This is a genomic window from Nocardioides sp. dk884 (genome assembly GCF_009557055.1).
GTDB lineage: Bacteria > Actinomycetota > Actinomycetes > Propionibacteriales > Nocardioidaceae > Nocardioides.
In genome coordinates, this window is record NZ_CP045649.1 from 2,891,661 (window position 1) to 2,948,834 (window position 57,174).

Here is a 57,174-nt window from a genome sequence, read left to right on the forward strand (position 1 = left end):
TGGGAGTCGAGGGCCCGCCTGGGCACGCCGTCGCTCATCCGCTGCATGCGCTCGCGCAGCCGGCGGATCTCATCGGCCGCGTCGGCCGGGGAGGAGACGGAGATGACCACCGACCCATCATCGAACATATGTTCGAGATGGTCAAGCCCTGGCGATCAGCTCTTCTCAACCCGGGCGGCCCGTCATCTTCCAGAGTGCCACACGGCGCCGACACCCACCACGGCCCGCCCGGAGGACCGGGCGGGCCGTGGGGTGGAGCGGCAGAAACCGGAGGAGCGTGCCGGTCAGGGGGCGGATCAGCCGTAGAAGGAGGCGATCCGATCGGCGTTGTTCTGCGCGACCACGTTGCGCTTGACCTTCAGCGACGGGGTGAGCTCACCGGACTCGATGCTGAGGTCGTGGTCGAGGATCTCCCACTTCTTGATCGTCTCCCAGCGGTTGAGCCGACCGTTGAGCTCCTCGACGTACCCGCCGATCATCGTGTGGACCGCGTCGGAGCGGACGATGTCGGTGTAGGAGGCGCCGGCCATGTCGTTCTCCTGCGCCCAGGCCGTCATCGCGTCGGGGTCGAGGGTGACCAGCGCGACCACGAAGTTGCGCTCGTCGCCGAAGACCATGAACTGGCTGACGTAGGGGCACAGCGCCTTGAACTTCGACTCGATCGCGGACGGCGCGATGTACTTGCCGCCCGAGGTCTTGAACAGGTCCTTGATCCGACCGGTGATGGTCAAGAAGCCGTCCTCGTCGAGGCTGCCCTTGTCGCCGGTGCGCAGCCAGCCGTCCTCGGTGAACGCCTTCGCGGTCTCCTCGGGCAGGTTGTGGTAGCCCGCCATCACGTGCGGGCCGCGCAGCTGGACCTCGTCGTTGTCGCCGATGCGGATGTGCGAGCCCGGCAGCGCCGGCCCGACGGTGCCGATCTTGTAGTCGGCCGGGTGGTTGACCGCGGCGCCGGCGGCGTTCTCGGTCATGCCGTAGCCCTCGAGGATGAGGATGCCGGCGGCGTGGAACCACTCCGCGATCTCGGGGTTGAGGGCCGCGGAGCCGGAGATGAAGAACCGGACCCGGCCACCGAAGCGCTCGCGGACCTTGCTGAAGACCAGCTTGTCGAAGACCTTGTGCTGCATGCCGAGGGCGAACGGCACCGACTTGCCCTCGCGCTTGAGCCTGTCGACCTGGTTGCCGACGGCGAACGCCTTGAGGAAGATCTTCTCCTTCAGCCCGCCCTCGGCGGCCTGCATGGTGACGATCTTGCCGTGGGCCTTCTCGAAGATGCGCGGGGCAGCGCCCATGAACGTCGGCTTCACCACCGCGAGGTTGTCGACGATGCGGTCGATGCGCCCGTCGATGGCGGTGGCGTAGCCGCAGGCCAGCTGGGCGGCGAGCAGCACCTTGCCGAACGCGTGCGCCATCGGCAGCCACAGGAACTGCAGGTCACTCTCGTGCAGGATGTCCTGGGCCTCGATGGCCGCTCCCTGGTAGACCCAGGAGCGGTGCAGCAGGCGCACGCCCTTGGAGCGGCCAGTGGTGCCGGAGGTGTACATCAGCATCGCGAGCTGGTCGGGAGCGATCGACTTGGCGACGTCCTCGACGGCGGTCGGGTGCTCGGCGAGGTGTGCGCGCCCGAGGTCGGCCAGGTCGGCGAGGGAGAGCACCCAGTCGCCGTCGCCCTCCCCGTCGAAGAGCACGACCTTGTCGACCGTGGGGATGTCGGCACGGTGTGCCTGGAGCTTGGCGAGCTGCTCGGCGTCCTCGGCGAAGACGATCCGGCTCTCGGAGTCGCTGAGGATGTAGGCGACGTCGTCGGCGTTGGTGCTCGGGTAGACGGTCGTGGTCGCACCCCCGGCGCACATCACCGCGAGGTCCGCCAGGATCCACTCGTAGCGGGTGCCCGCGGCGATCCCGACGCGCTGCTCGGGCTCCAGCCCGAGCGCCAGCAGGCCGGCGGCGAGCTCGCGGACCTGCTCGCCGGTGCGGCGCCAGGTCACCGACTCCCAGGTGTCGTCGGGAAGCGGGTAGCGGAACGCCTCCGCGTCGGGCGACTTCGCGACCCGGTCGAGGAACTGGACGGCGATGTTCGGCGCGAGGTGGTCGACGAAGGTCGGATCGTGGTTCGCGGGCATGTCACTCCTGGCAGTGGACAGGGAGGGAAACGACACCCGCCGTTGGCCCTCCCGCGCGGCGATGGGTGCCTGTAACCTACGTCACCTCCTAACCCGCGGGTAACCCGAATCACCAAACCGATCGATAGATCCGGACACGTCCACGTCCCCGCCCTGCTAGAGAAGCCGGCTCAGGAGCGGGGTGCCCGCGCCACGAGGATCGCGCGCACCGACTCCGCGAGCGCCGGCGCGCCCAGCACCTGCGCGGTCAGCTCGCGCTCGGTGGTGAGGGCGCGGAAGAGCATCGCGACGCTCACGTCGTGCTCGGGCCGGTGCTCGACGACGATGGGGTCCCCGGACTGGACCACCCCCTCCTCCAGCACCCGCAGGTAGGGCCCCGGGCGCCCGTCTCGGGCGAACCGCTTGATCCAGCCGGTCGCGTCGTGGCCGGTCTGGGCCATGAAGCCCGCGAAGACCTTGCAGGGGGTGCGCACCTTGGCGACCTCGAGCAGCGCGGTCCCGACCCGCCACCGCTCCCCGATCAGCGCGGCGTTGACGTCGATGCCGTGGGTGGTGAGGTTCTCGCCGAACTGCCCGTCGGGCAGCGGGCTGCCGAGCTCGCGGCCCCAGCGATCGAGGTCCTCGCGGGCGAAGGCGTAGACCGCGTTGTCCGGGCTGCCGTGGTACTTGGTGTCGCAGACGCTGTCCCCGGCGAGGCCGCTGCGCAGCACCCGGACCGGCTGGTCGGTGCCGCGCTTGCGGATCGCGGTCCGCCCGACCCGCCCGGTCCACTCACCGCCCTCGGGCCGCCCGAGGTTCACCGACATCACGCGCGCGTTCTCCACGCCACCATCCTCGGGCATCCGGGTCAGTCCTGCACCGCCTTCGCCACCGTGACACAGCGGGTCAGCCAGTCATCGGAGGTGGTGGTGCGACCGGTGCCGGGCGGGTCCTGGAGGCGCCACAGCGCGTTGACCATCATCCGCACGACCACCCAGTCGCGGGCCCGGTGCTCCTCGAGGCCGGCGGTGTCGACGATGGTGTGGAAGCGCCGGCGCAGCCCGTCGCGCACGCCACCGGGACCGGAGCGGAGCTCCTCCCAGCGGTTCCACAGCAGTGGCGCGGGCTCGTAGTGGGGGTCCCCGGCGCGCGGCTTGGGGTCGATCGCGAGCCACTCCTCGCGGTCGCCGGCCAGCACGTTGGCGTCGTGCAGGTCGGTGTGCAGCAGCCGGTCGCCGCCGGGGACCTCGGCCGAGACGAGGTCGCGGGCGCTGCTCACGGCCTGCTCCACCAGGCGCCGCGGCAGCGGGGCATCGCGCGGCAGCGCGGCGAGCTCGTCGGCCCAGCGCGCGACGTACGGCGCGAGGCGGCGGATGCTGCCGGGGGCCGGGACGTGCAGGCGGCCGTAGAGGCCGGCGATGATCTCGCAGCTCTCCAGGTCCCAGCGCTCGGAGAGGTCCTCGGGGTGCAGGCGCTCCAGCAGCAGCGCAGCGCGGTGCGGGTCGGCGCGCAGCAGCTCCACGGCACCGCGGCCGTGCCAGTGCTGCAGCGCCAGGTGCTCCTGCTCGGCCTCCTCGTGCGGGAAGCCGACCTTGAGCGCGGCCGGGCGCCCGCCGGCGGTGCGGACCGGCACCACGAGCGCGGTGTGGCCGTAGGCCGGCTCGCCGTCCGTGGTGAGCTGCCACTCCCCCTGCAGCTCGCGCAGCAGGGCGGGCAGGGCGTCGAGCCACTGCGCCCACGCGGGACCGCGGGCGGCGTACGCCAGCAGTCCCGCGGGCAGGCTCACCTCGGGCTCACCACAGCGTTACTTCTTCTTGTCCGCCGCGGGCGTGTTGGAGAGCGCGGCGGCGAAGGCTTCCTGGGGGACCTCGACGCGGCCGACCATCTTCATCCGCTTCTTGCCCTCCTTCTGCTTCTCCAGCAGCTTGCGCTTGCGGGTGATGTCACCGCCGTAGCACTTGGCGAGGACGTCCTTGCGGATCGCGCGGATGTTCTCGCGGGCGATCACGCGGGCGCCGATCGCGGCCTGGATCGGGACCTCGAACTGCTGGCGCGGGATCAGGTCCTTGAGCTTGCCGGCCATCATCACGCCGTAGCCGTACGCCGCGTCGCGGTGCACGATCGCGGAGAACGCGTCGACCGGCTCGCCCTGGAGCAGGATGTCGACCTTGACCAGGTCGGCCGCCTGCTCGCCGGTGCGCTCGTAGTCGAGGGAGGCGTAGCCCTTGGTGCGCGACTTCAGCTGGTCGAAGAAGTCGAAGACGATCTCGCCCATCGGCAGGATGTATCGCATCTCGACGCGGTCCTCGGACAGGTAGTCCATGCCCTGCAGCGTGCCGCGCTTGGTCTGGCACAGCTCCATGATCGTGCCGATGTAGTCCGAGGGGCTCAGCACCGTCGCCTTGACGACCGGCTCGCGCACCTCGGCGATCTTGCCCTCGGGGTACTCGCTGGGGTTGGTGACGGTGACCTCGCTGCCGTCCTCCATGAGCACCTCGTAGACCACGTTGGGCGCGGTGGAGATCAGGTCGAGGCCGAACTCGCGCTCGAGGCGGTCGCGGGTGATCTCCATGTGCAGCAGGCCGAGGAAGCCGCAGCGGAAGCCGAAGCCGAGCGCGCCGGAGGTCTCGGGCTCGAAGGTGAGCGCCGCGTCGTTGAGCTGGAGCTTCTCCAGCGCCTCGCGCATGTCGGGGTACTGGTCGCCGTCGATCGGGTAGAGCCCGGAGTAGACCATCGGGTTGGGGTGCTGGTAGCCGCCGAGCGACTCGGTTGCCGGGCCGTGCATGGTGGTGACGGTGTCACCGACCCGCGACTGGCGCACGTCCTTCACGCCGGTGATCAGGTAGCCCACCTCGCCCACGCCGATCTCGCTGCCCTTGACCTGCTCGGGGCTGATCACGCCGACCTCGAGCATCTCGTGGGTCGCACCGGTCGACATCATCTTGATCTTGTCGCGGTGGTTGAGCTTGCCGTCGAAGACCCGGACGTAGGTGATCACGCCGCGGTAGGTGTCATAGACGGAGTCGAAGATCAGCGCGCGGGCCGGCGCGTCGGCGTCGCCGACGGGCGCGGGGGTCTGCTTGACGATCTCGTTGAGCAGCTCCTCGACGCCGATGCCGCTCTTGGCGCTCACCCGCAGCACGTCCTCGGGCTCGCAGCCGACGAGGCCGGCGAGCTCCGCGGCGTACTTGTCGGGATTGGCGCTGGGCAGGTCGATCTTGTTCAGCACCGGGATGATGTGCAGGTCGGCGTTCATCGCCAGGTAGAGGTTGGCCAGCGTCTGCGCCTCGATGCCCTGGGCGGCGTCGACGAGCAGGACCGCGGCCTCGCAGGCCTCCAGGGACCGCGACACCTCGTAGGTGAAGTCGACGTGCCCGGGGGTGTCGATCATGTTGAGCACGTAGGTGCCCGGCTCGGCTCCCTGCTCGTTGCCGTCCGGCACGGTCCACGGCATCCGCACGGCCTGGCTCTTGATCGTGATGCCGCGCTCGCGCTCGATGTCCATGCGGTCGAGGTACTGGGCGCGGGCGGCCCGCTCGTCGACCACGCCGGTGAGCTGCAGCATCCGGTCGGCCAGCGTGGACTTGCCGTGGTCGATGTGCGCGATGATGCAGAAGTTGCGGATGATCGCGGGATCGGTGTGGCCGGGCTTCGGCGCGGGGGTGTGAGGCACGAGCTCTTCTCGACGTACGTGGGTCGGGACGGACCCGACCATCATCCCATGCCAAAGGTGGTGGACCCCACTCGAGGACTGGGGCAGTATCCGAGCCGTGACGGATCTGTGGCACTCCCTGCCCGAGCCCCTGCGCGACCCCGTCGCCCTCGCGGTGCCGTTCTTCGTGCTCTTCGTCGCCGTCGAGGCGCTCGCGGCGTACGTCCTGGAGGACGAGCGCCCCGACGGGTTCGCCGGCTACGAGCGGCGCGACACCGTCGCCAGCCTCACCATGGGCGCGGTCTCGGTGGTCACGATGACGCTGTGGAAGTCCGCCGGCCTGGTGGTCTACGCCGCCCTCTTCGCCTACGTCGCGCCCTGGCAGCTGCCGGTCGACGCCTGGTGGACCTGGGCGCTGGCCATCGTGGGCGTCGACTTCTTCTTCTACTGGGCCCACCGGGTGGCGCACCGGGTGCGGCTGGTCTGGGCCACCCACCAGGCGCACCACTCCAGCGAGCACTTCAACTTCGCGACCGCGCTGCGCCAGAAGTGGAACAACTCCCACGAGCTGGTGATCTGGGCGCCGCTGCCGCTGCTGGGGGTGCCGCCGGCCCTGGTCTTCTTCGGCTTCTCGGTCAGCCTCGTCTACCAGTTCTTCGTCCACACCGAGCGGGTGCGCACCCTGTGGCGCCCGATCGAGCTGGTGTTCAACACGCCCTCGCACCACCGGGTGCACCACGGCAGCGACCCGGAGTACCTCGACCGCAACTACGGCGGGATCCTGATCCTCTGGGACCGGCTCTTCGGCTCCTTCCAGCCCGAGCTGCACCGCCCGACCTACGGGCTGACCACGCCGGTCGGGACCTACCACGTGCTGCGCCTGCAGACCCACGAGTACGCCGCGATCGCGCGCGACGTGCGCGCCGCCCCGCGCCTGCGCGACAAGCTCGGCTACGTCTTCGGGCCGCCAGGCTGGCGACCGGACCCCGTGGCGCCGGACAGCGCCGTGCCGGCGCGCGCCGCCTGAGCCGGCCGGTCCGGGCCTGATCGTCACCGGACCGGCGCGCGTGACGGAGGATGTGGCGGTGATCCCGACGACGATCCCCCACGGCCGCACCGCCCGGCGCCTGGAGTGGGAGTACCTCCCCCCGATGCTGCGCGCGGAGGTGGCGCGCCGGTGCGGGTCCCCCGTCGTCGCCGCCGAGTCCCAGCGCGCGGGGTTCACGCCCGGCTTCGCCTCGGTGCTGACCTGCGCCGACGGGAGCCGACACTTCGTCAAGGCCGCCTCGGTCAAGGCCCAGCGGGTCTTCGCACTGTCTTACCGGGAGGAGGCACGCAAGCTCGCCGCCCTGCCCCCCGACACCCCGGCCCCGCGCCTGCGGTGGGTCCACGACGCCGACGACTGGGTGGTGCTGGGCATCGAGCACGTGCCCGCGCGGGCGCCGTACCGACCCTGGAGCGCCGCGGACCTGGCGGCGACCCTCGACGCGCTCGAGCAGTGCGCGCGGGCACTCGACCCCGCGCCCGCCGGGCTGGGCCTGGGCACGTTCGAGGTGGAGTTCGCGCCGTTCCTCGAGCACTGGGCGACGCTGCGCGCCGAGCCCGCCGACGTGCCCGGCTTCCCCGACCACCTCGAGGAGGCTGCCTGTCTCGCCGCGCGGTACGCCGAGGTCTGCGCGGGCAGCGCGGTGGTGCACACCGACATCCGTGACGACAACGTGCTGATCACCCCCGAGGGCCGCGCGCTGCTGTGCGACTGGAACTGGCCGGTCCTCGGCGCCCCTTGGCTGGACACCGTCCTGACCCTGATCGGACCGCGCGGGGACGGCCTCGACGTCGAGGCGGTGCTCGCGGCGCGGCCCCTGACCCGCGAGGTCCCAGCCGAGCAGGTCGACGTACTGCTGGCCCTGGTGGCCGGCTACTTCCTGGCCCAGTCGGGCCTCCCCGCACCGCACACCTCGCCACACCTGCGCGCCGCGCAGCGCTGGCAGGGCGAGGTGGTCTGGCAGTGGCTGGGCGAGCGCCGCGGCTGGCACTGAGCGCGCCGAGGTCGTCGCCCACGCGTTTCGATCTGGTCGTAGAGGATATATGTTGCGGAGCCGTCGTCCGGCGGCCCGATCTCAGGAGGAACTCGCCGTGCGCAAGCCGATCACCCGCTCCCTCATCGCCGTGGGGGCCCTGGGCACCCTCGCCGTCGTCGCCAGCCGCCTCGGCCTGATCGGCGGCGGTGCGCCCGCGCCCGCCGGCGTACTGCCCCTCACCTGCCGGCTGCGCGGCCACGGCTGGCGGGTGCCGCGCACCAACTCCCAGGCGCCGATCCGCCGCACCTGCTCGCACTGCGACCAGATCGACGTGCCCACTCCCTGACCCTGCTGACCTGCCTGATTTGGGCACGCGCCGGACCCACTGTTAATCTCGCTTGTCGCGTGTCTGGCTGCTGCCCTGCGCCGACCGCACCACGAACACAGCACGACGGCCGTTCAGCACCAACGCTCGGCTCCACCCACACCTACGACGAAGGCGCAGTAGTGGCGAACATCAAGTCCCAGATCAAGCGGAACAAGCAGAACGAGAAGCGCCACGAGCGCAACAAGGCGGTCAAGACCGGCCTGAAGTCTGCGGTCCGCAAGTTCCGCGAGCTCGCCGAGGCCGGCGACAAGGACGCCGCGGTCACGGCTGGCCGCGAGGCCTCGCGCAAGCTCGACAAGGCCGTCTCCAAGGGCGTCATCCACCAGAACCAGGCCGCGAACCGCAAGTCCGCGATCGCCAAGAAGGCCGCCGCTCTCTGAGGCCTCCTCGCAACCAGGCGTCGTCCCCTCGGGGCGGCGCCTTCTTGCGTTGGTGGTCCCGCGCGGACCGAACGGGGCTGAGCCGGTCGGCTCAGCGCCCCTCGCGCAGCCCGGTGACGGTGAGGATCAGCCGCTCCAGGGTGTAGGAGGCGTCGCTGGCCGCGCCCTTGATGTCGGCGTCGGCACGGGCCACGGCCCGGATCGCCTCGGCGATCGCGTGGTCGCTCCAGGCGCGGGCCTGCTCGCGCAGGGTGCGCAGCTTCCACGGGGGCACGCCGACCTCGCGCGCCAGGTCGGCGTCGCGCAGGCCGCGTCGCGCGCCCTTGAGCTTGGCCAGACCCCGCGCGCTGCCGGCGAACGCGGAGGTGACCAGCACCGGCGCCGTACCGCCGTCGAGCGCCCAGCGCAGCTCCTCGAGCGCGAGCTGACGGCGTCCGCCGAACGCGGCGTCGGCGACGGCGAAGGACTTCGCCTCGGCCCGGCCGCCGAAGTAGCGCCCGATCTTCTCGGCGTCGAGCGGCTCGCCGGCGAAGTCCGAGGTCAGCTGGTGGGCGGCGGCGGAGAGCGAGCGCAGGTCCTGGCCCACGGCCTGGACGAGCGCGGCGGCCGCCTCGCCGTCGATGGTGGCGCCGAAGCTGCGGACCTCGGCGACCACGAAGCCGGGGTACTCCGAGGCCTTCAGCTCCGCGGACTTCACCTCGGTGACCGTCGGCAGCTTGCGCAGCTTGGTGAGCACGCCGGAGCCCTTCGGGCCGCCGCCGTGGACCAGCACCAGCGCGACGTCCTCCGCGGGGGCCGCGGCGTAGGCCAGCAGGCCGGCCACCGACTCCTCGGGGAGGTTCTCCAGGGAGTGGACCACGACGCAGCGGATCGAGGAGAACAGCGAGGGCGCCGCGAGCTCGCCGAGGGTGGCCAGCGTCAGGTCGGCGGCCGGCGACTCGGCCATCTCGGCCTCGGGATCGTGCTCGCGCACCGCCTGCCGGACCGAGCGGACCGTGCGGTCACCGAAGAACTCCTCCTTGCCGGTCACGAGCGTGACCCGGCCAAGGACGTCTGCTGCCTGAGGACCTCTCGCCATGGTGGACCAAGCCTCCCACAGCCCGCCGACGTCCCCGAGTCGGCGCCAATGGTTGCCCGAGTCGGCGCCAATGGTTGCCCGAGTCGGCGCCAATGGCGGCGCAGCCATCGGGCGGGTGCTCAGTCGCGGGTGCGCACGGCGAGCTCGTCGTCGCGGGCCAGGACCAGCAGGTCGCCGCCGAGGTCGGTGCGCAACACCCGGGCACCCGCGGCCTCGAGGGGTGCCAGCGCGTCTGGGGCCGGGTGGCCGTAGTCGTTGTCCTCCCCCACCGAGACCAGCACCACCCGCGCTCCGAGCGAGGTGAGGAAGTCGGGATCCTGGTGCCGGCTGCCGTGATGGGGCAGCTTGAGCACGTCCACGCGCAGCCCGGCGACCTGCCGCGCCAACGCCGCCTGCCCCGGCGGTTCGAGGTCGCCGGTGAGCAGCGCGCTCACCCCTGCGACCTCGACGAGCAGGACGACGCTGGCGTCGTTGGCGGTGGTCCCGTCGCCCGGGCCGTCGTACGGCGTGGGGTCGTGCGGGCTCAGCACCTCCACGCGTGCGTCGCCGACCGTGCGGACCCCGGGCGCTGCCGTGTGCACCGCCACCCCGGACGCCGTGGCCGCGGCGACCACGTCGTCGACGGCCTCCGGCGGGTCGAGCAGGGCGGTCGTCTCGACGGCACCGACCTCGCGGCCCTCGAGCACACCACTGAGCCCGTCGACGTGGTCGGCGTGGAAGTGGGTGAGCACGAGCAACGGCACCTCGCGCACCTCCAGGTCGTCGAGGCACCGGTCCATCGCGGCCGGGTCCGGGCCGACGTCGACCACGACGCCCGCGTGCTCGTCGGTCCGCACCACCAGTCCGTCGCCCTGGCCGACGTCGCAGGCCGCCAGCACCCAGTCCGCCCCCGGCCAGCCCGGGGTGGGCACGCGTACGACGACCGCCGCGACAGCCAGCAGGCAGACCGCGATCCCCGTGACGGGGCGGCGCAGCGCCCACGGACCGGCGAGGGCCACGACCAGGCACAACCCGGTGAGCAGGGCCAGGGACACGGCGCCGGCCTCCCAGTCGACGGCCGCGGTCGGGAGCGCCGCACCGCGACGCGCCACCAGGATGATCCAGGCGACGCACCACGACGCCAGGGTGCCGAGCACGGCGCCGGCGGGTGCCCATAGCAGGCCGACGAGGCCACCGGCCAGGCCCAGCACCGTCGCCGGGCCGACGACCGGGGCGACCACGAGGTTGGCCAGCACCGCGACCAGGCTCACCTCGCCGGAGATCCCGGCGACCACCGGCGTACAGGCCAGCTGCGCGGCGGCCGGGACCGCCACCGCCTCGGCGAGCCAGCGCGGCAGCCAGCGCGCCATCGCGTCGCGCCAGCCGGGGGCCAGCACCAGGATGCCTGCGGTGGCCAGGACCGAGAGCGCGAACCCGGCCGTGACGGCCAGCGACGGCTGCACCAGCAGGAGCGCCACCACCGCGGCCCCGAGCGCGCGCATGCCCCGGCGCAGCCCGTTGGCGCCCATCCCGACGAGCGCGACGCTGCCCATCGCCGCCGCGCGCAGCACGCTGGGCTCGGTGCGGGCCAGCAGCACGAACCCGACGATCCCGGCCGCCCCCACGACCAGCAGCCAGCGCCCACGCACCCCCGACCACCGCGCCAGCACGAGCAGGAACCCGACGACGAGGGTCAGGTTGGTGCCCGAGACCGCCAGCAGGTGGGTCAGGCCGGTGGCCCGGAAGTCGTCGGCGAGACCGGGGTCGAGCCCCGCGTCGTCGCCGTTGACCATCGCCGGCACGAGCACCCGTTGGTCGGCCGGACGGTGCTCGACCGATCCGCGCAGCGACGCGCGCACCGCGGCCGCCGCCCGCCACCACAGGTCCGGTTCGCTCGTCGTCGCCGGTGTTCCGGACGGACGGAGCACGCCGGCCAGGTCGGGCTGGTCGGGTGGTGAGAGCCGTCCGGTGAACCGCACCCCGGAGCCCAGCCGGAGATCGAGCCACTGCTCGTCGCCGATCACCAGCACCGGCGCCCGCAATCGGTGCGTGCGCCCCCGTCCCTCGACCTCCAGCACCGTGACCCGCACCAGGACGACGTCGCCGAAGCGTCCGGGCACCGGCCGGGGGTCGGAGGCCACCACCCCGTGTGCCGTCACCACCGCGCCCTCCTCGGCGAGACGACCGACCGGCCCCTCGCTGACCTGCTGCTGGCGCACCAGCACCGCCACCACCACCGCACCCGCGACCAGGAGCAAGGCGGCGGCGGTCCGCACCAGGCGCGGCGGGCACCGACCCCGGACCACGCCGAGCGCGAGCACCCCGAGGCCGAGCAGCAGCGCGGTGCACACCAGGGCGAGGACCGCCGGGGCCAGCAGGTGGGCCGCCAGCCCGCCGGCCCAGGCGCCGAGGCCCAGCAAGGGCAGGCGCAGGTCCGGGAGGTCGCGCAGCGCCGCCCAGCCGGCCTCCCGGCGCTCCCCTACCCGGCCCTGCGCCGGGACAGGCTCGCGGTGCCCGGCGACCACCCCGCTCAGACCGTCACGAGCGGTGCCAGGTCGGCCAGCGTGGCGTCGCCGATGCCGTCGACCTCGAGCAGCTCCTCGACCGCGCTGAACCCACCGTGCTCCTCGCGCCACGCGATGATCGCCCCCGCGGTCACCGGACCCACCCCCGGCAGCGTCTCCAGCTCGACCTGGTCGGCCAGGTTGAGATTGACCAGCGGACCGCTGGACGATCCCGCGGTCGCCGGAGCGCCGGCAGCCGAGGCCGCCACCCCCGGCGGCGGGTGCACGCCGACGAGCACCTGCTCGCCGTCCACGAGCAACCGCGCGAGGTTGAGGTCGATCAGGTCGACCCCGGGTCGGGCCCCGCCCACTGCCTCCAGCGCGTCGATCACCCGGGATCCCGTCGGCAGCACCGCGATGCCCGGTCGGCGCACCTTGCCGGCCACGTCCACGGTCACCGTCCCCGACGAGCCGACGGAGCCGGCCGAACCGCCAGCGGTCGCCGCCCCCGGCGGTGGGGCACCGGTCACCGCCGTGCCCGGCGTACCGGTCCCGGCGGAGACGCCGACCCCGTGGTCCTGGGAGGTCCCGGCCGCGGCCAGCCGGCCGACCGACTCGCTGCTGTCCGAGCGCACCACCCACCAGCAGGTCACCGCCAAGCCGACGGCGACGAGCACCGCGACGACCGCGACCGCGCCGGACCCCAGGCCGGCGCGGCCGCGGAGCGGATCGGGGACGACCGCGGCGAGCCCCGCGCCCCGGCGGCGGGAGGCGTGGCGCCCCGGCACCGGGACGGCGGTAGGCATCAAGACGCCGGCGGCCCCGCCGCCGGGCTCGTCTCGTGCCCCGGCCGCATCCCCCGGCGAGAGACTCCCCCACGCCGCCCGCTCCTCGGCCGGCACCCCGATGTGGGTGTGCTCGCGCCACCACTCCTCGTCGACCTGGCCCTCATCGATGTGGCCCTCGTCGTGGGTGCCCGCGGCGGACGCCGTGCGGGCACCGGCCAGCTCGGCGCCGAGCACTGCCAGCCGGCGGGCGACCGCGGCCTCGTGGTCGGGATGGGTACGGCGATTGCGCATGGGGCGACGCTAGGAGCGCCGGCCCCGCCTCGTCGTACCGCGCCGGAGGCCTGGGGAGGACCGCCGCACCGGTCCCGCCTGTGGACGGTCACCGGCCCGGGGGCACCGGCTGACGGGTCGAGTCGAGACTTCTGACGGTTGAGTCGAGAGCAGCGCCGCCATGAGCGCCGACTCGGCGCACCATTGGCGCCGACTCGACGCACCATTGGCGCCGACTCGGCGCACCATTCGGGCCGACTCGGCGCACCATTCGGGCCGACTCGGCGAGGGGCTAGGAGGTGGTGGGGCGAGGGGCGACGCAGACGGCGATCATGCCGGGGCCGACGTGGGCGCCCAGGACGGCGCCGAGCTCCCCGCAGTCGACCTCGCGGCCGGCCAGGCCGTCGGCGAGCCGGGTGGTCAGCCGCTCGGTGAGCGCCGCGGCCCGGTCGGGGTTGGCGAGGTGGGCGACGGTGACGTCGACCTCCTGCTCCCCCGCGGCCGCCACGGCGAGCTCCTCGAGCCGGTTCAGCGCCCGGGTCGAGGTGCGCACCCGCTCCAGCGGGACCACCCGCCCGTCCTCGAAGCCCAGCAGCGGCTTCACCGCCAGCGCGCTGCCCAGGAGTGCGGCGGCCGCACCGATGCGCCCACCGCGGCGCAGGTACTCCAAGGTGTCGACGTAGAACAGCGAGCGGGCCCCGGCCGCGACCGTGCGCGCGGCGTCCGCCGCGTCGTCGGCCGAGCCCCCGGCCTCGAGCGCCGCGGCGGCGGCGCGCACGGCGTACCCCACGGCCGGCCCCACCTGGCGGGTGTCGACGCACACGACCCGGATGCCGGCGTCGCGCGCGGCCAGCTGCACGGACTCGAAGGTGCCGCTCATCTCCGCCGACAGGTGCACCGAGACCACCTCGGTGGCACCCTCCGCGGCGAGGCGGCGATAGGTCTCGGCGAAGACGACCGGCGCGGGCCGGGAGGTGCTGACCGGGGTGAAGTCCCGCAGCGCCTGCGCGACCACCTCGGGGCGCGCGTCCTCGGTGCCCTCGTCGAACACCTTCGGCCCGATCACCACCTGCAGCGGCACGACCGCGATGCCGAGCGCCGCCGCGAGGGCGGGCTCGAGCATCGCGGTCGAGTCGGTGACAAGTCGGACCGGCATGGCGGTGAGGGTAGACGAGGAAGTGCCCGTCACGGCCTCAGACGACGATGTTGACCAGCTTGGGCGCACGCACGATGACCTTGCGCACCGCGCGGCCGTCGATCGCGCGCACCACGCCGGGGTCGGCCATGGCCAGCTGCTCCAGGTCGGCCTCGGAGATGTCCGGGGCGACCTCGAGGCGGGCCTTGACCTTGCCCTGGATCTGTACGACGGCGGTGACGGTGTCCTCGACCAGCAGCGCCGGGTCGACGCTCGGCCAGCCCGCGCGGGCGACGCTGGGCTGGTGGCCCAGGCGCTCCCACATCTCCTCGGCGGTGTACGGCGCGACGAGCGACAGCAGGATCGCCACCGCCTCGGTCGCCTCACGCACCGCCGGGTCGGCCGGGCCGCAGCCGGAGTCGATGGCCTTGCGGGTGAGGTTCACCAGCTCCATCGTGCGCGCGACCATGACGTTGAACCGGTGGCCCTCGATCAGCTGGGTCGCGTCCGCGACGGTCTTGTGCACCGCGCGGCGCAGCGCCAGGTCGCCGCCCTCGGGCGGGGTCCCGACCAGCGAGGTGACGTCGCCGGACAGGCGCCAGGCGCGCTGGAGGAACTTCACCGAGCCGCCGGGCGAGAGGTCGGCCCAGTCGATGTCGTCCTCCGGCGGGCCAGCGAACACCATCGTGAGGCGGACCGCGTCGACGCCGTAGGTGTCGATCATCTCGCCCAGGTTGACGCCGTTGCCCAGCGACTTGCTCATCGCCTTGCCGCCGTTGATGACCTGGCCCTGGTTGAGCAGGGCACTGAACGGCTCGACGAAGTCGACCATGCCCATGTCGTGCAGGACCTTGGTGAAGAAGCGGCTGTAGAGCAGGTGCAGGATCGCGTGCTCGACGCCGCCGACGTACTGCGCGACCGGCATCCACTCGCGCGCCTTGGCCGGGTCGAAGGGGCCCTCGGTGTAGTGCGGGTCCAGGTAGCGCAGGTAGTACCAGGAGGAGTCGACGAAGGTGTCCATCGTGTCGCTGTCACGCGTGGCGGGACCGCCGCACGAGGGGCACTCGACGTTGACCCAGTCCTCGGCCGCGGCCAGCGGCGAGGTGCCCTTGGGCTTGAGGTCGGCGCCCTTGAGGTTGTCGGGCAGCCGCACCGGCAGCTGGTCCTCCGGCACCGGCACCTCGCCGCACGCCGCGCAGTGCACGATCGGGATCGGCGCGCCCCAGAAGCGCTGGCGGCTCAGCAGCCAGTCGCGCAGCCGGAAGTTGACGGTGCCGGTCCCCCGGCCGTCGCCCTCGAGCTGCTCGATGATCCGGCTGATCCCGGCGGCCTTGTCGCTCAGCCCGTCCAGCGGACCCGAGTTGACGTAGGTGCCGTCGCCGACGGTGGCGACGTAGGTCTCCTCGGGGTTGCCCTCGGCGCCCTCGACGTCGACCACGCGGCGTACCGGCAGGTCGAAGGTCTTGGCGAAGTCCAGGTCGCGCTGGTCGTGCGCGGGCACCGCCATGATCGCGCCGGTGCCGTAGTCGGCCAGCACGTAGTCGGAGGCCCACACCGGGATCCGCTCGCCGTTGACCGGGTTAATCGCGGTCACGCCCAGGTCCAGGCCGGTCTTGGGGCGGTCGGTGGCGAGCCGGTCGATGTCGGTGGCCTTGCGGACCTCCGCGAGGTACGCCGCCAGCGCGTCGGCCCGCTCGGGCGCGACGATCTCGGCGGCCAGCGCGGCGTCGGCCGCGACCACCATGAACGTGGCGCCGTACAGCGTGTCGGGGCGGGTGGTGAACACCGTGACGGTGCGCGTCGAGCCGTCGGCGAGCTCGATGTCGAAGTCGACGTGCGCACCCTCGGAGCGGCCGATCCAGTTGCGCTGCATCGCCAGCACCCGGTCCGGCCAGGTGCCCTTGAGCTGCTCCATGTCATCGAGCAGCCGCTGGGCGTAGTCGGTGACCTTGAAGTACCACTGGTTCAGCTCGCGCTTGGTCACCTCGGCGCCGCAGCGCTCGCACATGCCCTGCACGACCTGCTCGTTGGCCAGCACGGTCTGGTCGTTGGGGCACCAGTTGACCGGGCTGTTCTTGCGGTAGGCCAGGCCACGCTCGCGGAACTTCAGGAACAGCCACTGGGTCCAGCGGTAGTACTCCGGGTCGGAGGTGTGCAGCCGGTGCGACCAGTCGAAGGAGATCGCGTAGCGGCGGAAGGACTCCGCCTGGGTCTCGATGTTGGCGTAGGTGTAGACCGCCGGGTGCTCGTCGTTCTTGATCGCGGCGTTCTCGGCGGGCAGGCCGAAGGAGTCCCAGCCGATCGGGTTCAGCACGTCGTAGCCCTGCTGCCACCAGTAGCGCGCGACGACGTCGTGCAGCGCCATCACCTCGGCGTGGCCCATGTGCAGGTCGCCGGAGGGGTAGGGGAACATCGTCAGCGCGTAGCGCTTCTCCGCGCCCTCGGCCGCCGACCCGGCGCGGAACTGGTCGAGCTCGGCCCACACCGGGCGCCACTTGTCCTGGACCGCGGCGACGTCGTAGGTCACGGGCTCCTGCTCGGAGGTCGGGCCCGCGCTGTGCGTGTGAGTGGAGGTCTGCTCGCTCATCTCGTTCTCTCGTCGGCCGGTGGGATCGCCTGCTGCTCGCTGGGAAGTCGGGGCAACGCCCCGGGCACAAAAAAGCCCCTCGGGCACGAGGGGCGGCCGCGTCGGGTCGTGCTTGCTCGACGCGGCTAGCTAAGGAGCAGGGTCCTGCACATGTCAGCCATGGTAACGCTCGCAGCGACGCCCCGCGCCACCGCCAGACGTCGCCGAGCTCGAGACCACGGCGAACCGCCGGCCTGGGCGCTCAGCGCGCGGCGCGGGCGTAGGCGGCGGGGGTCTGCCCGGTCCAGCGCCGGAAGGCGAGGATGAAGCTCGAGGCCTCGGCGTACCCGACCCGGCGCGCCACCTCGGCCACCGAGATCGTCGAGCGCCCTCCGAGCAGCGAGCAGGCGAGCGAGGCGCGGACCTCGTCGAGCAGCTCCTGGTAGGAGGTCTCGCACTCGGCGAGGTGCCGGCGCAGGGTGCGCTCGGTGCGCCCGAGCGCGGCGGCGACCTCGCCCATCGGCGCCCCACCGGCGAGGTGCTGGGTGATCAGCACCCGCACCTCCTGGGCCAGCCCGGTGCGCTCGCGCCGCCGGGTGACGGTCTCGGCGCACAGTCGCTCGGCCAGCACCCGCGAGCGCTGGTCGCCGGCGGGCAGCGGCCGGTCGAGCTCGGCGGCGCGGAACTCCAGGCGCGCCTCGCGCGCGCCGATCCGCGTCGTGGCGCCGACCCCGCCCGGTACCAGCTCCTCGAGCACCGCGCCGATCGCGGCGGCGTCGCGGGCGACGAGGAACGCGCGCACGTCGTCGGGCAGCGCCGCACCGTCGACGTGCACCACCACCCGGTCGCCCTCCAGCGTCGCGCGGGGCAGCGCGAAGGTGAAGCTGAGGTCGATGAAGCGCAGCGCCACGTCCATCGCGTCGAGCACCGTGCGGCTGGCCAGCAGCGCGTAGCCGAAGATGCCGAACGTCTCGGCGCGGTACGTCGCCCCCACGGCCGCGCCGGCGCCGGTGCCGCAGTGGCGCTGCAGGTTGCGCACCACGGTGAGCTCCTGGGCCGCGGTGACCTCGTGGTCGACGACGCCGAGGTCGCCGACGCCGAGCCCGCTGCCGGCCAGCACGCTGCGCGCGGAGACGCCGTGCGCCCCGGCGTACCGCACCAGCAGGGCGACGCCGGCGATCGCGCGGGGAAACTCCCAGTCGCGGGTGGCCGGGTCGCCGAGCAGCGGAGCGGGCGCGTCGGACATGTCCGGAATTATGGATCAACTCGCGCCCGCCGCCTCCCCCCGCCACACCGGCGCGCCTAGGTTTCCGGACATGGCACCTCGTGCAGTGATCATCGGCGCCGGCTTCGGCGGCCTCGCCGCCGCCCGCGCCCTGCGCCGCGCCGGACTCAGCGATGTCGTCGTGCTCGAGCGCGCGGACGACGTGGGCGGCGTGTGGCGCGACAACCACTACCCCGGCGCGGCCTGCGACGTGCCCTCGGTCCTCTACTCCTGGTCCTGGGCGCTCAACCCCGACTGGGGCCGGCGCTACCCGACCCAGCCCGAGATCCACTCCTACATCCGGCGGGTGGCGGGCGAGGAGGGGCTGCTCGACCTGGTGCGCACCGGCGTCGAGGTGGTCGGGGCGGCGTTCGAGGAGAGCAGCGGCACCTGGCGGGTGGAGACCACCACCCGCGACGGCGCGAGCGAGACGCTGGAGGCGGAGATCCTCATCGCCGCGACCGGCCAGCTCTCCCAGCCGGCGTTCCCGCGGGTGCCCGGCCACTTCGAGGGCCCGGTCTTCCACTCCGCGCAGTGGGACCACGACGTGGACCTCGGCGGCTTGCGGGTCGCGGTGATCGGCACCGGCGCGAGCGCGATCCAGTTCGTGCCCGGCATCGTGGACCGGGTCGGCTCGATGACCGTCTTCCAGCGCTCCGCGCCGTACGTCGTGCCGAAGCCGGACCAGGCCTACCAGCCGCGCCACCACCGGCTGCTGCGCCGCGCGCCGTGGCTGATGCGCGCGGAGCGCCGTGCGTGGTTCTGGCTCACCGAGCGGTTCAACGCCGCGCTCGGCGGCGACTCGGCGATCAGCCGCCCCCTGCTCGGCGCGCTGCGGCTCGGGTGGCGCGCCCACCTGCGCCGCCAGGTCCCGGACGCCGCGCTGCGCGCCAAGCTCGTGCCGGACTACGCGCTGGGCTGCAAGCGGCTGCTGTTCTCCAACGACTGGTACCGCGCGCTGGCCCGCCCGCACGTCGACGTGGTCACCGAGGCCGTCGTGTCCCTGGAGGAGAACGGCGTGCGCGCGGGCGACGGCACCCTGCACGAGGCGGACGTGGTCATCTGGGGCACCGGCTTCCGCGCCACCGACTTCCTCGGCGGGATCAAGGTCACCGGACGCGGCGGGCTCGACCTGCGCGAGGCGTGGGACGGCGGCGCGCGCGCCCACCTCGGGCTCACCGTGCCGGGCTTCCCCAACCTGTTCTGCATCTACGGGCCCAACACCAACCTCGGCGGCAGCTCGATCATCAACATGCTCGAGGCGCAGGCGGGCTACGTCGCGCAGGTCGCGCGCGGCATCCTCACCGGCCGCGCCCGCCTGGTGGAGGTCAAGGAGCCGGCGTACGACGCCTACGACCGGGAGATGCAGGGCCGCCTGGCGCGCTCGGCGTTCGCCGGCTGCGAGAGCTGGTACGTCGACGGCGAGCGGATCACCACCAACTGGCCGGGCCTGGTGGCGGAGTACCGCGCCCGCCTGGCGCGAGTGGACTGGGACGAGCTGGAGGACGTGTCGTGAGCACCGCCTATCCCCCGGAGCCCTGGGACCTCACCGGCACCGGGCTGATCAGCCTGTGGCGGGTGCCGGTCGACGCGGTGCCGACCCTCCCCGCGGGGGCGCGGGCGCTGACGCTGCGCGGTCAGGCGCTCGCGACCACCATGCTGGTGCGCTACGACGAGCGCGGGGCGATGGCCTACCGCGAGCTGCTCGCCGGCGTACTGGTGCGGCACGGGCGCGGGGTGGCGCTGTCGATCACCGACATCTGGGTGGACAGCGAGGCCTCGATGGCCGGCGGTCGTGCCCTGTGGGGCGTGCCGAAGCAGCTCGCGGCATTCGACCCCGACCCGGGCGGCGCCGCCACCGGCAGCGCGCACGCCGAGACCGGGCCGGTCGGGGATGGGCCGGTCGCGACCGGCCACCTGCTCGCGCGCCGCGGGCCGGCGGTCCGGCTGCCGTTCCCGCTGCGGGCGCGCATCGTCCAGACGCGCGACGCCCGCACCCTGGCCAGCCCGATCCGCGCGGGCGGCCGGCTGCGGCTGGCGCGCGCGGAGTGGTCCTTCGACGCCGCCGGCCCGCTCGCCTGGCTGCGAGCGGGCCGGATGGTGGTGTCGGTCCAGGCCGAGGAGTTCGCGATGCGGTTCGGCGCCTGACGCCGGGTCAGCGGTGCAGCTGGCGCGGCTGGCTCTTGTTGGCGACCCGGTTCTCGGCGTCGATCATCCAGGCGAGCTGCTCGAGGCGCTCCAGCACGGTGTGCAGGATGTCGGCGGTGGTGGGGTCCTCAGCGTCGACCTCGTCGTGGATGCGTCGCGCGGTGCCGGCCACGGCGTACAGCGCGGCACCGATCAGGTCGACGGTCTCCGCGGTGTTGACCTCGGTCGCCGGGAACGGCTGGAGGCTCGTCTGCTCGGCGACCGTGGCCGCGCGGGCGTCCGGGGTGACGTAGATGGCGCGCATGCGCTCCGCGACGGTGTCGGAGAACTCCCGGGCAGCGTCGACGACCTCGTCGAGGGCCAGGTGCAGGTCGCGGAAGTTGAGCCCGACGACGTTCCAGTGCGCCTGCTTGCCCTGCAGGTGCAGGTCGGTGAGGTCGACGAGCATCTGCTGCAGGTGGGCGGCGAGCTGCTCGGAGGCGGTGAACGCCGGGCGGGCGACGTGGGTGGGGGCGCTGGCGTGGAGAACGTCGGACACGACGAAGGTCCTTCCTAGGACGACTGCTGGATCACGCCATCTAAGCACCTTTTTTGGAGTCATTCCAGAAAGGTGAGGCTACCCTTCACACCCGCTCGACCGAGCTCTGCGCCTGCACCTTGGCCCAGCGGTAGTCGGCCTTGCCCGAGGGCGAGCGCTGCACCCGCTCGACGCGCACGATCGCCTTGGGCAGCTTGTAGCGCGCGACGTGGCGCTCGGCCTCGGCGAGCAGGTCCGCGTCGTCGACCTCCACGCCCTCGTGCAGCTCCACGATCGCCACGACCTCGCTCCCCCACCGCTGGGAGGGACGCCCCGCGACCACGACGTCGCGCACGGCCGGGTGGGCGGTCATCGCCCGCTCGACCTCCTCGGCGAAGACCTTCTCGCCCCCGGAGTTGATCGTGACGCTCTCGCGCCCGAGCAGCTGGATGCGGCCGTCCTCGAGCACCTTGGCCCGATCACCCGGCACCGACCAGCGCACCCCGCCGATGAGGGGGAAGGTGCGCGCGCTCTTCTCGGCGTCGCCCAGGTAGCCCAGCGGCACGTAGCCGCTGCGCGCCAGCCAGCCCTCGCCCTCGCCCGGCTCGAGTCGGCGGGAGAGCAGGTCGTCGACGACCCCGGAGTCGGACTGCGGGGTGAACACCATCGCCTCCGCCTCGTTGTCCTTGGCCGCCGTCGCGCTCATCTGGATGCCGCTCTCGGAGGCGCCCGCGGTGTCGAGCACCATCACGTGCGGCGCCACCGCGAAGAGCCGCTCGCGCACGGTCGGGGTGAGCGGGGCGCCGCCGTTGCCGAGCACGAAGAGCCCGGAGAGGTCGTAGGTCTCGCGCTCCATCTGCTCCACCAGGGGACGCGCGATCGCGTCGCCGACGACCGGGATCGAGGCCACCCGCTCGCGGGCGGCGAGCTCGAGGGCGTTGGCCGGGTCGAAGCTGCGTACGTCGTCGAGCACGACGATCTTGCCGCCGGCGGTGATCGAGTGGAACGTCGACCACAGCGCGGCGCCGTGCATGAACGGCGGGACCATCAGCAGCGACAGCCCGCCGCCCGAGGCGAGGGTGTGCGCGGCCAACGCGTCGTAGGACGCGAACGGCTCGGTGGTGCCGAACGGCGTACCGCCCATGGAGGAGACGAAGATGTCGTGCTGGCGCCACATCACGCCCTTCGGCATGCCGGTGGTGCCGCCGGTGTAGAGCAGCAGCAGGTCCTCCCCGGACGGGGTCGGCATCCCACCCGCGGGCGCCGGGGTCGCCACCACCGACTCATAGTCCACCGCCCCGGGCAGCAGCGGGGTGCCCGAGTCGTCGGCGACCTGGATGAGCACCCGCAGCGCGGGCAGCCGCTCGCGCACCGCCGCGACGACCGGGGCGAACTCGGCGTGATAGACCAGCGCGGTCGCCTGCGCGTCGGTCAGGAGGTAGACCAGCTCCTCCTCGACGTAGCGGTAGTTGACGTTGAACGCCGCCACCCGAGCGCGGAAGGCACCCAGGGTGGCCTCGAGGTATTCGTTGCCGTTGCGCAGGTAGACGCCGAGGTGGTCCTGGCCGGACTCGTGCCCGGCGAGCGCCTCGCGCTCGGTGTGGCAGCCCAGGCCCTGCTCGGCCAGGTAGTGCGCGACACCGTCGATGCGGGCGTCGAGGTCGCGATAGGTGAGGCGCCGCTCGCGCCAGACGAGGACCTCGCTGTCCGGCACGGTCTCGGCGACGGTGCGGAACACGGTGGACAGGTTGAAACGGGTCATGCCGCTCCTCCGGTTGATCGCGTGGCCGCAACCTAGCCGAGCGGAGACCGCGAGGTGACCTGGATCTCAGCACCGGGTGGCGCGATCTGAGTACACCGACTCATGCGAGCACCCCCGCCGAGCGGCGAGGCTTCAGGGCATGGACAACAAGACGCCCCAGACCAACACCACCGCCTTCTTCGCCCAGGCCGCCATCTCCTTCGGCGTCTCGCTGCTGGGCGTCGTGCTCGCCGTGCTGTACCTGCCGGTCGACCCGTGGGTCCGCGCCTTCCTCGCGATGACCACGCTGTTCCTGGTCTCCTCCTCCTTCACCCTCGCCAAGTGCGTGCGTGACTCCCAGGAGAGCCGCTACGTCGTCTCGCGCCTGGACCAGGCGCGGGTGGACAAGATCCTGGCCGAGCACGACCCCTTCCGCGCGGTCTCCTGATCGCGGGTGCCGTGAACGGGCGTGAGCGGTGGGTGCCCCGGGTACACCCCCCGGGCGCGACCGCCCGGTCCGCGCCCCGCCAGCCCGAGGTGCCAGATGACCACGTCCCAGACTCCTCCGACGCGAACCGCGTCCTCGCCGCGCAAGGTCGCCAAGGGGCTGCTGATGCCGACCCTGGCCGCGCGTCTCCTCCGCGCCCCTCGCGGTCCCGGCTCCTCGGCGGTGCTGGTCGCGCAGGCCTTCTCCTGGGGCGGCGACCTCGCGCTCAACGAGCGCTCCCGCGGTCGCTTCCTCGCCGGGCTGAGCTCCTTCCTCATCGCCCACGTCGCCTACATCGCGGCCTTCCGCCGGCGCTCCTCGACCCCCGTGCTCGCCTCACCGGGACGCCGGCGGTTCCTGGCCGCCGGCACCACGATGTCGGCCGCGATGGCGCTGGCAGCGGCCCGCACGGACCGCAGCCTCGCCGCACCGGTCGCGGTGTACGCGACGACGCTCTCCGCCATGGTCGCCTCCGCGGCCGCGGTGGACCGGGACCGCGGCCGGGAGCAGCTGCTCACCGGCGCCGCACTGTTCCTGGTGTCCGACACCCTCATCGGCGTCCGCAAGTTCCTCGCCGGCGACCGCGGCACCCTGCTGGATGCCGGCGTGCTCTCGACGTACGCCGCGGCGCAGTGGTGCATCGTCGAGGGCATGCGCCGCGGGCCTCGGGACTGAGGGTCGCTCCCCGAGCGGGAAGGCGAGGCGGCGCTGGGAACTGGCTTCAGGTGCTTTTCGGCGCAATTGCGCCGAAAAGCACCTGTTCCCGCGCCCGACCGGTGGTTCTCCCAGCAATTGCGCAGAGAAGCACCGTCCGAAATGACCAGTGGCCGTGTCGGCACCCTGTTTCCAGGATGTCCACACGGCCACTGGCCTGCTACGTCGGTGGAGCTGAGGGGACTCGAACCCCTGACCCTCTGCATGCCATGCAGATGCGCTACCAGCTGCGCCACAGCCCCATCTCGCCGGCCTTCCCGCCCTGCGGGCCGGCCAACGACGAGAACATTACCCAACGGGTCCTGCGGATGCGAAATCGGGGGTCAGACTCCGGACGCGACCGGCTCGGGCGCGGCGAGGTTGTAACCCGCGAGGCGGATGGTGCCGGTGTGGTTCTCGAGGACCACCCAGTGGCAGTTGCCGACCGCGCGGAACGCCGCGTGCGCGGAGTCGGGCAGGCCGAGCAGGTGGAGGGTCGCGACCCGGATCGCGGCGCCGTGGGCGACCGCGACGCCGGTGCCGCCCGGGCCGATCTCGTCGAGCAGCTCGCGCAGCGCCTCCTCCAGGCGCGCCGCGACCGCGGTGGTGGACTCCCCACCGAGCGCGACCGAGAGGTCACCCGCGCGGAAGCGCACGAACTCCTCGGGCGCCCGCGCGGCGTACTCGTCGTGGGTGAGCCCCTGGCGCTCACCGAGGAAGAACTCGCGCAGCCGAGGGTCGTGGACCGGCTCCAGGCCGGTCTCCTTCGCGACGTACGCCGCGGTCTGGCGGGCCCGCGCGAGGTCGGAGGACCACAACACCTCCGGGCGGTACGCGGCGATCGCCGGGGCGGCCGCGGCGGCCTGGAGGTGGCCGGTGTCGTCGAGCTCGACGTCGACCTGGCCCTGCACCCGGCCCTCGTGGTTCCACGGGGTCTGACCGTGGCGCAGCAGGATCAGGCGCGTGGGGCTCACAGCTCAGGCCCGGGGCGGGCCGTCGAGGTCGGCCGGCAGCGTGATGACCGGGCAGTCGCGCCACAGCCGCTCGAGGGCGTAGAACTCGCGCTCCTCCTCGTGCTGCACGTGGATGACCACGTCGCCGTAGTCCAGCAGGACCCAGCGACCGTCGCGCTCGCCCTCGCGGCGGATCGGCTTGGCGTCGACCTCGCGCAGCTTGTCCTCGACCTCGTCCACGATCGCCTTCACCTGACGGTCGTTGGAGGCGGAGGCGAGCAGGAAGGCGTCGGTGATCGCGAGCTGCTCGCTCACGTCGAAGGCGAGCAGGTTGGTGGCGAGCTTGTCGCTGGCCGCGCGGGCGGCGACGTGGACGAGCGCGACGGCTCGATCGGTGGCGGTCATGCGGGTTCTCCCGGTGCTTCGGTGGTCTGGGGGTAGAGGTCGTGCTTGGCGACGTACTGGACGACGCCGTCGGGCACGAGGTACCAGACGGGTTCGCCGCGCTCGGAACGGCGACGGCAGTCGGTGGAGCTGATGGCCAGCGCGGGGATCTCCACCATGGTCACCCGGTCGACGGGGATCGAGGAGAGCGTGGAGGGGTCCATCGTGTAGCCGGGACGGGTGCAGCCGACGAAGTGCGCGAGCGCGAACAGCTCGTCGGGGTCGCGCCAGGTGAAGATCTCGGTGAGCGCATCGGCGCCGGTGATGAAGTAGAGCTCCGCATCCGGCATCGCGGCGTGGAGGTCCTTCAGCGTGTCACGGGTGTAGGTCGGTCCGGCCCGGTCGATGTCGACCCGGGACACCGTGAACCGCGGGTTCGACGCCGTGGCGATCACCGTCATCAGGTAGCGGTGCTCGGCCGGGCTGACCACGCGGTCGGACTTCTGCCACGGGTCGCCGGTCGGCACGAACACGACCTCGTCGAGGTCGAACCAGGCCTGGACCTCGGAGGCGGCGACCAGGTGGCCGTGGTGGATGGGGTCGAACGTGCCGCCCATGACCCCGACGCGTCGGGGCCGCGGCGCGGCGTCGCTCACCTCGGGTGCGGTTCTCAGCTGTGCTCGCGGCCCGCGCCGAAGCTGACCAGGCCGATCAGCAGGCCGAGCATGATCACCAGGATCAGCGCGCCGATGCCCCACGAGAGCGCGTGGTTGATCTCGTGGTGGGTTCCCTCGGCGGCGAGCACGGTCGTCAGAGCGTTCAGCATGGGCACAGACTACCGGTCCCCGCCGACGTCAGCGCACGTGGCCGTCGCCGGTGACGACGAACTTGGTCGAGGTCATCTCCGTCAGACCCATCGGGCCGCGCGCGTGCAGCTTCTGGGTGCTGATCCCGATCTCGGCGCCGAACCCGAACTCCCCGCCGTCGGTGAACCGGGTCGAGGCGTTGACGAGCACCGCCGCGGAGTCCACCGCGGCGGTGAACCGGCGCGCCGCGCCCAGGTCCTCGGTGAGGATCGCCTCGGTGTGACCGCTGGAGTGCCGGCGGATGTGGGCGATCGCCGTGTCCAGGTCGGGCACCACGGCCGCGGAGATGTCGAGGGAGAGGTACTCGGTGTCCCAGTCCTCCTCGGTGGCCGCCACGACCCCGTCGTACGCCGCGAACGCCGCGTCCCCGTGCACGGTCACGCCGGCCTCCTGCAGGGCGGTCACCACCCGCGGCACGAAGGTGTCCGCGATGTCGGCGTGCACCAGCAGCGACTCCGCGGCGTTGCACACGCTCGTGCGGTGGGTCTTGGCGTTGAGCACGACGGCCAGCGCCTTGTCCTGGTCAGCGCCCGCGTCGACGTAGACGTGGCAGTTGCCGGTGCCGGTCTCGATCACGGGGACCGTGGACTCCTCGACGACCGAGCGGATCAGCCCGGCGCCGCCGCGCGGGATCAGCACATCGACGTGGCCGCGGGCGCGCATCAGCGCCTTGACGCTGTCGTGGCTGTCGCCCGGCACCAGCTGGACCACGTCGGCCCCGAGGCCGGCGGACGCCACCGCGTCGCGCAGCACCGCGACGATCGCGGCGTTGCTCGAGCGCGCGCTGGAGCTGCCGCGCAGCAGCACGGCGTTGCCGGACTTCAGGCAGATGCCGGCGGCGTCGGCGGTGACGTTGGGGCGGGCCTCGTAGATCATCCCGACCACGCCGAACGGCACCCGCAGCTGGCGCATCTCCAGGCCGTTGGCCAGCGTGCTGCCGCGCACCACCTCGCCCACCGGGTCGGCGAGCCCGGCGACGTCGCGCAGCCCCTGGGCCATCGCCTCGAGGCGCTCGGGGGTCAGCCGCAGCCGGTCGACGATGTTGGCGGGGGTGCCGCCCGCCTCGGCCCGCTCGACGTCCTCGGCGTTGGCCGCCAGCACCTCGGAGCTGCGCGCGAGCAGCCCGTCGGCCATCGCGTGCAGGGCGGCGTCCTTCTGCGCCCGGGTGGCGAGCGCCAGGGCGTGGCTGGCCTCGCGGGCGCGACGGGCAACGGCGATGACGTCCTGCTCGATGCTCATGCTCCGAGCCTAGTGCGGCGCCGACAGCCTCAGACCGGGTCCTCGACCGCGTGGACGTCCCCGGCGGCGAGGATGGCCTCGAGTCGCTGAGCGGCCCGGTCGGCCACGGGGTTCTCCCCCGCTCGCGCGGCCAACTCGGCGAGGGCGCTCAGGTCCGCGCACCGGGCCAGCTCCAGCGCCCGGTCGGGGTCGGTGCCGCGCAACGCGGCGTACCCCTGCAGGACGCCGGCGACGTAGGCCGGCTGCCTCTCGAAGCGCAGCACGCTGCCCAGGTCGGTGAACGGGTGTCCCGCGTGCGCGAGCTCCCAGTCCACGAGGCCGGTGACCGCCAGCGTCTCGGGGTCCACCAGGAGGTTCTGGGGGCTCAGGTCGCTGTGGACCAGGCAGGCGCGCCCCTCGGTGTCGAGCAGCGCGCGAGCGCGCTCCCCGACCTCCCCGAGCGACTGCTCCTCCGGCCGGGTGAACGGCGCGAGGTGCAGGTCGCCGTCGGTGAAGAGCCCGTGGTGCAGGAACGGCATCCCGCCGAGGGTGCCGACCAGACGGCCCACCGCCTCCCCCACCCGGTGCTGGCCGGTGTCGTCGAGCGTGGGCAGGATCAGGTCGAGGCGGGTGCCGGGCAGCCACTGCGTGACCAGCAGCGCCGGCAGCCCCGCGGCGGGGTCCGCGCGGCGTACCTCCAGCACCTCGGGCGCCGGGACCAGGCCGCGCACCAGGCGCAGCAGCGAGGCCTGGATCTGCGCGGCCTCCACGGGATGGCGCGGGTGGGCAAAGAGGCGCACCACGCTGCGCTCGCCCCCGGCCTGGGCCAGGAACGTCTCACCCGACCAGCCGCCCTCGAGGGGGTGGAGGGAGGCACCGACCGCGGCGAAGGGATCCATGGCGCGATCGTCGCACCCCCGGAGACGACGAAGGCCCCCCGGCCGGAGCCGGGGAGCCTTGGTCGTGGCGGGTCGGGACTCAGCCCTTGCGCTTGTTGATCTCCTCGGTGGCAGCCGGGAGGACCGCGTGCAGGTCGCCGACGACGCCGAAGTCGACGAGCTCGAAGATCGGCGCCTCCTCGTCCTTGTTGACCGCGACGATGGTCTTCGAGGTCTGCATGCCGGCGCGGTGCTGGATCGCACCGGAGATGCCGTTGGCGACGTAGAGCTGCGGCGACACCGTCTTGCCGGTCTGGCCGACCTGGAAGGTGTGCGGCATCCAGCCGGAGTCGACGGCGGCACGCGAGGCGCCGACCGCCGCACCGAGGGCGTCGGCGAGGCCCTCGACCGGCTCGAAGTTGCCGCCGGTGCCACGGCCGCCGGAGACCACGATCGCGGCCTCGGTGAGCTCGGGGCGCCCGGTGGCCTTGCGCGGCTGGGCGGCCACGATCTGCGCCTTCTTGGCGTCGTCGGAGATCGTCGCGGCGAACTCCTCGACGGCGCCGGCGCCGGCCCCCTCGACCGGGCTGGTCGAGTTGGGCTTGACCGTGATGATCGGGGTGCCCTGGGTGACCTTCGCGGTGACGGTGAAGTTGCCGGCGAACACGCTCTGCGTGGTCACCGGGCCCTCCTGCACGTCGACGGCGTCGGTGATCAGGCCGGACTTGGTCTTGATCGCGAGACGGGCCGCGATCTCCTTGCCCTCGTAGCCGGAGACGATGAGGACCGCGGCGGGCGAGGTCTTCTCGACCAGCTGCTGGAGGACCTCCGCCTTCGGGGCCACCAGGTAGCCCTTCACCTGTGCGTCGTCGACGACGTAGACCTTCTCGGCACCGAACGCGGCGAGCTTCTCCGCGGCCGCGGAGGCCTGGGCGGCGGCGCCGATGAAGACGGCCGAGGGCTCGCCGAGGCGCTTGGCGAGGGCCAGCAGCTCGAGGGTGGGCTTGCGGATCGCACCGTCGACGTGGTCGACGAGAACCAGAACTTCAGACATCAGTGACTCGCTCCTCTACGCACTCTGAGCCGGGGCTCAGATGAACTTCTTCGACGCGAGGAAGCCGGTCAGCGCGGTGGCGCCGGAGCCGTCCTCGTCCTTGACGATCTCGCCGGCCGTGCGCGGCGGGCGGGCAGCGGTCTCGAGGACCTCGGTCCACGCAGCACCCAGGCCGACCTCGGCGGCGTCGACACCCAGGTCGGCGAGCGACCAGGTCTCGAGCGGCTTCTTCTTCGCGGCCATGATGCCCTTGAACGAGGGGTAGCGGGCCTCGCCGGACTGGTCGGTCACCGAGAGGACCAGCGGCATGGTGCCGCCGATGACCTCGGTCGCGGTGTCGCCGTCGCGCTTGACGCGCACCTGGTCGCCCTGGGTCTCGATGACCGAGGCGAAGGTGACCTGGGGCAGGTTGAGCCGCTCGGCGAGCATCGCCGGGACGACGCTGCCCGACGCGTCGGTCGAGGCCATGCCGCACACGACCAGGTCGACGGGGCCGGCCTTCTCGATGGCCTTGGCGAGCACCAGTGAGGTGGCGATGTAGTCGGAGCCGGCGATGGCGTCGTCGAGGACGTGGATGGCCTTGTCGGCACCCATCTGGAGGGCCTTGCGGACAGCGTCCACGGCCTTCTCCGGACCGACGCACAGCGCGGTCACCTCGGTGTCGTCGCCGGCCTTCTCCTTGATCTGGAGAGCCTGCTCGACGGCGTACTCGTCGAGCTCCGACAGCAGGCCGTCGACGCCGACGCGGTCGACGGTGTTGTCCGACTCGAACTGCCGGTCAGCAGTGGCGTCGGGCACGTACTTCACACAGACAAGAATGTTCATGGCGATGGCCGGGACGGCCCCTCCTGTGGACTCGGATGTGAACGCGAGGCTACCGACAGATGCGGTGCGTCAAAACACATGTCCGCGGTCGGCAATCTCACAGTCGCTCACAGTGCCAGTGGCACGGTGGATCCGCCGCATCGGTCCCGTACGACGGACGGTCCAGACCTGTGAGCAGGGACGCAGAACGGCCCCGGCGTGCAGTTCGCCGGGGCCGTTCCTCGTGATGCGCGGTGCGGTGCCGACCTGCGATCAGGCCGGCCGGTGGGTCACTTGATCTTGACGGTGACCGTCTTGTTCGACGCCTTGAAGTTCTTGTTGCCGGCGTACTTCACGACGAGCTTGTAGTTGCCCTTGGCGATCTTCTTGAAGACAGCCTTGGCCGTGCCCTTCTTGATGTTGACGGTCGCCTTGCCGACCTGCTTCTTGCCCTTCTTCAGGACCAGGGTCGCCTTGCCGGCGGGCTTGGCCTTGGCCGAGGTGACCGTGACCTTGGCCGTGAGCTTCTTGGCCTTCTTGGCGTACGCCGTCTTGACCGTGGTCTTGGTCGCGGCAGCGGTGACGACCGCCCCCTTGTCGACGGTGATGTCGCCCAGGGTGGCGGCGTCGCCGACGAGGGTGCAGTCGAGCTCCGCGGCGGAGTAGGTGCCACCGGTGAAGCGGTTCGACGCCTCGACGGTCAGCGCGATGTCGGCAGGAACCACTGCCTTCACGCCGGCGGCGGAGGTGTCGAGGGCGAGAGAGCCGCTCGCGTTCCAGACCATCGGCTCACCCGCGGCCGGGACCGCGGTGTCGGAGAAGGTGAGGCCGATCGGGCCGGCACTGGTGGCCGCCTGCGCGGCACCGTTGCGGAAGGTCATGGCGATGCGGCCGGCCATGGCGGTCCACTCCTCGCTCCACACCAGGGTCGAGGTCACCGGAACGGTGGCCTTCTTGCCCTGCGTGGCCTTCACCGAGGTGTCGAGCACTGTGTAGAAGGTGGCACCGAAGGCGCCGAACGTGCCGTACTCGCAGTCGTAGGCGTTCGCCACGCCGGCGGGGACCTCGGGACTCGGGGCGTCGCCGACCGTGACGGCGCCGACCTTCTGGTCCTGGCCCGCGTCAGCGGTGCACGGGACGTTGACCGGCGCGGTCATGCCCATCACCGTGGCCGTCAGGGCGGCGCTCACCGCGCCGACCTCGATGGGGGCGTCCCCCGCGGTGGCCGGCGCGGTCAGCTCGGAGCTCGTGGTGCCGGTGAAGACCAGCGGCGCGGAGGCGGGGGTCCAGTCCGCCACCGGGATGGTGACGGTCTTCGACTCGCCGGCGACGAGCACCGCGACGTCGATGGTGCCGCTCAGACGGCTCACCGGACCCATGGCAGTGGTGCCCATGTCCAGCGTGGCCGAGATCTGCGAGGTGAACGCGGCACCCGGAGCCACAGCCTCGGTCGGCGTGCCGACCTCGATGCTGAGCGTCGAGTCCAGGGTCACCGGCGCGCCGAAGCCGCTCATGACACAGCTGTAGCCAAGGTCGGTCGGGGCCGCGTGTGCGGCGCTGAGCCCGGCCATGGCCGGGACGAAGCTGAGTGCACCGGCGGCGAGCGTGCCGGTGGCGACCGCCGCGGCGCGGCGGCGGAACGAGGTGGTGGTCATGTCTCTCCCTCTCCGTGGCCGCCCGTGCAGCGACCTGCGGGACCACGACTCCTCCACGAAGTCGCGGCGTGACCGGGGACACCGGTCTGAGGCAGAACCTAGGACCGAACCTGAGAAAATATACGGTTTCAGATATATCTTCTCACATCGTGAGTGACCTGTAACACGCCGGAAATCCGTGCTGCTCCCCTGCACGACCCGATCAGGGCCGGATGATCCGCTCCAGCAGCCGCCCGATCACCAGCCAGGCGATGGCCGCCAGGCCCCAGTTGAGCAGCGCGTTCTGGGTCTCGCTGTCGAACTGCATGACACCGGCGTCGCGGGAGAAGACGCCGAGGTCGACGGCGTCGGCGACCTGGAGCACGAAGCGGACCAGGTCGTTGGACTCGTTGGTCGCATCGATCGCGACCAGGAGCGCCCCCAGGGCCAGCACGAGCGCGAGGAGCGCGCAGATCGTCCAGGCGACCTGCGCGACGGTCCGTCGCACCCGTGCTGTGCCGTTGAGGGTGGTGGTGCTGCTCTGACGTGCCACGTGGGTTCCTCCGCGATCCTCGGACCAGACCGGCAGAGGATCGCACACCCGTGGCGGCGGGCGTGGTCAGCGACCGACGAAGCCCGCCTTGCCCGGCCCGTTGTCGATGAACGAGCGCATCCCGATGGTGCGGTCCTCGGTGGCGAACAGCGCCGCGAACTGCTGGCGCTCGATCTCCAGACCGGTGCCGAGGTCGACCTCGAGGCCGCGGTCGATGCTCTCCTTCGCCGCCCGGATGGCGTACGTCGCGCCGCCGACGAACTGCTTCGCCCAGGCCACCGCCGCGGCGTACACGTCGGCCGCGGGCACGACCCGGTCGACCAGCCCGATCGCGAGCGCCTCGTCGGCCTGGACGAAGCGGCCGGTGAACACGATGTCCTTGGCCTTGGCGGGGCCGACCAGGCGGGTCAGGCGCTGGGTGCCGCCGGCGCCCGGGATGATCCCGAGGAGGATCTCGGGCTGACCGAGCACCGCGTTGTCGGCGGCGAAGCGTACGTCGGCGCAGAGCGCGAGCTCGCAGCCGCCGCCGAGGGCGTAGCCGGTGACCGCCGCGACGACCGGCTTCGGGATCTGCGCGACAGCGGTGAAGCAGGCCTGCAGGTCCCCCGAGCGCCGGACCATGTCGGTGTAGGACATGTCGACCATCTCCTTGACGTCGGCGCCGGCCGCGAAGACCCGCTCCCCGCCGTACACGACCACGGCCTTGACGTCCTCGCGTCGGCTCGCCTCAGTGGCCGCGGCGCGGATCTCCTCCTGCATCTGAGCATCCAGCGCGTTCATCTTGGGCCGATCGAGCCGGATCGTCCCGACGCCGTCCTCGACCTCCAGCCGCACGTACTCCGCCATCACACGTCTCGTCTCTCTCGGGCCCGGTTCCGGACGAGCTGGCGCCCGGACCGGGCTAGGTCACGGGTCTGCATCATGCGCCCCGCATTGTGCACGTCCTGCGAGACTGACGTGGTGAGCCCCCGTCCCTGGAAGCACCTCGGCGAGCGTGCGGCGGTCTGGCCCGGTCGCAACTTCCCGCTCGGGGCCACCTGGTCCCCCGAGGCCACCAACTTCGCCGTCCATGCCCCGCAGGCCACCGCGGCGTGGGTCTGCGTCTTCGACGACGAGGGCGGCGAGCAGCGCCACGAGCTGTTCGAGCAGCAGCTCGGCATCTGGCACGGCGCGCTCCCCGGCCTCGCACCGGGCACCCGCTACGGCTACCGCGTCGACGGCCCGTGGGACCCCGCGCGCGGGGCCCGGTTCAACGTCGACAAGCTGCTCCTGGACCCCTTCGCCCGGGCGGTGTCGGGCGACGTGAGGGTCGACCCGGCCATCTTCGGCTACGTGCTGGACTCGCCGCAGACGCGCAGCACCACCGACTCCGCGCCGTACGTGCCACGCAGCGTCGTGCACCACGACGACTTCGACTGGGGCGGGGAGGTCCCGCTGCGGCGGCGCTGGCGCGACACGGTGATCTATGAGCTGCACGTCAAGGGCATGACCCAGCTGCACGACCGGGTGCCCGAGGAGCTACGCGGCACCTACGCGGGACTCGCCTCACCGGCCGTCATCGACTACCTGCGCGACCTCGGCGTCACCGCAGTGGAGCTGCTGCCGGTGCACGAGTTCGTCTCCGAGCCCGGCGTGGTCCGGCGCGGCCTGACCAACTACTGGGGCTACAACTCGATCGGCTTCTTCGCGCCCCACCACGCCTACTCCTCCGCGGGCGACCGAGGCCAGCAGGTCACGGAGTTCAAGGCCATGGTCAAGGCCTTCCACGACGCCGGTCTCGAGGTGATCCTCGACGTGGTCTACAACCACACCGCCGAGGGTGGCCCGCTCGGTCCGACGCTGTCCTTCCGCGGCCTCGACGACCACATCTACCAGCGCGTCGGCCCCGGCGCGCCCGGCGGCACGGCCCCCGACGACTACTGGGACGTCACCGGGTGCGGCAACACCGTCGACGCCTCCTCCCCGTTCGCGCTGCGCCTCATCTTGGACTCGCTTCGCTACTGGGTCACGGAGATGCACGTCGACGGCTTCCGCTTCGACCTGATGTCGGCGCTGACCCGCACCGAGCACCGCGTCGACATGCGCTCGCACCTGCTCACCGCCATCGGGCAGGATCCCGCGCTGCGGCACGTCAAGCTCATCGCCGAGCCCTGGGACGCCTCGATGGACGGCTACCGCGTCGGGGGCTTCCCGCCGCCGTGGGTGGAGTGGAACGACCAGTACCGCGACGAGATCCGCGACTTCTGGCGCAACCACTCCCCCGGCATCCGCACCGTCGCCACCCGTCTCGCCGGCTCCAGCGACCTGTACGCCGACGACGGGCGCTCGCCGTACAACTCCATCAACTTCATCACCGCGCACGACGGGTTCACCGTGCGCGACCTGGTCACCTACGAGCACAAGCACAACGAGGCCAACGGCGAGGACAACCGCGACGGCACCGACAACAACCGCTCGTGGAACCACGGGGTCGAGGGCGAGTCCGACGACCCCGCCCTGTGCGCAGTACGACGCCGCCAGGCGGCGAACCTGATGGCGACGCTGTGCCTGTCCACCGGCGTGCCGATGCTCACCGCCGGTGACGAGCGCGGGCGCACCCAGCGCGGCAACAACAACCCCTACTGCCAGGACAACGAGATCTCCTGGATCGACTGGCGCCCCGACGACGCCTGGCTCGACGTCTACGAGATCACCAAGACCGCGCTGCGGCTGCGCCGCGAGCACCCGGTGCTGCGGCAGCGGCACTGGTTCGCCGGACGCCCGACGATGGTCGACGGCCCCAAGGACCTGGCCTGGCTGCACCCCAGCGGGCGCGAGATGGGCAGCGCGGACTGGCACGACCCCGAGCTGCGCATCCTCGGCATGTTCCTCAACGGCCACCCGCTGAGCGCCCCGGGGCCGCGCGGGGAGCAGCAGCACGACTCCTCGTTCATGCTGTGGTTCAACGCCGGCTGGCTGCCGCAGGTCGTGGACCTGCCGGAGAACGACTGGGTGCAGGCCGGCCACGTCGTGCTCTCCACCGACGAGGCGGTCCCGGTCGGCACCGAGGTGCACGCCGGTGAGCAGCTGGTGATCGGTCGCCGCGCCGTCGTGGTGCTCCAGGAGTCTCCGGGGTCCTGAGCATCCACCTCCGGGCGGGACCCGCCCCGGGAAACCCACCCCTTCCGGCATGGGACGCGCGCGGCTCGGGCTGCGTCGAACAGGACGTAGACCACCCCGAGGAGGGACATGAGCACCCAGGCGCGGGCGGCCCAGGAGGCCGCTTTCACCGAGTTCGCGCAGGCGCGGATGCCACACCTGTACCGGTCCGCGTGGCTGCTGTGCGGCGACCGGCACCGGGCCGAGGACCTCGTGCAGGAGACGCTGGCGCGGGTGTACGGCCGGTGGGGCCGGCGATCGCCAACCCCGCGGCGTACGCCCAGACCACGCTGACCCGCACCTGGATCAGCCAGCAGCGGCGCCGCAGCACCCACGAGCGGCCGGTGGAGCGGTTCCCTGACGCGCCGGCACCGACCGGGCAGGACGAGCTGCGGTTCACCCTGATGGCGGCCCTCGCCGGGCTCGACCCCCTCGACCGGGCCATCGTGGTGCTGCGCTACCTCGATGACCTCTCCACCGACGAGGTGGCCGGTCTGCTCGACCTCAGCAACGGCGCCGTCCGCAAGCGCCTGATGCGAGCCCTGCGCCGGCTGCGTGACCACCTCGGCGTCCCGTTCAGCGACCTGCTGCCCGAAGGAGTCCTCTCATGACCGATCTCCAGCTCGGCGACCTGCTTCGCCAGGCCCCCGACGACCTCGACCCCGCCACCGCCGACCGGATCCTCGAAGCCGCCCTGGTGAGCGGCACCCGGCGCCGCCGCGGGCGGCGCCTGGCCATGGCCGGTGCCGCCCTCTCGTCCGCGGCCGTCGTGGCCCTCGCCGTGTCGGCGTCCGGGCTGGTGGGGACCGACCCGGGCCCGCGGGGCCCGGCCGTCGCCGGCGCGCCCGAGCCCCCGCCGGCGACGACCGAGCCGCCCGACGCTCCCGGCCCGGGTGAGGCGGACACCGAGGGCCCGGTGGTCCCGACCGACCGGGCGATCGCCGACCAGCCGACCCTCCTCGCGGTCACCACCGACCTGCTGGCCGGCGCCGGCGAGCTGAGCGGGCTCTCGGTCGCCGCCCACGAGACCTCGAACCCGTCGCGCCTCGGCGCGCCGCTGGAGGGCCGTCGGGTGGACTTCTCGCTCGACGGCGGCGGGGCCTCGGTGACGTTGCAGCGCTGGGACGGGATCGCTGCCGTCGGCAGCACCCTCGCCGTCGACCCCACCGGTCCTGCGCGCGAGAAGATCGCCACCACCGCGGCCGAGGCGTGCGCCGGCGCCTACCTGACATCCCCGGCCATCGAGTGCCGCGAGTCGCCCGCGGGCTGGTACTCGATGGCGCGCCCCAGCCAGGGCGACGCCATGCCGGACACCTTCCAGGAGCTGATGGTCACCCTCTACACCCCGGACGGGTACGTCGTGCGGATCGACTCCTACAACACCCCCGGCGAGAAGGTCGGCCCGGTGGTCGCCGAGCAGCCCGTGCTCACCGAGGCCGAGTCCCTGGCGCTGGCCTCCTCGCAGCGCTGGTTCGTCCCCCGCTGAGGCGGCCCGACCGAGCTCAGGCCAGCGCGACCAGCCCGAGCTCGGTCGGTGCCACCAGCAGCGGGTGGCGCGGCAGCACCCGCACCGCGTAGCCGACCGCGCCCGCGCGGTCGAGGACCACCTGGCCGTCGTAGCGGTGCCGCCCGCCCTCGTAGCCCTCCCCCGCGGTCAGCACCCGGGTGGTCGGGTCGATCAGCTCGCCGTTCTCCGCGACGGCGCCGCGCAGCAGCTGCACCTCCACGTCGTCGGGCGTGAGCGCGCCGAGCGCGACGTACACGCTGACCTTCACCACGTCACCGACCCGCGGATCCTCGGTCGGGACGTCGGCCTCGAGGTGCTCGACGCGGACGTCGTGCCACCGCTCGCGCACGGTGCGCTTCCACTGCGCCAGTCCCTGCGCGGAGTCCGCGTCGAGACGCGCCGCCGAGAAGGCGGCGGGCGCGTAGAGCGCGCGCACGTAGTCGCGCACCATCCGGGTGGCGAGCACCTTGGGGCCCAGGGAGTGCCAGGTGTGGCGCAGCATGTCCACCCAGCGCTGCGGGACGCCGTCGTCGTCGACGTCGTAGAAGCGCGGCGCGACCTCGCCCTCGAGCAGGTCGTAGAGCGCCTCGGCCTCCAGGTCGTCGCGCCGCTCGGTGTCCTCGATGCCGTCGGCGGACGGGATCGCCCAGCCGTTCGCACCGTCGTACCACTCATCCCACCAGCCGTCGAGGATGCTCAGGTTGAGCCCGCCGTTGAGGGCCGCCTTCATGCCGGAGGTGCCGCACGCCTCGTAGGGACGCAGCGGGTTGTTGAGCCACACGTCGCAGCCGGGATAGAGCGGCTGCGCCATCGCGATGTCGTAGTCGGGCAGGAACACGATGCGCCGGCGCACCTGCGGGTCGTCGGCGAAGCGCACCAGCTCCTGCACCAGCCGCTTGCCGCCGTCGTCGGCGGGGTGCGCCTTGCCGGCGACGACCAGCTGGACCGGGTGCTCGGGGTGCAGCAGCAGGCGCCGCAGCCGCTCGGGGTCGCGCAGCATCAGCGTCAGGCGCTTGTACGACGGCACGCGGCGCGCGAACCCGATCGTCAGCACGTCGGGGTCGAGCACCCCGTCGGTCCAGGCCAGCTCGGCGGGTGCGGCGCCGCGCTCCTCCCACGAGGCGCGCAGCCGGCGCCGGACCTCGGCCACCAGCCGCTCGCGCAGCCGGCGCTTGAGCGACCACACGTCCGTGGCGGGCACGGTGTCGACGAGCTTGTCGAAGGCCTCCGGGTCGGTGCCGTCGCCCTCGACGTCGACGCCGTGGCGAGCCGCCAGCTCGAGCAGCTCGCGGGCCACCCAGGTCGGTGCGTGCACGCCGTTGGTGATCGACCCGATCGGCACCTCGGCCTCGTCGAACGCCGGCCACAGGCCGCGGAACATGTCGCGGGAGACCTCGCCGTGCAGCGTGGACACGCCGTTGGCGCGCTGGGCCAGCCGGAAGCCCATCACCGCCATGTTGAACACGCCCGGGTCGCCGCCGGCGTAGTCCTCGACGCCGAGGGCCAGCACCTGCTCCACCGGGACGCCGGGGGTGACCCCGCCGGTGCTGAAGTACTGCTCGACCAGCGAGCGGGGGAACCGGTCGATGCCGGCGGGCACCGGCGTGTGGGTCGTGAAGACCGTCGAGGCCCGGCTCACCTCGAGCGCGGCGTCGAGGCCGAGGCGAGGACCGTCGGCGTCGGCGCTCAGCTCGCGCAGCCGCTCGACGCCGAGGAAGCCCGCGTGGCCCTCGTTGGTGTGGAAGACCTCGGGCGCCGGGTGCCCGGTGATCCGGGAGTAGGCGCGCAGCGCCCGCATCCCGCCGACGCCGAGCAGGATCTCCTGGCGCAGCCGGTGCTCGGAGCCGCCGCCGTAGAGGCGGTCGGTGACCTCGACGTACTGCTCGGGGTTGCCGACCACGTCGGTGTCGAGCATCAGCAGCGGCACCCGGCCCACCTGCGCCACCCAGATCCGGGCGACCAGGTCGGGGCCGGCGGGCATCGCGAGGCGGACGACCGCCTCGCTGCCGTCGGCCTCGCGCAGCAGCGAGATCGGCGCGCTGCCGGCGTCGAGCGTCGGGTAGGACTCCAGCTGCCAGCCGTCGCGGGCCAGCGACTGGCGGAAGTAGCCGTGGCGGTAGAGCAGGCCCACCCCGACGATCGGCACCCCGAGGTCGCTCGCGGCCTTGAGGTGGTCACCGGCGAGGATCCCGAGGCCGCCGGAGTACTGCGGCAGCACGGCGGTGATCCCGAACTCCGGGGAGAAGTAGCCGATCGCGGCGGGCAGCCGGTCCCCCGCGGCCAGGCGGCGCTGGTACCAGCGCTCGCCGGTGAGGTACGCCGTCAGCGCGGCGCGCGCCGCGGCCAGCCGCTCCAGGAACCCGGGGTCACCGGCCAGCTGGGCCAGCCGGTCGGGTCCGACCGCGGCCAGCAGCGCGACCGGGTCGTGACCGTGGGCGTGCCACAGGTCGGGGTCGACCTCGGCGAACAGGTCCTGGGTCGGTGGGTGCCAGACCCAGCGCAGGTTGAGGGCGAGCTCGCCCAGCGCAGCCAGCTCGGCCGGGAGGACGGGGCGGACGGTGAGTCGTCGGATGGCGCGCACCGCTCGACCGTAGCCCAGCCGCCGCCCCCGCCGCAGGCGTCCGCCGCAGGCGTCCACCGCTGGCCCGGGACGGCGCGGCACCGCCACACCGACCGTCACACTGGTCGCCATGTGGCGCGCGGAGCCGGAGGCAGGATGCCGGCATTGGGTACAGGCCCCCGGGTCAGCGCCTCCCAGCAAGGTTGGAGCAATGGTCGGTCGCATCCCCGTCATGAACGTCCATCCCGTCGTCGATCTCGGCCGCCAGTCGGCCAAGGCCACCGTCGGAGAACCCCTGCCCGTGCGGGCGACCGTCTTCCGCGAGGGCCACGACCGCCTCGGGGCCGACGTCGTGCTCACCGGCCCCGACGGCGTACGCCGAGCCCCGGTGCGCATGACGCCGCACCCGGAGGTGCCGGACCGCTACGACGCCGAGGTGGTCCCCGACGCCGAGGGGCCGTGGACCTTCGAGGTCCAGGCGTGGTCCGACCCGATCGCGACCTGGCAGCACGCCGCGGGGCTGAAGATCCCGGCCGGCGTCGACGTCGAGCTGATGTTCACCGAGGGCCGGCTGCTGCTCGAGCGGGTGCTGGGTGAGCTCAAGGGCAGGGCGAAGGCGCTCACCGAGGCCCGCCGCGTCGTGCAGGCGGCGCTGACGGCTGCGAACGACACCGCCCGCCCGGTCGAGGCCCGCCTGGCCGCGCTCCAGGACCCCGCGCTCGAGGCCGTGCTCCACGCCCACCCGCTGCGCGAGCTCCTCACCGTCGAGGGCCCGTTCCCGGCGTACGCCGACCGGGAGCGGGCGCTGTTCAGCAGCTGGTATGAGTTCTTCCCGCGCTCCGAGGGCGCCACCGTGGACCCGGTCACCGGCCGGGTGGTCTCCGGCACCTTCCGCACCGCGGCCGAGCGGCTGGACGCGGTCGCGGAGATGGGCTTCGACGTCATCTACCTCCCCCCGATCCACCCGATCGGCGAGGTCAACCGCAAGGGCCCCAACAACAGCCTGACCCCGGGCCCGGACGACCCCGGCTCCCCCTGGGCGATCGGGTCGCGCCACGGCGGGCACGACGCGATCCACCCCGACCTCGGCACCCTCGAGGACTTCGACGCCTTCGTGGCGCGCGCCCGCGGGCTCGGCATCGAGGTCGCCCTCGACCTGGCGCTGCAGGCCGCTCCCGACCACCCGTGGGTGGCCGCGCACCCGGAGTGGTTCACCACCCGCGCGGACGGCACCATCGCGCACGCCGAGAACCCGCCGAAGAAGTACCAGGACATCTACCCGGTCAACTTCGACAACGACCCCGAGGGCATCGCCCAGGAGGTGCTGCGCATCGTGCGGCACTGGATGTCGCACGGCGTGCGGATCTTCCGCGTGGACAACCCGCACACCAAGCCGCTGAGGTTCTGGGAGTGGCTGCTCGCCGAGGTCCGGCGCACCGACCCGGACGTGATCTTCTTGTCCGAGGCCTTCACCCGCCCGGCGATGATGCACGGGCTCGGCGCGGTCGGGTTCCACCAGAGCTACACCTACTTCACCTGGCGCACCGCGCGCTGGGAGCTGGAGGAGTACCTCCGGGAGCTGGCGAGCGAGTCCGACCACCTGATGCGCCCGAACTTCTTCGTCAACACCCCCGACATCCTGCACGCCTACCTGCAGTACGGCGGCCCGGCGGCGTTCAAGGTGCGCGCGGCCCTCGCCGCCACCGGCTCGCCCTCGTGGGGCGTGTACGCCGGCTACGAGCTCTACGAGCACGTCGCGGTGCGCCCCGGCAGCGAGGAGTACCTCGACTCCGAGAAGTACCAGATCCGCATCCGCGACTGGGCGGGCGCCGCAGCCGATGGACGCACCCTCGCGCCGTACCTCACCCGGCTCAACGAGATCCGGCGCCGTCACCCGGCGCTGCAGCTGCTGCGCAACGTGGCCATCCACTCCAGCGACGACGAGAACATCCTGGTGTTCTCCAAGACCCGCACCGACCCCGAGGACACCGTGATCGTCGTGGTCAACCTCGACCCGCACGGCACCCGGGAGACGACCGTCCACCTCGACCTGCCCGCGATGGGGATGGAGGCGGGCGAGGTGTTCGGTGTCCACGACGAGATCACCGGGCAGGACTGGACCTGGAGCCAGCACAACTACGTCCGGCTCGACCCGGCGCACGAGCCGGCCCACATCCTCAGCGTCAGGAGGACGCGTTGACCGTCCCGAGCGACCCCGCCCACCGGCGAGAGCACTCCCCCACAGGCTCCGCACCGAGCCCCTCAGCCCCGAAGGACACCGCCCTGAACCTCCTCCCGCACGACGCCCAGGCCGACGAGCCGGGGCGTCCCGCCGACCCGGAGCCGCCCGCCCGAGCCGACGCCGGCACCCACGTGAGCCCGATGGGGCAGAGCCCCGAGGGCGACCCGTTCCCCGACGACCAGGCGAGCACGCCGGACTGGTTCAAGACCGCGGTGTTCTACGAGGTCCTGGTCCGCTCGTTCCGCGACTCCAACGGCGACGGCATCGGCGACTTCCGCGGCCTCACCGAGAAGCTGGACTACCTGCAGTGGCTCGGCGTGGACTGCCTGTGGCTGCCGCCGTTCTTCTCCTCGCCGCTGCGCGACGGCGGCTACGACGTCTCCGACTACACCAACATCCTTCCCGAGATCGGGACGGTCGAGGAGTTCCACCACTTCCTCGACGAGGCGCACGCGCGCGGCATGCGCGTGATCATCGACTTCGTCATGAACCACACCAGCGACCAGCACCCCTGGTTCCAGGCCAGCCGGGAGGATCCCGACGGCCCGTACGGCGACTTCTACGTCTGGTCCGACACCGACGAGCTCTACTCCGAGGCGCGGATCATCTTCGTCGACACCGAGCCCTCGAACTGGACCTGGGACCCGGTGCGCCAGCAGTACTACTGGCACCGGTTCTTCAGCCACCAGCCCGACCTCAACTTCGACAACCCCGCGGTCCACGACGCGATCCTCGAGGCGATCGGGTTCTGGTTCGACATGGGCCTGGACGGCTTTCGCCTCGACGCGGTGCCGTACCTCTACGAGCGACCCGGCACCAACGGCGAGAACCTCCCGGAGACCCACGACTTCCTCAAGAAGGTGCGTCGCTTCGTCGATGAGAAGTACCCCGGCAAGGTGCTGCTGGCCGAGGCCAACCAGTGGCCCTCCGACGTCGTGGACTACTTCGGCGACTACGAGTCCGGCGGCGACGAGTGCCACATGTGCTTCCACTTCCCGGTGATGCCGCGCATCTTCATGGCGGTGCGCCGCGAGTCGCGGTTCCCGATCTCGGAGATCCTCGACCAGACGCCGCCGATCCCGAGCGGCTGCCAGTGGGGCATCTTCTTGCGCAACCACGACGAGCTGACCCTGGAGATGGTCACCGACGAGGACCGCGACTACATGTGGAACGAGTACGCCAAGGACCCGCGGATGAAGGCCAACATCGGCATCCGCCGGCGCCTCGCGCCGCTGCTGGACAACGACATCAACCAGATGGAGCTCTTCTGCGCGCTCCTGCTGTCGCTGCCCGGCTCGCCGGTCCTCTACTACGGCGACGAGATCGGCATGGGCGACAACATCTGGCTCGGTGACCGCGACGGCGTGCGCACCCCGATGCAGTGGACGCCGGACCGCAACGCCGGGTTCTCCTCGGCGACCCCGGGCAAGCTGCACCTGCCGCTGAACCACGACCCGGTCTACGGCTACCAGTCGGTCAACGTCGAGGCCCAGCTGGAGAACACCTCCTCGCTGCTGCACTGGACGCGCCGGATGATCCACGCCCGCCGCAACCACCCGGCGTTCGGGCTCGGCTCCTTCGTGGACCTGGGCGGGTCGAACCCCTCGGTCCTCAGCTATGCCCGCGAGCACGAGCAGGCCGACGGCAGCCGCGACGTGATCGTGTGCGTGCACAACCTCTCCCGCTTCCCGCAACCGGTCGAGCTCGACCTGCGCCGCTTCGAGGGGATGATCCCCGTCGAGCTGCTCGGCGGCGTGCCGTTCCCGCGGATCGGCGAGCTGCCCTACCTGCTCACCCTGAGCGGCTACGGCTTCTACTGGTTCCGGCTCGCCGAGTCCGACAACACCGAGGAGGCGACGTTGCTGTGACTCCCCAGTCCAGACACACCAAGCACGCCAGCACCCATCTCGACCCCCAGATCTTCGCCGACTACCTGGTCAAGACCAGGTGGTTCGCCGGAAAGGGCCGTTCCTTCACGGTGAGCGGCATCCGGCGCATCGGCGACGTGCCCGGCACCGGCGGCGTCGAGCCCCGGGTGGTCAACCACCTCGTCGAGCTGACCTACGACGACGCGCCCGGCGGGGAGGCCACCACCGAGCTCTACCAGGTGCCGCTCGCGCTGTACGCCGAGCCGGTCGAGCGCCTCGACCACGCCTTCATCGGCTGGTGGGAGGAGCCCGGCGCCGGCTGGGTCCACGCCTACGACGCGCTGCACGACCGGGCCGCGATGGCGGCCTGGCTGCACACCTTCGTGGCGGGCGTGCCCGCCGAGGGCGGCGCCTGGACCGACCCGGACTCCGGGCTGGTCTTCCACCGCATGCCCGGGCACGACCTCTCCCCCGACGCGACCGCCGCGCTGTTCTCCGGTGAGCAGTCGAACTCCACCGTGCTGTTCGGCGACCACGCCGCGATGAAGGTGTTCCGCAAGGTCACCCCCGGCGCGAACCCCGACATCTCCGTCCACGAGGCGCTCACCCGCGCCGGCTCCGAGCACGTCGCCGCGCTCTACGGCTGGGTGGAGTGGAGCGACCCCGAGGGCCAGCACGGCGCCGCGGACCCCGAGGGCGCCGACGCCGCCGACGACCTCGGCGGTCCCGAGGCACCGGTCCTGCAGCTGGCGATGCTCCAGGAGTTCCTGCGCACCGGCACCGACGGCTGGGACCTGGCGCTGGCCAGCGTGCGCGACCTGTTCGCCGAGGCCGACCTGCACGCCGACGAGGTCGGCGGCGACTTCTCCGGAGAGGCGGCCCGGCTGGGCGAGGCGCTGCGCGAGGTGCACGCCGTGCTCGTCGCCCAGTTCGGCCGCGAGCAGCGCGACGCGGCCGAACTGGCCGCCGCGATGACGCAGCGGCTCAGCGACGCGCTCGCCGTCGTACCCCCGCTGGCGGAGTACGCCGACGCGCTGCGCGCGGCGTACGACCGGCTGGCCGGCCTGGGGGCGGTCGAGGTGCAGCGCGTGCACGGCGACCTGCACCTGGGCCAGACCCTGCGCATCTCGGCGGGCTGGAAGATCGTCGACTTCGAGGGCGAGCCGGCCAAGACGCTGGCCGAGCGCCAGCTGCCCGACTCCCCCTGGCGCGACGTCGCCGGGATGCTGCGCTCCTTCGACTACGCCCCGCAGGTCGTGGCCCGCTCGCTGGCCGAGGAGGACTTCGAGGGCGCCGCCCAGCGCGCCTACCGCGCCGAGGAGTGGGCCGAGCGCAACAAGCAGCACTTCCTGCAGGCCTACGCCGGCGGCCCGCTCACCGACGAGCAGCAGATCCTGCTCGACGCCTACGTCGCCGACAAGGCCGTCTACGAGACCGTCTACGAGACGCGCAACCGGCCGAGCTGGGTCACCATCCCGCTGACCGCGATCGCGAGGATCGGAGCCTCATGAACCACCGCCCCACCGACCCGACCACCCGCCGTCCCGTGGACCGCAGCGAGCTCGACCAGCTGGTGCGGGGCGAGCACGGCGACCCGCACAGCATCCTCGGCGCCCACCCCTACCAGGGCGCGGTGACGGTGCGGGTGCTGCGCCCGCTGGCCTCCTCGGTCACCATCCAGCACGCCACCCCCGACGGGCACGCCGCGACCCGCCTCGAGCACGAGTACGAGGGCGTCTGGGTCGGCGTGCTGCCGCTCACCGAGGTCCCGGACTACCGGATCTCGGTGGCCTACGAGGGCGAGCCGACCCTCGTCGACGACCCCTACCGCTTCTTGCCGACGCTCGGTGAGATGGACCTGCACCTGGTCAACGAGGGGCGCCACGAGGAGCTGTGGCGGGCCCTCGGCGCCCACGTGCGCCGCTATCCCGGCGTGCTCGGCGAGGTCACCGGCACCTCCTTCGCGGTGTGGGCCCCGCACGCGCGCGGGGTCCGGCTCAAGGGCGACTTCAACGCCTGGGACGGCCGTGAGCACCCGATGCGCCAGCTCGGCTCCTCCGGGGTCTGGGAGCTCTTCGTGCCCGGCGTCGGGTCCGGCACGGCGTACAAGTACGCCGTGCTCGGCGCCGACGGGGTGTGGCGCGAGAAGGCCGACCCGATGGCCACCTGGGCCGAGGAGCCGCCGAAGACCGCCTCGCGGGTCTATGAGTCCTCCTACACCTGGGGCGACGAGGAGTGGATGCGCACCCGGGGCGAGCGGCCGGCCGTCGCGCGCCCGATGTCGATCTATGAGCTCCACCTCGCCTCCTGGCGCCGCGACCGCAGCTGGGAGCAGCTGGCCGAGGAGCTCCCGGCGTACGTCGCGGAGCTGGGCTTCACCCACGTCGAGCTGATGCCGGTGATGCAGCACCCGTTCGGCGGGTCGTGGGGCTACCACGTCACCTCCTACTTCGCACCCGACGCGCGCTTCGGCGACCCCGACGGGTTCCGGCTGCTCGTCGACCGGCTGCACCAGGCCGGGATCGGCGTGATCCTGGACTGGGTGCCCGGGCACTTCGCCACCGACGAGTGGGCGCTGGTCCGCTTCGACGGCACCCCGCTGTATGAGGACCCCAACCCGCAGCGCGGCTGGCACCGCGAGTGGGGCTCGCACATCTTCAACTTCGGTCGCCACGAGGTGCGCAACTTCCTCTACGCCAACGCGATCTACTGGCTGGAGGAGTTCCACGCCGACGGGCTGCGCGTGGACGGCGTCGCCTCGATGCTCTACCTCGACTACTCCCGCGAGGAGGGCGAGTGGACGCCCAACGTGCACGGCGGGCGCGAGAACCTCGAGGCCATGCAGTTCCTCCAGGAGATGAACGCCACCGTCTATCGCCGCGTCCCCGGCATCACCACGATCGCGGAGGAGTCGACCTCCTGGCCCGGCGTCACCCAGCCCACCTCTGCGGGCGGCCTGGGCTTCGGCTTCAAGTGGAACATGGGCTGGATGCACGACTCGCTGGGCTACGTGCAGCACGAGCCCGTGCACCGCGTCCACCACCACGGCGAGATGACGTTCTCGCTGGTCTATGCGTGGTCGGAGAACTACGTGCTGCCGATCAGCCACGACGAGGTCGTGCACGGCAAGGGCTCGCTGCTGCGCAAGATGCCCGGCGACCGCTGGCAGCAGCTGGCCGGCCTGCGCGCCTACCTGGCCTTCATGTGGGCCCACCCGGGCAAGCAGCTGCTGTTCATGGGCGCGGAGATGGGCCAGGAGTCGGAGTGGGCCGAGGCGCGGGAGCTGGACTGGTGGCTGCTGGACCACCCCGAGCACCGCGGCGTGCACTCGTTGGTGCGTGACCTCAACGCGACGTACGTCCAGACGCCGGCGCTGTGGGCCCAGGACCACGAGCCGGCCGGGTTCGCCTGGCTGGACGCCAACGACGCCGAGCACAACGTCTTCTCCTTCGCCCGCCGCGCCCCCGGCGAGCCGGACCTGGTCTGCGTGGCCAACTTCGCCGCGACGCCGCACCAGGACTACCGGCTCGCCCTGCCCGCGGCCGGGCGCTGGGAGGAGGTGCTCAACACCGACGCGGCGACCTACACCGGCTCCGGCGTCGGCAACCTCGGCGCCGTGACAGCGGTCGAGGGCAGCCACCTCGGCCAGCCGGCGTACGCCGACATCGTGGTGCCGCCGCTGGCGACGGTGTGGTTGCGACGCGTTGACTGATCACCCGTCGCTGCCGCGGACCGGCCGGCGAACCTTGCGGACCGGTCCGGGCGGCGCGGGCTTTCCCGACGTGGCTAGGGTGGCGGCGTGACCGAGCAGCCCAGCCTCACCGACGGGACGGTCACGCTGCGTGCGTGGCGCGAGTCCGATGTGGAGGTCGCGATCGCAGGCCATGACGAGCCAGTCCTGCACTGGCTCGGCGTCGAGGAGGGCCCCAGCGCCGACCAGCACCGGCAGGCCATCCGCGTCTGGACCGAGCGCTTCTCCACCAGCAACCGCATCGGCTACGCCATCGAGGCCGGTGGCGAGCTGGTCGGCGGCTGCCAGCTGCGCGTCGACGACCAGACCACCGGCGAGCTGCAGTGGGTGCTCTACGCCGGGCACCGCGGCCGGGGCCACGCCACCCGCGCGGTCCGGGTGCTGGCCGACTGGGCGCTCACCGCGGTCGGCCAGGGCGGACTGGGCCTGACCCGGGTCGAGGCCCACATCGAGCCCACCAACGAGTCCGCGCTGCGCGTGGCCAGCCGCGCCGGGCTGCGCCGCGAGGGCGTGCGCCGCATCGTCGCCGGCACCGGCGAGCAGCCCGCGGCCACCGAGTACGTCGTGCTCGCCCGGCTCGCCGACGACCCGCCGGTCAGCGACCCGTCCAGCTTCCGCTCGCTGCTGAACTCCTTCCTGCCCCGCAAGCGCGCGATCGGGCAGATGCTGCTGCGCGACACCTCCGGGCGGGTGCTGCTGTGCAACCTGACCTACAAGAAGGACTGGGACCTGCCCGGCGGCGTCGTCGAGGTGGGCGAGTCCCCGCAGCTGGCCGCCGCCCGCGAGGTCGAGGAGGAGCTCGGGCTGGTCGTCAAGCCCGGTCAGCTGATCCTCACCGACTGGATGCCGCCGTGGAGCGGCTGGGACGACGCGCTCTGCCTGGTCTTCGACGGCGGCGTGCACGACCCGGCGATCCTCGACCGCGCGGTCTACCAGGCCCGCGAGATCCGCTCGGCGGAGTTCTGCACCCTCGAGCAGGCCACCGAGCGCTGCGCCGACTTCACCCTGCGCCGCCTCACCGCTGCGCTCGCCAGCATCGAGCACGGCGGCGCGGCGTACACCGAGTCCGGCCGCTGACCCACCCGCGAGTCGGCGCCATTGGTTGCCCGAGTCGGCGGGTCCTGCCCCGGCTCTGCCATGCCTATGACGGGTGGCCGGTCAGGCTCCGCGCCGGCGGCGGCACTGGTACGACGGCGGGGCGGCCACGCTGCGGACGGAGCGCGACCAGCACGCCCGCGACCAGCAGCAGCCCGCCGAGCGCCTCCCCCGCGCTCGGGACCTGGGCGAGCAGCAACCAGGCCGACGCCATGGCCACCACGGGCGCGAGCAGGACCCACGGCACCACCGCGGCGGAGGGGTTGCGCGCCAGCAGGGAGTTGAACAGCCCGTAGCCCACCAGGGAGGCGAGCACGGCGGTGTAGAGCGTGGAGACCAGGGCCTGCCAGCCGAAGGCGTCGATCCCGGCAGCCACGGCCGCAGGCCCCTCGACCGCGAGTGAGAGGGCCACCATCGGGACCGGGACCACGACCGCGGACCAGACCGTCAGGCCGAAGCCGCCCGGCACGCGTGCCGCCCTCGACACGACGTTCCCGATGCCCCACGACAGCGCGCCCATCAGGCACAGCAGCAACGCCGCGAGGGTGACGTCTCCGCCGCGACCGATCGCCACCACGACCAGGCCGATCACGCCGACCGCGACGCCGACGGCCTGGGCCCCCGTGGGTCGCTCACGCAGCGCGAGCGCGGCGATGAGGATCGTGAACACCACCTGCCCCTGCAGCACCAGTGCCGCCAGCCCCGGCGGCAGTCCGGCGGCCATCGCGACGTAGAGGAAGCCGAACTGTCCCGCGGACATGAACAGCCCCACCGCACCGAGCACCCGCCAGGACACGTCGGGACGGGGCACCAGCAGGACCGCGGGGAAGACCACCAGCAGGAACCGGCAGGCCAGGAACAGCAGTGGCGGCACCTCGCCCATCCCCCAGTCGATGACCACGAAGTTGAAGCCCCACAGAGTCGCCACCAGAGCGGCGAGGAGGGAGTCGCGTCGGTTCACCCCGACAGCCTCGCGGACCATCACCGTGCAGCACCAGCGAACAATCATGCACGTTTTGCTTTAGCGTTGCTTCATGATCGATCTCGACGCCGTCGTCGCCCTGCGGGCCGTCGCGACCCACGGGTCCGTGAGCGCGGCCGCAGCCTCGCTCGACTTCACCCCCTCGGCGGTCTCCCAACAGGTCAAGCGTCTCGAGCGCAGCACCGGCGTCCCGCTGCTCGAGCGGGTCGGACGCGGCGTGGTCCTGACCCGTCAGGGCCGTCACCTCGTCGAGAGCAGCACCCCGCTGCTCGCCGGCCTGGAGGAGCTGGAGAGCGGCCTGCACCGAGAGGCGCAGACCGTGACAGGACGGCTGCGGGTGGCGGCCTTCTCGACCGCCATCTGCGGGCTGGTGGCCCCGGTCGTGCGTGCCGTGCTCGACGCCCATCCCGACCTCGCGGTCACGGTGTCCGAGCGCGAGCCCTGGGACGCCGTCGACCTCGTCGCCACCGACCAGGCCGACCTCGGGATCGTGCACCAGTGGGGCGACGTACCGCTCGTCGTGCCCGACCACGTCGCGCTCACCCCGCTCGCCGACGACCGGGCCGACGTCGTGCTCCACCGCGAGCACCCACTCGCCGGACGCGCGCGGCTGCGCCCGCACGACCTCCTCGACGAGGGCTGGGTCGCGACCCCGCGCAGCACGATCTGCCGGCAGTGGCTGGAGCGGATGTACGTCGGCACCGGCCACCTCCCGCGCGTCGTGCACGAGTCCTGGGAGTTCGACGCCCACCTGGCGATGGTGCGTGCCCGGCTCGGGATCGCCCTCGTGCCCCGCCTGGGCCGCTCGCCGCTCGGGGCGGACCTGTGCGCGGTGCAGATGCACGACCCCGTCCCGGTACGCCGGGTGCTCGTGGTCCACCGGCGCAGCATGTCCAGCTCCCCCGCCCTCGGCGCCATGCTCGAGGCGCTGCGCGCGGCCGGGCCCGTGGGCAGCGCCCCGTAGCGGGCGCCGGACGCGGCCGCGCCTGGCCGTCAGTCAGCGATAGTCCGCCACATGAGGGTCGTGAATCGGCCGATCCACGACCCTGGTGTGGCGGACTACCTCAGCGCTCAGCAGCGGGCGAGGTTGCGGGCGTATCCGACAAAGCTGCCCAGGCCGCCTACGGGCCCGCTGATCCCGGTGCCCATCTCGCTGCCCGCCTTGACGACCATCGACTTCGTCCCCGAGATCTTGCCCGCTGCGCGCACCGAGACGGTGCGCGTGATGTTGGGGCCGGAATAACGATGCAGCATCCCCTTGTAGACGACGTCGTTCGCCCGGTTGTCCAGGCGCACCCGGACCCGCACGTCGCCGCCGCCGAGCGGGACCTTGCAGACCTGGACCTTCGCGCCGTCAACCCGGGCGCCGGTCGTCCAGGCGGCCTGGGCCGGCGGAGCGAGGAACACGCCGGCGGCCAGGACGGACGTGACGGCCGAGGCCGCCAGGGTCAGTCGGCGAGGCGAGCGAGACGGCGCAGGGAGGGTCCGAGGCATGCCGGAAGGCTAACCACCGACACCCGGGCGGAAACCTCCCGCCCGGCGCTCAAGGGCTCGACGAGGGCTGGGTCGCCGCCCCCGCAGCACGAGGGGCCCGGGCCGGCCGCTCAGCAGCGGGCGAGGCTGCGGGCGTAGCCGATCGCGCTGCCGTGGTCGACGCCCGGGCCGCTGATGCCGGTGCCCATCAGGTGGCCCGGCTTCACGACCAGCGACTTCGTGCCAGAGATCGTCCCGCCCGCAGCGCGGACCGTGACGCTGCCCGAGCCGCCGGTGAGTCGCTCCAGCGAGCCGCGGTAGACCTGGCTCGAGGCCCGGTTGTCCAGGCGCACCCGCACCCGGACGTCGCCGCCGGTGAGCGGGACCTTGCAGACCTGCACCTTGACGCCGTTGGCCTTGGCGCCGGTCGTCCAGGCCGCTTGGGCCGGCGGCGCGAGCACCGTCCCTGCAGCCGCGAGCGAGGTGAGGGCGGCTGCCCCCAGGGCGAGCCGGCGGCGGACGGAGGCGGCGGTGCTGAGGCGTCGAGGCATGCCGGAAGGCTAACCGTGCCCCACCGCCCCGAAACCCCGAGTCGGCTCTTGTGGTTGCGCGAGTCGGCGCTCGTGGCGTGCCCGACCGGCGTACGACGGGCCTCCGCTCAGTAGCAGGCCCAGGACCACCACAGCGAGGAGGTCTCGCCACGACGCAACGAAGCCGGGTCGCCGAAGAGCCAGGCGATCCCGCTGTCGCCCCACTCGGTGAACACCCCCTCGTCGGAGTCCAGCTGAAGGATCAGCGTGTCGGCACCCGGCGCCGCGGCGGCAGGGTCCTGCGCCTCGGCGCACCGCGGGTCCCCCTGGACGATGCAGGGCCAGCCGCCGACCTTGTCGCCGCCGCCGATCGCCGGCGGCTCCTCCTCCGGGTCGTCCTGACCCGGCACGGTGTCTCCGCCGTAGACATCGGTGAACGCGTCGCCGGCCGCCTCTCCGATGCGCTCGAGACGGTCCTCGTCCCCCAGGACGCCGAGGCGCTCGGGGCGATAGCCCTCGTGCAGGTCGGTGACCGCGGGCAGGGAGCTCTCCACCACGAACCGGACGGCGGTGGCCCGGTCGCGGTGCAGGAGCGGGGAGGACCACTCACCGGACCCGGTGTCCGGCACCGCGGCCGAGACCGGCTGGGCCGCCTCCCGGGTCAGCTCGTCGGCGGAGTAGAAGCGGGCGTACGCGCGGTCGCGGTGCTCGAAGGACAGCCCGAAGCACTCCACGGCGGGCACGAACCACTGCAGCAGGCCGCTGTCGGGGAGCTCCTGGAGGCCGCGCGTGCTCGGGACGCTGTCCGAGGCGGCCAGCGCCGCCGCGAGGTCGGCGAAGTTGACCTGTGCCACGAACGCCAGCGGCGCCCCCGCCTCGTCGGTCGGCCAGGACGTCCCGGCGGGCAGGTAGGGGTGGCCGCCGACGTAGGAGCCGCGGACATCCGTCGCAGGACCGTCGGGGAGGAGCCGCGCCTGCGCCTGGGCCAGGTCCGCGAGGGCGTCGACGACGTCCTCGGCGCCCTCGAGCAGGCCGAGGCGGGAGGTGACCAGCGCCAGCTCGTCGTAGGGCAGCGGGCCGCGGGGCCCGGTCTCAGAGGTCGAGGTCATGGGTGGAGCCTGACCACCGACCGGGCCTCGGAAACCCGCCGTGACGCGCGGGCCTCAGGCCTCGACCAGGTCCCGCGCGAGCGTGGTCGCGCCGACCACCGCCGCCGGCATCACGAGTACGGCGCCGAGCGGCACCAGGAAGCAGACCTGCACCGACATCCCGAAGGTGAGCACCTGCAGCCGGTGCCGGCGCAGCAGCCGGGACCGCTCGCGACCGTCCAGGCCACGAGCCTCGAGCGGGCGACCCACCAGCTCACCGGCCAGGAACCAGGCCGAGACGCAGAAGCCGCCGGCCAGCGCGACCATCGTGCCGACGACCGGCACCAGTCCGACCAGGACGACGCCCAGCGTGGTCGCGACGCCGAGCAGCACCAGGGCGAGGCCGTCGCCGACCGAGCGCAGCAGACCGACCTCGCCCTCGGGCACCGGGCCGCCGAGCGACTCCTCGGTGGCGCGCCAGATCCGGGCGTAGAAGGGATCGCCGACCAGCAGCGTCAGCGCGACGAACGTGGCCGCGGCGAGCACCACGAACCCGGCCAGGAGCGCGAGCGCGAGGGTGATCCGCACGATCCGGCGCACGGTCAGCGAGGCGTCGTCGACGAACGGCGTCGCCCAGCCGACCAGGTCGCCGAGCACCACCACCAGCACCACGAACGCCGCGAGCAGCACCAGCAGCACCAGCAGGGCCGGCACCAGGCCGAGCAGCATCAGGCGCGGGCGCCGGCGCCACATGCCGAAACCGCGCACGAGGTGGCCGGGCCCCGAGCGCCCGGCGGCGCCCGCCAGGGCAGCGCGTCCGGGAGCGCCCGCGGGCCCCGCGGGGACCGTCTCGTGCTCAGTCACGGCCGGTGCTCAGAAGAGCGCCGAGGCGAGGTTCTGCCGGCCCCGCAGCACCCGCGGGTCGTCGTTGCCGACGGCGGCGAAGAGGCCGAGCAGGTGGTCGCGGGCGCGGGCGCGCTCGGCCCCCGCCGTACGACGTACCAGGTCGACGAGGCGGTTGAACGCGTCGTCGACGTGGCCGCCGAGCATGTCGAGGTCGGCGACCATGGTCTGGGCGTCGATGTCGTCGGGGTCGGCCGCCGCCGCGGCACGGGCGGCCTGCAGGTCGACGCCCTGGGTGCGCTGGAGGACCTTGGCCATCGCCAGGCCGGCGGCGGCCTCGGTGTCGGCGGGGTTGGCGTCGACGAGCTTCTGGTACTCCGCGACCGCGCGGTCGATGTCGCCCTCGCCGAGCGCGTCCTGGGCCGCGGCGTAGCGGGGGTCCACCTGCTCCTCCTCGCCCTCGCCGGCGGCGACGTGGCGCGGCTGGTGGCGGTCGGTGATGCCCTGCACGGTGAGCTGCTGGGCGAGCTGGGTGAACATCGCGCGCAGGTCGGCGGCCGGGACCGGCCCCGGGATCGGCTGGGTCGCCGGGCGGCCGTCGAGCAGCACCAGCATCAGCGGTACCTGCGGGATCTGCATGGCCTGGGCGATCTGCGGCGAGGCGTCGACGTCGATCAGGGCGGCCAGGAAGCGGCCCTCGTGCTCGGTGACCACGGCGGCCACGTCGGCGGCGAAGGTGTCGCCGGGCGCGGCCTGCGAGGGCGAGTGGAAGACCAGCACGACCGGCGCGGTCATCGAGGCCTCGAGGGTGCTCTGGAAGTTCGCCTCGTTGACGTCCACGACGTACGCCGAGCCGCCGCCGGTGGGCGCGGCGCCACCGGCCGGGGCACCCGCGGGGGGCGGCGTCGGGGCCGGTCGCTTCAGCGCCGACAGGTCGATGGCACCGGGACGGGAGAACGGCTGCTGCGTCATGGCCCACATCCTAGGGAAGAGGGCCGCATCCGCGCCCGCGCCGTCCGCGCCGACCGCCGCTGCCGGGGTCAGCCGGGGCTGGTTCCGTGGCCGGCCCCGGGTCCGGTCGGGGTGCCGGTGGCGAGCAGCTCGTCGGCGGCCGCGTAGGGGTCGCTCTCCCCCGCCGCGACCCGCGCAGCGAGGGCGTCGAGCTCGACCCGGGCGCCGAGTCCGCCCCAGCGGGCCCGCATCGTCGTCAGCGCGATGGCCTCGATCTCCGCACGGGCGCGCCGTTCGCGGCGACGGCCGAGCTCACCGGTGTCGCGCAGCCAGACGTGGTGCGCGTCGAGCGCCTCGACGACCTCGCCCACCCCGGTCCCGCTGCGTGCCGAGGCGGCCAGCACCGGCGCGCGCCAGGCGTCCTCCTCGCGCTCGGCGAGCGCCAGCATCGAGCGCAGGTCGCGGCGCACCTGCTCGGCGCCGTCGCGGTCGGCCTTGTTGACGACGTAGACGTCGCCGATCTCCAAGATCCCGGCCTTCGCGGCCTGGATGCCGTCACCCATGCCCGGCGCCAGCAGCACCACCGTGGTGTCGGCCTGGGCGGCGATGTCGACCTCGCTCTGCCCGACCCCGACGGTCTCGACGAGCACCACGTCGTACGCCGCGGCGTCGAGCACGCGGATCGCCTGCGGCGTCGACCAGGCCAGGCCGCCGAGGTGTCCACGCGCCGCCATCGAGCGGATGAACACGTCCCGGTCCGCCGCGTGGTCGGACATCCGGACCCGGTCCCCGAGCAGGGCGCCGCCGGAGAACGGCGAGGACGGGTCCACCGCGAGCACGCCGACCCGGCGGCCGGCCTGGCGGAAGGCCCGCACGAGCGCGCTGGTGGAGGTGGACTTGCCGACGCCGGGCGCGCCGGTCAGGCCGATGACCCGCGCGCGGCCGGTGTGCGGAGCCAGGGCGGCGGACACCTCGCGCAGCAGCGGCGACTCGTCCTCGACCAGCGAGACCAGGCGCGCCACCGCGCGCGGCTCACCGGCGCGCGCGGCCTCGACGAGGTCGGGGACCGACGCCTGTCGGCGCCGGCCCCCGCTCGGGGTGCTCAAGGTGGATCAGGCCTGCGGGACCCGGACGATCAGCGCGTCGCCCTGACCGCCGCCGCCGCACAGCGCGGCCGCGCCGAGACCGCCGCCGCGGCGCTTGAGCTCCAGGGCGAGGTGCAGCACGATCCGGGCGCCGGACATCCCGACCGGGTGCCCCAGCGCGATGGCGCCGCCGTTGACGTTGACCTTGGCGTCGTCGAGGCCCAGCTCGCGTGCCGAGGAGATGCCGACCGCGGCGAAGGCCTCGTTGAACTCGACCAGGTCGAGGTCGGTGGGCGCGATGCCCTCCTTCTCGCAGGCCTTCGCGGTGGCCACGGCGGGCTGGAGCTGCAGGGTGGAGTCGGGGCCCGCGACCTGGCCGTGGGCGCCGATCTCGGCGAGCCACTCCAGGCCGAGCTCCTCGGCCTTGGCCTTGCTCATCACGACGACCGCGCAGGCGCCGTCGGAGATCTGCGAGGACGACGCGGCGGTGATCGTGCCCTCCTTGTTGAAGGCGGGGCGCAGCTTGCTCAGCGACTCGGCGGTGGTGTCGCCGCGGACGCCCTCGTCCTCGGAGACCACGACCTCGCCCTTGCGGGTCTTGACCGTCACCGGCACGACCTCGTCGGCGAACACGCCGTTCTTCCAGGCCAGCGCGGCCTTCTGGTGCGACTGGGCGGCGAAGGTGTCCTGCTCCTCGCGGGTGAGGTTCTGCGCCGCGGCGTTGCACTCCTCGGTCAGCAGACCCATCGCCTGGCTGGTGAACTGGTCGAACAGGGCGTCGTAGGCCATCGAGTCGACGAGCTTGACGTCGCCGAACTTGATGCCCTCGCGCGACTTGGGCAGGAAGTGCGGCGCGTTGGTCATGGACTCCATGCCGCCGGCCACGACGATCTCGCACTCCCCGGCGCGCACGAGCTGGTCGGCCAGCGCGATCGCGTTGACGCCGGACAGGCACACCTTGTTGATGGTGATCGAGGGGACGTTCATCGGGATGCCGCCGGCGACCGCGGCCATCCGGGCGGGGTTCTGCCCGGCGCCGGCCTGGATGACCTGCCCCATGATCACGTAGTCGACCTGCTCGCCGGTGACGCCGGCCTTCTCCAGTGCGCCCTTGATGGCGACGCCACCGAGGTCGGCGGCCGAGAGGTCCTTCAGGCCGCCGGAGAGACGGCCGATCGGGGTGCGCGCCCCGGCGACGATGACAGTTGCGGACATGGTGGGTTTCCTCCAGTGGTCGCCGGCCGCGGGACGGACCGGTGGTCGAGGGCGATGTCGGCGACACTACCCACGTCGTTGCAGGGTGGCGAGGCACGTCCGGACGGCCCCGCCTGAGGCACTTGTCACAACCCGTCGCGGGGCGTGGGGCGAGGCGTCACCATGTCGGCATGACCAGCCTCGAGATCCCCGCCCACCTGTTCACCCACATCGACCACGTCGGCATCGCGGTGCCCGACCTGGACGCCGCGATCGCCTTCTACCAGGAGACCTTCGGGATGCGCCTGGCCCACCAGGAGGTCAACGAGGCCCAGGGCGTGCGCGAGGCGATGATGGCGGTCGGCGACTCCGGCTCCTGCATCCAGCTGCTCGCCCCGCTCGATGAGACCTCGACGATCGCGAAGTTCCTCGACCGCTCCGGGCCCGGCCTGCAGCAGCTCGCCTACCGCGTCACCGACATCGAGCAGGTCAGCGCGATCCTGCGCGAGCGCGGCCTGCGCCTGCTGTACGACGCGCCGCGTCGCGGCACCTCGGACTCGCGCATCAACTTCGTGCACCCCAAGGACGCCGGCGGCGTCCTGGTCGAGCTCGTGGAGCCGGCGGCCACCGCGCACTGAGCCGCGCCGAGGCCGGGTGGGGCCGGGTGAGACCTACGCCACACCCGATGTTCAGAGTTGGTTACCCGTGGGTATCTTCGCGGCACCACCCGACCTAGGAGCTCACGTGCAGCAGATCCTCGACGCCATCCAGGCCGACGACGCCACCCCTCAGGACTTCGCCTCCCTGGCCCTC

General features: G+C 72.7%; 53 protein-coding genes and 1 tRNA gene (2 of these 54 running past the window's edge). 20 read left to right on the top strand and 34 right to left on the bottom strand.

From position 1 onward, the window contains the following. The 5 genes from GFH29_RS13920 to lepA all read right to left on the bottom strand — a co-directional run. Positions 1–110: the 5' portion of a hypothetical protein gene (locus tag GFH29_RS13920; RefSeq protein ID WP_228387490.1), read on the bottom strand. Its footprint begins 577 nt before the window's first position; 110 of the gene's 687 nt are visible here — the first part of the coding sequence; its start codon is at positions 108–110; the stop codon falls past the left edge of the window. Between the two features lie 186 nt (positions 111–296). Continuing rightward, positions 297–2,120 (bottom strand): AMP-dependent synthetase/ligase, encoded by a 1,824-nt coding sequence (locus GFH29_RS13925; RefSeq protein WP_153324428.1) that lies wholly within the window; start codon positions 2,118–2,120, stop codon positions 297–299. A gap of 170 nt (positions 2,121–2,290) precedes the next feature. Next, positions 2,291–2,944 carry an MOSC domain-containing protein gene (locus GFH29_RS13930; protein WP_228387491.1) on the bottom strand — a complete coding sequence of 218 codons (654 nt, stop codon included), beginning with the start codon at positions 2,942–2,944 and terminating at the stop codon, positions 2,291–2,293. Between the two features lie 23 nt (positions 2,945–2,967). Further along, positions 2,968–3,885, bottom strand: coding sequence for an aminoglycoside phosphotransferase family protein (locus GFH29_RS13935; protein ID WP_153324430.1), 918 nt, complete (start codon positions 3,883–3,885; stop codon positions 2,968–2,970). Positions 3,886–3,903: 18 nt separating this feature from the next. After that, a complete protein-coding gene (lepA, locus tag GFH29_RS13940; RefSeq protein ID WP_153324431.1) occupies positions 3,904–5,814 on the bottom strand; it encodes a translation elongation factor 4 in 1,911 nt (636 codons plus the stop codon). A 55-nt stretch (positions 5,815–5,869) separates the two neighbouring features. Between lepA and GFH29_RS13945 the strand changes: the two genes are divergently transcribed. The 4 genes from GFH29_RS13945 (at position 5,870) to rpsT (ending at position 8,540) form a co-directional block, all read left to right on the top strand. Then, on the top strand, positions 5,870–6,778 hold the full coding sequence (locus GFH29_RS13945; protein WP_228387493.1) for a sterol desaturase family protein: 909 nt from the start codon (positions 5,870–5,872) through the stop codon (positions 6,776–6,778). Between the two features lie 58 nt (positions 6,779–6,836). Then, positions 6,837–7,790 carry a phosphotransferase family protein gene (locus tag GFH29_RS13950; protein ID WP_228387494.1) on the top strand — a complete coding sequence of 318 codons (954 nt, stop codon included), beginning with the start codon at positions 6,837–6,839 and terminating at the stop codon, positions 7,788–7,790. 97 nt (positions 7,791–7,887) lie between these two features. Next, positions 7,888–8,118, top strand: a complete 231-nt coding sequence (locus GFH29_RS13955) for a hypothetical protein (protein WP_153324432.1) — start codon at positions 7,888–7,890, stop codon at positions 8,116–8,118. Between the two features lie 161 nt (positions 8,119–8,279). Continuing rightward, the gene (rpsT, locus tag GFH29_RS13960) at positions 8,280–8,540 is read left to right on the top strand and encodes a 30S ribosomal protein S20 (protein ID WP_153324433.1); all 261 of its coding nucleotides are present in this window, start codon (positions 8,280–8,282) and stop codon (positions 8,538–8,540) included. Between the two features lie 91 nt (positions 8,541–8,631). Here the strand turns inward: rpsT and holA are convergent, their stop codons facing one another. The 6 genes from holA to GFH29_RS13990 form a co-directional block, all read right to left on the bottom strand. Further along, positions 8,632–9,618 (bottom strand): DNA polymerase III subunit delta, encoded by a 987-nt coding sequence (gene holA, locus GFH29_RS13965; RefSeq protein WP_153324434.1) that lies wholly within the window; start codon positions 9,616–9,618, stop codon positions 8,632–8,634. 119 nt (positions 9,619–9,737) lie between these two features. Next, positions 9,738–12,122 (bottom strand): ComEC/Rec2 family competence protein, encoded by a 2,385-nt coding sequence (locus tag GFH29_RS13970; protein WP_228387495.1) that lies wholly within the window; start codon positions 12,120–12,122, stop codon positions 9,738–9,740. A gap of 5 nt (positions 12,123–12,127) precedes the next feature. Further along, complete coding sequence (locus GFH29_RS13975) at positions 12,128–13,180, bottom strand: helix-hairpin-helix domain-containing protein (protein WP_194288950.1); 1,053 nt, start codon at positions 13,178–13,180, stop codon at positions 12,128–12,130. A gap of 271 nt (positions 13,181–13,451) precedes the next feature. Next, a complete protein-coding gene (locus GFH29_RS13980; RefSeq protein ID WP_153324435.1) occupies positions 13,452–14,315 on the bottom strand; it encodes a DegV family protein in 864 nt (287 codons plus the stop codon). 37 nt (positions 14,316–14,352) lie between these two features. After that, the gene (leuS, locus tag GFH29_RS13985) at positions 14,353–16,881 is read right to left on the bottom strand and encodes a leucine--tRNA ligase (RefSeq protein ID WP_153324436.1); all 2,529 of its coding nucleotides are present in this window, start codon (positions 16,879–16,881) and stop codon (positions 14,353–14,355) included. Positions 16,882–17,122: 241 nt separating this feature from the next. After that, positions 17,123–18,106, bottom strand: coding sequence for a helix-turn-helix domain-containing protein (locus GFH29_RS13990; RefSeq protein ID WP_153324437.1), 984 nt, complete (start codon positions 18,104–18,106; stop codon positions 17,123–17,125). A gap of 70 nt (positions 18,107–18,176) precedes the next feature. On the opposite strand from GFH29_RS13990, the gene GFH29_RS13995 reads away from it, so the two are divergent. Both GFH29_RS13995 and GFH29_RS20480 read left to right on the top strand, forming a co-directional pair. Further along, positions 18,177–19,640 carry a flavin-containing monooxygenase gene (locus GFH29_RS13995; RefSeq protein WP_153324438.1) on the top strand — a complete coding sequence of 488 codons (1,464 nt, stop codon included), beginning with the start codon at positions 18,177–18,179 and terminating at the stop codon, positions 19,638–19,640. Next, entirely contained in the window at positions 19,637–20,272 is a 636-nt protein-coding gene (locus tag GFH29_RS20480) for an acetoacetate decarboxylase family protein (protein ID WP_194288951.1), read from the top strand. The genes GFH29_RS13995 and GFH29_RS20480 overlap by 4 nt, the downstream gene beginning before the upstream one ends. Before the next feature lie 7 nt (positions 20,273–20,279). Here the strand turns inward: GFH29_RS20480 and GFH29_RS14005 are convergent, their stop codons facing one another. Further along, positions 20,280–20,810 carry a Dps family protein gene (locus GFH29_RS14005; protein WP_228387496.1) on the bottom strand — a complete coding sequence of 177 codons (531 nt, stop codon included), beginning with the start codon at positions 20,808–20,810 and terminating at the stop codon, positions 20,280–20,282. An 85-nt stretch (positions 20,811–20,895) separates the two neighbouring features. Continuing rightward, positions 20,896–22,551, bottom strand: coding sequence for an acyl-CoA synthetase (locus GFH29_RS14010; RefSeq protein ID WP_153324441.1), 1,656 nt, complete (start codon positions 22,549–22,551; stop codon positions 20,896–20,898). Positions 22,552–22,690: 139 nt separating this feature from the next. Here GFH29_RS14010 and GFH29_RS14015 point away from each other — a divergent pair, with 139 nt between their 5' ends. Together GFH29_RS14015 and GFH29_RS14020 are read left to right on the top strand one after the other, a co-directional pair. Beyond that, positions 22,691–22,978 (top strand): YiaA/YiaB family inner membrane protein, encoded by a 288-nt coding sequence (locus GFH29_RS14015; RefSeq protein WP_153324442.1) that lies wholly within the window; start codon positions 22,691–22,693, stop codon positions 22,976–22,978. Positions 22,979–23,074: 96 nt separating this feature from the next. Further along, a complete protein-coding gene (locus tag GFH29_RS14020; protein WP_153324443.1) occupies positions 23,075–23,692 on the top strand; it encodes a lysoplasmalogenase in 618 nt (205 codons plus the stop codon). A gap of 208 nt (positions 23,693–23,900) precedes the next feature. Here GFH29_RS14020 and GFH29_RS14025 read toward each other — a convergent pair. The 12 genes from GFH29_RS14025 to GFH29_RS14075 all read right to left on the bottom strand — a co-directional run bounded on the left by GFH29_RS14025 (position 23,901) and on the right by GFH29_RS14075 (position 32,900). Further along, positions 23,901–23,973 (bottom strand) — tRNA-Ala (locus tag GFH29_RS14025). An 81-nt stretch (positions 23,974–24,054) separates the two neighbouring features. After that, entirely contained in the window at positions 24,055–24,684 is a 630-nt protein-coding gene (locus GFH29_RS14030) for a histidine phosphatase family protein (protein ID WP_153324444.1), read from the bottom strand. Between the two features lie 3 nt (positions 24,685–24,687). Then, the gene (gene rsfS / locus GFH29_RS14035) at positions 24,688–25,068 is read right to left on the bottom strand and encodes a ribosome silencing factor (protein WP_153324445.1); all 381 of its coding nucleotides are present in this window, start codon (positions 25,066–25,068) and stop codon (positions 24,688–24,690) included. Next, complete coding sequence (gene nadD, locus GFH29_RS14040) at positions 25,065–25,703, bottom strand: nicotinate-nucleotide adenylyltransferase (protein WP_228387497.1); 639 nt, start codon at positions 25,701–25,703, stop codon at positions 25,065–25,067. Before nadD ends, rsfS begins: the two co-directional genes overlap by 4 nt. Before the next feature lie 14 nt (positions 25,704–25,717). Further along, positions 25,718–25,873, bottom strand: coding sequence for a hypothetical protein (locus GFH29_RS20715; RefSeq protein ID WP_194288952.1), 156 nt, complete (start codon positions 25,871–25,873; stop codon positions 25,718–25,720). Positions 25,874–25,901: 28 nt separating this feature from the next. Continuing rightward, positions 25,902–27,152: a glutamate-5-semialdehyde dehydrogenase gene (locus GFH29_RS14045; protein WP_153324447.1), complete on the bottom strand. Its 1,251-nt coding sequence runs from the start codon at positions 27,150–27,152 to the stop codon at positions 25,902–25,904. A gap of 29 nt (positions 27,153–27,181) precedes the next feature. Continuing rightward, on the bottom strand, positions 27,182–28,030 hold the full coding sequence (locus GFH29_RS14050; RefSeq protein ID WP_153324448.1) for a phosphotransferase family protein: 849 nt from the start codon (positions 28,028–28,030) through the stop codon (positions 27,182–27,184). A gap of 79 nt (positions 28,031–28,109) precedes the next feature. Continuing rightward, positions 28,110–29,063, bottom strand: a complete 954-nt coding sequence (locus GFH29_RS14055; protein ID WP_153324449.1) for an electron transfer flavoprotein subunit alpha/FixB family protein — start codon at positions 29,061–29,063, stop codon at positions 28,110–28,112. Positions 29,064–29,099: 36 nt separating this feature from the next. Beyond that, on the bottom strand, positions 29,100–29,888 hold the full coding sequence (locus tag GFH29_RS14060) for an electron transfer flavoprotein subunit beta/FixA family protein (protein WP_153324450.1): 789 nt from the start codon (positions 29,886–29,888) through the stop codon (positions 29,100–29,102). 269 nt (positions 29,889–30,157) lie between these two features. Beyond that, entirely contained in the window at positions 30,158–31,522 is a 1,365-nt protein-coding gene (locus GFH29_RS14065) for an Ig-like domain repeat protein (RefSeq protein ID WP_153324451.1), read from the bottom strand. A 202-nt stretch (positions 31,523–31,724) separates the two neighbouring features. After that, the gene (locus GFH29_RS14070) at positions 31,725–32,054 is read right to left on the bottom strand and encodes a hypothetical protein (RefSeq protein ID WP_153324452.1); all 330 of its coding nucleotides are present in this window, start codon (positions 32,052–32,054) and stop codon (positions 31,725–31,727) included. Between the two features lie 66 nt (positions 32,055–32,120). Continuing rightward, a complete protein-coding gene (locus GFH29_RS14075; protein ID WP_153324453.1) occupies positions 32,121–32,900 on the bottom strand; it encodes an enoyl-CoA hydratase/isomerase family protein in 780 nt (259 codons plus the stop codon). Positions 32,901–33,014: 114 nt separating this feature from the next. On the opposite strand from GFH29_RS14075, the gene glgX reads away from it, so the two are divergent. From glgX to GFH29_RS14090, 4 genes are all read left to right on the top strand, one after another. Continuing rightward, the gene (gene glgX, locus GFH29_RS14080; RefSeq protein ID WP_228387499.1) at positions 33,015–35,174 is read left to right on the top strand and encodes a glycogen debranching protein GlgX; all 2,160 of its coding nucleotides are present in this window, start codon (positions 33,015–33,017) and stop codon (positions 35,172–35,174) included. Positions 35,175–35,282: 108 nt separating this feature from the next. Then, on the top strand, positions 35,283–35,486 hold the full coding sequence (locus GFH29_RS20720; RefSeq protein ID WP_228387500.1) for a sigma factor: 204 nt from the start codon (positions 35,283–35,285) through the stop codon (positions 35,484–35,486). Then, entirely contained in the window at positions 35,438–35,803 is a 366-nt protein-coding gene (locus GFH29_RS14085; RefSeq protein ID WP_228387501.1) for a sigma-70 family RNA polymerase sigma factor, read from the top strand. The genes GFH29_RS20720 and GFH29_RS14085 overlap by 49 nt, the downstream gene beginning before the upstream one ends. Next, complete coding sequence (locus tag GFH29_RS14090; RefSeq protein ID WP_153324455.1) at positions 35,800–36,678, top strand: hypothetical protein; 879 nt, start codon at positions 35,800–35,802, stop codon at positions 36,676–36,678. Before GFH29_RS14085 ends, GFH29_RS14090 begins: the two co-directional genes overlap by 4 nt. A gap of 16 nt (positions 36,679–36,694) precedes the next feature. On the opposite strand, the gene glgP is transcribed toward GFH29_RS14090, so the two are convergent. After that, positions 36,695–39,280 carry an alpha-glucan family phosphorylase gene (glgP, locus tag GFH29_RS14095; protein ID WP_153324456.1) on the bottom strand — a complete coding sequence of 862 codons (2,586 nt, stop codon included), beginning with the start codon at positions 39,278–39,280 and terminating at the stop codon, positions 36,695–36,697. 190 nt (positions 39,281–39,470) lie between these two features. On the opposite strand from glgP, the gene GFH29_RS14100 reads away from it, so the two are divergent. From GFH29_RS14100 to GFH29_RS14120, 5 genes are all read left to right on the top strand, one after another. Next, positions 39,471–41,459: an alpha-1,4-glucan--maltose-1-phosphate maltosyltransferase gene (locus GFH29_RS14100; protein WP_153324457.1), complete on the top strand. Its 1,989-nt coding sequence runs from the start codon at positions 39,471–39,473 to the stop codon at positions 41,457–41,459. Positions 41,460–41,641: 182 nt separating this feature from the next. Further along, on the top strand, positions 41,642–43,369 hold the full coding sequence (treS, locus tag GFH29_RS14105; protein WP_153325797.1) for a maltose alpha-D-glucosyltransferase: 1,728 nt from the start codon (positions 41,642–41,644) through the stop codon (positions 43,367–43,369). Then, entirely contained in the window at positions 43,366–44,880 is a 1,515-nt protein-coding gene (locus GFH29_RS14110) for a maltokinase N-terminal cap-like domain-containing protein (RefSeq protein ID WP_153324458.1), read from the top strand. Before treS ends, GFH29_RS14110 begins: the two co-directional genes overlap by 4 nt. Further along, positions 44,877–47,081 (top strand): 1,4-alpha-glucan branching protein GlgB, encoded by a 2,205-nt coding sequence (glgB, locus tag GFH29_RS14115; RefSeq protein ID WP_153324459.1) that lies wholly within the window; start codon positions 44,877–44,879, stop codon positions 47,079–47,081. The genes GFH29_RS14110 and glgB overlap by 4 nt, the downstream gene beginning before the upstream one ends. A gap of 87 nt (positions 47,082–47,168) precedes the next feature. Beyond that, positions 47,169–48,197 carry an NUDIX hydrolase gene (locus tag GFH29_RS14120; RefSeq protein ID WP_153324460.1) on the top strand — a complete coding sequence of 343 codons (1,029 nt, stop codon included), beginning with the start codon at positions 47,169–47,171 and terminating at the stop codon, positions 48,195–48,197. A 64-nt stretch (positions 48,198–48,261) separates the two neighbouring features. Here GFH29_RS14120 and GFH29_RS14125 read toward each other — a convergent pair whose 3' ends face one another. Next, positions 48,262–49,176 (bottom strand): EamA family transporter, encoded by a 915-nt coding sequence (locus GFH29_RS14125; protein WP_153324461.1) that lies wholly within the window; start codon positions 49,174–49,176, stop codon positions 48,262–48,264. A gap of 73 nt (positions 49,177–49,249) precedes the next feature. On the opposite strand from GFH29_RS14125, the gene GFH29_RS14130 reads away from it, so the two are divergent. Next, entirely contained in the window at positions 49,250–50,161 is a 912-nt protein-coding gene (locus GFH29_RS14130; RefSeq protein ID WP_153324462.1) for a LysR family transcriptional regulator, read from the top strand. A gap of 107 nt (positions 50,162–50,268) precedes the next feature. On the opposite strand, the gene GFH29_RS14135 is transcribed toward GFH29_RS14130, so the two are convergent. From GFH29_RS14135 to GFH29_RS14165, 7 genes are all read right to left on the bottom strand, one after another. Beyond that, on the bottom strand, positions 50,269–50,691 hold the full coding sequence (locus GFH29_RS14135; protein WP_153324463.1) for a hypothetical protein: 423 nt from the start codon (positions 50,689–50,691) through the stop codon (positions 50,269–50,271). A 110-nt stretch (positions 50,692–50,801) separates the two neighbouring features. Beyond that, positions 50,802–51,221, bottom strand: coding sequence for a hypothetical protein (locus GFH29_RS14140; protein ID WP_153324464.1), 420 nt, complete (start codon positions 51,219–51,221; stop codon positions 50,802–50,804). 107 nt (positions 51,222–51,328) lie between these two features. After that, positions 51,329–52,309, bottom strand: a complete 981-nt coding sequence (locus GFH29_RS14145) for a YwqG family protein (protein ID WP_153324465.1) — start codon at positions 52,307–52,309, stop codon at positions 51,329–51,331. Positions 52,310–52,363: 54 nt separating this feature from the next. Further along, a complete protein-coding gene (locus GFH29_RS14150) occupies positions 52,364–53,152 on the bottom strand; it encodes an EI24 domain-containing protein (protein ID WP_153324466.1) in 789 nt (262 codons plus the stop codon). Between the two features lie 9 nt (positions 53,153–53,161). Next, the gene (locus tag GFH29_RS14155; RefSeq protein WP_153324467.1) at positions 53,162–54,103 is read right to left on the bottom strand and encodes a tetratricopeptide repeat protein; all 942 of its coding nucleotides are present in this window, start codon (positions 54,101–54,103) and stop codon (positions 53,162–53,164) included. A 68-nt stretch (positions 54,104–54,171) separates the two neighbouring features. Next, positions 54,172–55,188 (bottom strand): methylmalonyl Co-A mutase-associated GTPase MeaB, encoded by a 1,017-nt coding sequence (gene meaB / locus GFH29_RS14160; RefSeq protein ID WP_153324468.1) that lies wholly within the window; start codon positions 55,186–55,188, stop codon positions 54,172–54,174. Positions 55,189–55,194: 6 nt separating this feature from the next. Further along, a complete protein-coding gene (locus GFH29_RS14165; protein WP_153324469.1) occupies positions 55,195–56,382 on the bottom strand; it encodes an acetyl-CoA C-acetyltransferase in 1,188 nt (395 codons plus the stop codon). Between the two features lie 170 nt (positions 56,383–56,552). On the opposite strand from GFH29_RS14165, the gene mce reads away from it, so the two are divergent. Beyond that, complete coding sequence (gene mce / locus GFH29_RS14170) at positions 56,553–56,999, top strand: methylmalonyl-CoA epimerase (RefSeq protein ID WP_153324470.1); 447 nt, start codon at positions 56,553–56,555, stop codon at positions 56,997–56,999. Between the two features lie 106 nt (positions 57,000–57,105). Then, positions 57,106–57,174, top strand: the start of a protein-coding gene (gene ccrA, locus GFH29_RS14175; protein ID WP_153324471.1) for a crotonyl-CoA carboxylase/reductase. It continues 1,272 nt past the right edge of the window; 69 of the gene's 1,341 nt are visible here — the first part of the coding sequence; the start codon lies at positions 57,106–57,108; the stop codon falls past the right edge of the window.

What these genes read in the sequence shown, in the direction of transcription:
- GFH29_RS13925 (WP_153324428.1), bottom strand. Translation starts at nt 2,120, where the DNA reads ATGCCCGCGAACCACGATCCGACCTTCGTCGACCACCTCGCGCCGAAC.
- lepA (WP_153324431.1), bottom strand. Translation starts at nt 5,814, where the DNA reads ATGGTCGGGTCCGTCCCGACCCACGTACGTCGAGAAGAGCTCGTGCCT.
- holA (WP_153324434.1), bottom strand. Translation starts at nt 9,618, where the DNA reads ATGGCGAGAGGTCCTCAGGCAGCAGACGTCCTTGGCCGGGTCACGCTC.
- GFH29_RS13975 (WP_194288950.1), bottom strand. Translation starts at nt 13,180, where the DNA reads ATGCGCAATCGCCGTACCCATCCCGACCACGAGGCCGCGGTCGCCCGC.
- GFH29_RS13980 (WP_153324435.1), bottom strand. Translation starts at nt 14,315, where the DNA reads ATGCCGGTCCGACTTGTCACCGACTCGACCGCGATGCTCGAGCCCGCC.
- leuS (WP_153324436.1), bottom strand. Translation starts at nt 16,881, where the DNA reads ATGAGCGAGCAGACCTCCACTCACACGCACAGCGCGGGCCCGACCTCC.
- GFH29_RS13990 (WP_153324437.1), bottom strand. Translation starts at nt 18,106, where the DNA reads ATGTCCGACGCGCCCGCTCCGCTGCTCGGCGACCCGGCCACCCGCGAC.
- GFH29_RS13995 (WP_153324438.1), top strand. Translation starts at nt 18,177, where the DNA reads ATGGCACCTCGTGCAGTGATCATCGGCGCCGGCTTCGGCGGCCTCGCC.
- GFH29_RS14010 (WP_153324441.1), bottom strand. Translation starts at nt 22,551, where the DNA reads ATGACCCGTTTCAACCTGTCCACCGTGTTCCGCACCGTCGCCGAGACC.
- GFH29_RS14015 (WP_153324442.1), top strand. Translation starts at nt 22,691, where the DNA reads ATGGACAACAAGACGCCCCAGACCAACACCACCGCCTTCTTCGCCCAG.
- GFH29_RS14020 (WP_153324443.1), top strand. Translation starts at nt 23,075, where the DNA reads ATGACCACGTCCCAGACTCCTCCGACGCGAACCGCGTCCTCGCCGCGC.
- rsfS (WP_153324445.1), bottom strand. Translation starts at nt 25,068, where the DNA reads ATGACCGCCACCGATCGAGCCGTCGCGCTCGTCCACGTCGCCGCCCGC.
- GFH29_RS20715 (WP_194288952.1), bottom strand. Translation starts at nt 25,873, where the DNA reads ATGCTGAACGCTCTGACGACCGTGCTCGCCGCCGAGGGAACCCACCAC.
- GFH29_RS14045 (WP_153324447.1), bottom strand. Translation starts at nt 27,152, where the DNA reads ATGAGCATCGAGCAGGACGTCATCGCCGTTGCCCGTCGCGCCCGCGAG.
- GFH29_RS14050 (WP_153324448.1), bottom strand. Translation starts at nt 28,030, where the DNA reads ATGGATCCCTTCGCCGCGGTCGGTGCCTCCCTCCACCCCCTCGAGGGC.
- GFH29_RS14055 (WP_153324449.1), bottom strand. Translation starts at nt 29,063, where the DNA reads ATGTCTGAAGTTCTGGTTCTCGTCGACCACGTCGACGGTGCGATCCGC.
- GFH29_RS14060 (WP_153324450.1), bottom strand. Translation starts at nt 29,888, where the DNA reads ATGAACATTCTTGTCTGTGTGAAGTACGTGCCCGACGCCACTGCTGAC.
- GFH29_RS14065 (WP_153324451.1), bottom strand. Translation starts at nt 31,522, where the DNA reads ATGACCACCACCTCGTTCCGCCGCCGCGCCGCGGCGGTCGCCACCGGC.
- GFH29_RS14075 (WP_153324453.1), bottom strand. Translation starts at nt 32,900, where the DNA reads ATGGCGGAGTACGTGCGGCTGGAGGTCGAGGACGGCGTCGGGACGATC.
- GFH29_RS20720 (WP_228387500.1), top strand. Translation starts at nt 35,283, where the DNA reads ATGAGCACCCAGGCGCGGGCGGCCCAGGAGGCCGCTTTCACCGAGTTC.
- GFH29_RS14090 (WP_153324455.1), top strand. Translation starts at nt 35,800, where the DNA reads ATGACCGATCTCCAGCTCGGCGACCTGCTTCGCCAGGCCCCCGACGAC.
- GFH29_RS14100 (WP_153324457.1), top strand. Translation starts at nt 39,471, where the DNA reads ATGGTCGGTCGCATCCCCGTCATGAACGTCCATCCCGTCGTCGATCTC.
- treS (WP_153325797.1), top strand. Translation starts at nt 41,642, where the DNA reads ATGGGGCAGAGCCCCGAGGGCGACCCGTTCCCCGACGACCAGGCGAGC.
- glgB (WP_153324459.1), top strand. Translation starts at nt 44,877, where the DNA reads ATGAACCACCGCCCCACCGACCCGACCACCCGCCGTCCCGTGGACCGC.
- GFH29_RS14130 (WP_153324462.1), top strand. Translation starts at nt 49,250, where the DNA reads ATGATCGATCTCGACGCCGTCGTCGCCCTGCGGGCCGTCGCGACCCAC.
- GFH29_RS14135 (WP_153324463.1), bottom strand. Translation starts at nt 50,691, where the DNA reads ATGCCTCGGACCCTCCCTGCGCCGTCTCGCTCGCCTCGCCGACTGACC.
- GFH29_RS14140 (WP_153324464.1), bottom strand. Translation starts at nt 51,221, where the DNA reads ATGCCTCGACGCCTCAGCACCGCCGCCTCCGTCCGCCGCCGGCTCGCC.
- GFH29_RS14145 (WP_153324465.1), bottom strand. Translation starts at nt 52,309, where the DNA reads ATGACCTCGACCTCTGAGACCGGGCCCCGCGGCCCGCTGCCCTACGAC.
- GFH29_RS14155 (WP_153324467.1), bottom strand. Translation starts at nt 54,103, where the DNA reads ATGACGCAGCAGCCGTTCTCCCGTCCCGGTGCCATCGACCTGTCGGCG.
- GFH29_RS14165 (WP_153324469.1), bottom strand. Translation starts at nt 56,382, where the DNA reads ATGTCCGCAACTGTCATCGTCGCCGGGGCGCGCACCCCGATCGGCCGT.
- mce (WP_153324470.1), top strand. Translation starts at nt 56,553, where the DNA reads ATGACCAGCCTCGAGATCCCCGCCCACCTGTTCACCCACATCGACCAC.